This is a genomic window from uncultured Comamonas sp. (assembly GCF_964277875.1).
GTDB classification, from domain to species: domain Bacteria; phylum Pseudomonadota; class Gammaproteobacteria; order Burkholderiales; family Burkholderiaceae_C; genus Comamonas; species Comamonas sediminis.
In genome coordinates this window covers 337,457-393,263 of record NZ_CAXYJV010000050.1, presented here as the reverse complement: position 1 = coordinate 393,263, position 55,807 = coordinate 337,457, and the positions used below count along the sequence as shown (strand labels likewise).

Below are 55,807 nucleotides of genomic sequence, written 5' to 3'. Positions count from 1 at the left end.
TCCTCCATCGCTGGCTGGAAGGGTATTGAAGCCTCCGACATGCTGCTGATGCCCGATCCCAACACGGCCAACATCGATCCGTTCTTTGACGAAACCACGATGTTCCTGCAGTGCGACGTGATCGAGCCCGGTGACGGCAAGGCCTATGACCGCGATCCACGTTCGGTGGCCAAGCGCGCTGAAGCCTACCTGAAGGCATCGGGCCTGGGCGATACCGCCTATTTCGGTCCAGAGCCAGAATTCTTCATCTTCGACGGCGTGCGTTGGAGCACCGAACCCAACAACCCGTTCTTCGACATCGAAGAATACGAAGCACCCTGGAACAGCGGCGCCAAGTTCGACAATGGCAACCGTGGTCATCGTCCACGCGTCAAGGGTGGCTACTTCCCCGTGCCTCCCGTGGACAGCACCCAGGACATGCGCGCTGAAATGTCCCTGCTGCTCGAGTCGCTGGGCATCCCCGTCGAAGTGTTCCACCACGAAGTGGCCGGCGCTGGCCAGAACGAACTGGGCACCCGCTTCTCCACGCTGGTGGAGCGTGCAGACTGGACCCAGGTGCAGAAGTACGTGATCTGGAACGTGGCGGACACCTACGGCAAGACCGCAACCTTCATGCCCAAGCCCTATTCGGGCGACAACGGCTCGGGCATGCACGTGCACCAGTCCGTGTGGAAAGACGGCAAGAACCTGTTTGCCGGTGACGGCTATGCCGGTCTGTCCGATTTCGCGCTGTACTACATCGGCGGCATCATCAAGCACGCCCGTGCACTGAACGCCATCACCAACCCTGGCACCAACAGCTACAAGCGCCTGGTTCCTGGTTTCGAGGCGCCTGTGAAGCTGGCTTACTCGGCCAAGAACCGCTCGGCATCGATCCGTATTCCTTATGTGAGCAACCCCAAGGGCCGCCGCGTGGAAGCACGTTTCCCCGATCCACTGATGAACCCCTACCTGGGCTTCGCAGCGTTGCTGATGGCCGGTCTGGACGGCGTGGAAAACAAGATCCATCCAGGCGAAGCTGCCACCAAGGACCTGTACCATCTGCCTCCGGAAGAAGACAAGCTGGTCCCCACCGTGTGCCACAGCCTGGACCAGGCCCTGGAAGCACTGGATGCCGACCGCGCCTTCCTGACCAAGGGCGGTGTGTTCAGCGACAGCATGCTGGATGCCTACATTGAGCTGAAGATGGGCGAAGTGACCCGCTTCCGCCAAGCGGTGCACCCTGTCGAATACGATATGTACTACTCGCTGTAAACCCGTTCCCGCCAGGCTTTTCGGCCTGGTCAGGCTGGACAAAGCGACCTGTCAACCTTCCAAGGTGGCAGGTCGTTTTTTATCAGGGGTCCGCCGCGCTGGCGTTGGCGGCTTGCGGCGAATCTGTAACAGCAGGAACTGTTCGGCGTGATCGACCTCCTTTGTAGCTACACTGCGGGTTGCAGAGGGGTCATCGTGCAAAGTCGCTAAAGGCTGTCACGGGTTTGAAGGCAAAGTGGAGCGAACGGGCGAAACGGGGTTATGCATACAAAGTTGTTGTTTTTGATGGTGGCAGTGGCATGTGCGCAAGGCGCGGTGGCGCAGGATCGCATTTACCGCTGTGGCAATGAATACACCAACGATGTGGCCAAGGCACGGCAAAAAGGCTGTGCCGTGGTGGAAGGCGCCAACGTCACCGTCGTGCAAGGCACACGCCCGCACACGCCCGCTGCCAGCCCGGCACCCGCACCAAATGCCCCGGCTGCTGCGCCACGCCCGGCGCGTGCACCCGCTGCCGCCACACCCGCGCCACGCTCTACCACGGCCGATGGCCGCGCCCGCGATTCCGACGCGCGCCTCATCCTGGAGACCGAGCTGAAAAAAGCCCAGGACAAGAAGACCGCGTTGGCGCGCGAGTACAACAATGGCGAGCCTGAGAAAAACGCCTTGGAGATGCGCAACCCCGCCTTCTACACCAAGCGCGTGGAAGATCTGAAGCAGGAAATCGCGCGCAACGACAGCGATATCGCTGGCATTCAGCGCGAGCTCCAGCGCTTGCCGGCCCCATAATCAGGGCTTCTACCTTTCTGGGCACACCCCATGTCTGACCTCCGTGCCATCGATCGTGAATGGCAGGCGCTGGAACATATCGCCACCCTGGTCGCCGTAATTCGTCTCGACGGCGCCGCTGAACGGGTCAATGCAGCCCTGGAGAACGCGCTGGGCGTCTCGCGCAAAAGCATCCTGGGGCATTACTTCGGCGGTTTTTTTCAGGATGACGAACTGGTCCACAAGGCCCTGGTCGATGCGCGGGCGCAGCGCTTCTCGTCGCTGCGCTTCGAGGCGCAGTTGCGGCGCAGCCTGCAGGACTCCTTTCCGGTGCATGCCAACCTCTCGTGGTGGGAAGAGGAGGAGAGCATTCTGGTGGAGCTGTGGCCGCTGGAGCAGCAGGTGCGCCAGGACCGCGAGGAGCGCGTGCGCGAGCAGGCGTTGGCCAACAAGGAGTTGATACGCAACCTTGCCCATGAGATCAAGAACCCGCTGGGTGGCATACGCGGTGCTGCCCAGCTACTGGAGCTGGAGCTGCCCGATGCCCAGCTCAAGGAATACACCGACGTCATCATCCATGAGGCCGACCGCCTGCAGGCGCTGGTCGACCGCTTGCTTGCGCCACACCGCCATCCGCACACGGTCGGCGATGTCAATATCCACGAGGTCTGCGAGCGCGTCTGCCAGCTGGTGTTGCTGGAGTACCCGCAAGGCCTGCGCATTGAGCGCGATTACGACACCTCGCTGCCCGAAATCCGGGGTGATCGCGAGCAGTTGATTCAGGCATTGCTGAACATTGTGCAGAATGCAGCACAGGTGCTGGTGCCGCAGATGGCGCAGGACAATGCACGCATCACCTTGCGTACACGCATTGCCCGGCAGTTGACCCTGGGTCGGAAGCGGCACAAGTTGGCACTGGAATTGCATGTCATTGACAACGGTCCTGGCATCGAGCCGGACATCAAGGAGCGGATCTTCTACCCCTTGGTGACCGGACGTGATGGCGGCACAGGCCTGGGTTTGCCTTTGGCGCAGACCTTTGTGCAGCGGCACGAAGGCCTTATCGAATGCGAGAGCGAGCCTGGGCGCACGGATTTCCGCATCATGCTGCCGTTGACAGACTAGGGTGCAGATCGCATCCCTTGCTGCAGGACCACGGTATGTAGAACTGTAAGGGTAGGGTGATAGCGACAATGAAACCAATCTGGATAGTGGATGATGACCCGTCGATCCGATTCGTACTGGAAAAGGCGCTCGCCCGCGAGCAGCTGCCCACGCGCAGCTTTGTGCATCCCAAGGAAGTACTGGAAGCCTTTGAAAGCGTGAGCGACCAGGCACTGGCCCCGTCGGTGTTGGTCAGCGACATCCGCATGCCAGGCGGCAATGGCCTGCAACTGCTAGAACAAGTGCATGAGGACCACCCGCAGCTGCCGGTCATCATCATGACCGCCTACTCGGATCTGGACAGCGCCGTCTCGGCCTTCCAGCGCGGCGCATTTGAATACCTGCCCAAGCCCTTTGACCTGCCCAAGGCGGTGGAGCTGATCAAGCGTGCCGTGCAGCAAAGCGAGAGCCAGGCGCCTGAGCTGTCGCAGTCCGCCGGCAATGGTGAGATGCTGGGCCAGGCCCCGGCGATGCAGGATGTGTTTCGTGCCATCGGCCGGCTGTCGCAAAGCAATGTCACGGTCATGGTGACCGGCGAATCGGGCTCGGGCAAGGAGCTGGTCGCACGCGCGCTGCACAAGCATTCGCCGGTGGCGGGTGGCCCGTTTGTGGCCATCAACACGGCCGCCATCCCCAAGGATTTGCTCGAGAGCGAGCTGTTTGGCCATGAGCGTGGCGCCTTCACTGGCGCCCAGACCCAGCGCCGAGGCCGCTTTGAGCAGGCCGAGGGCGGCACCCTGTTCCTCGATGAAATCGGTGACATGCCGTTTGACCTGCAGACCCGCCTGCTGCGCGTGCTGTCTGATGGGCATTTCTACCGCGTGGGGGGCCATGTGCCTGTCAAGTCCCACGTGCGCGTGATTGCCGCGACCCACCAGAATCTGGAAGACCGGGTGCACAAGGGCGTGTTCCGCGAAGACTTGTTCCACCGCCTCAATGTCATCCGCTTGCGACTGCCGCCTCTGCGTGAGCGCAAGGAGGACATTCCAATGCTGGCGCGCCACTTTCTGGCGGCCAGCGCCAAACAACTGGGGGTAGAGCCCAAGCAGCTGTCCGAAGCTGCACTGACCCAGCTGGCCCAGTTCGCCTTTCCGGGCAATGTGCGGCAGCTGGAGAACATCTGCCACTGGATCACCGTGATGGCGCCCGCGCAGTGGGTCTCCGCACAGGATCTGCCGCCGGAAGTGCTGCAGGCCACACCGGCGGCGCCACTGGCCCCTGCGGGCATGCCTGGCCTGGCACCTGCGGTCCAGGCCCCCGCGCAGGAATACAGCTACCGGCCCGCCGCCGTTGAGCCGCCTGCCCAGCCCGCAGCCCTGTCCATGCCCGTCCACGGCAGCGCGAGCGGTGCCATCCACGGCGCAGCTGCGGCCGGTGATTGGGAGGGCGATCTGGCGCGCGAGGCCGATGCGCTGCTGCAGTCCGGCAGCACCGAGGTCTGGGATGTGCTCAGCCGCCGCTTCGAATCGCAGCTGATCAAAAGCGCGCTGGCTGCAACCCATGGCCGGCGCATGGAGGCAGCCCAGCGCCTGGGCATTGGCCGCAACACCATCACCCGCAAGATCCAGGAGCTGGGGCTGTCGGCCAGTGACGATTGAGGCAGGGCAACCTGGGATCCCCCGATAAACCGCCGCCTCCCCAGGCGGCGGTTTGGCTTACAGACACCTGCCACGGCTGCGGTTTGAACCGTGCCACAATGGGTGATTCCCTGTCTGCCCGGTGGTGCTCTCCATGCAAAAGATGACTTCGGTGTTTTCGGCCCAGGCGTACCGCAATTCGCCTGAGCGCATTGGCCGCCAGCGCTCGGCGCTGTTCAATACCTTGCGGCTGGCAGCGTCCACCGCCAGTGGCATGGCCCATCTGGCGGGCGATGCACTGCACGGCGCAATGGCCGGTGGCCTGCCACCCAAGGCCAAGGCCTTGTGGGGCAATCCGGCGCGGGAAGACAGCTACTGGCGCAGCCACTACCAGAGCATGGATTTTTATGTGGCGGGTCAGCCCTTCGAGGCCTACCGCCCGGCGCTGGCACTGGGCTGGTATGCAGCACAGCGCAACCCTTCAGGCTTTGACGCGTTGGTCAACCAGCTCGAAGTGCAGTGGCAGCACGTGCGCGGCAGCAACCCCATGGATTGGCCCGAGGCGAGCGCCATCGCCCGCGCCGCGTATGAGCATGCGATCAGCGGTCTGGAGGGCGAGCAGTTGTCTGGCGCGGAGGTGCAGCATGCGGTACGCGTGCTGCAGCAAGGCCTGGCTGATTGTGAGGAGTGTCTGGTAGCAGGCAGCGAGCAAGCGCGAGCCATTGCGTTGCGCAGCCACTTGTATGCGCTGGCCGAGCACTTCCGTGCGATGGACTGGCAGCTGCAGGATGTGCAGTTGCAGCTGGCCGAGCCCAGCCCGCTGGTGGAGCGGCCCGGGCTCAGCGCGGCAGGCCGCATGCACCGCCGCTGGACCGAATTCAAGCAGCGGGCCAACCTCCACAGCGACCGTGACCTGATCGCCGAATGCAATCTGTGCCTGGTGCTGGTGGCCGAGCGCTACCAGCGCGTGCTGGAATCGGCCTTGCCACTGGAAGTGCGCCCCCTGCTGCAAGCGCAGGCGCAGCAGCTGCGCCGCTATACCGATGAGCTGCAGCACATGCAGGACGCACGCGCCCGCTAGCAAGGTTGTCTCTCGATAGGCTCGTACAAAGCGTCAATCCTGAGTGGACAAGGCCGGCAACGCCCCCGCCTGCGGCCCGCTGAAAACTTACTGGGTAGCCGCGCAAAATTCCCGTGAATTGGGAAAAAAACTCCATGTAGGCGCCCACTTTCTCGGGTTGGGCGCGCTCAGCCGCAAAAACTTGCGGCTACAATCGGGCCCGCAGAACCTGCAATCCTGCCGTCCAAGGCAGCCTCATCGCTCTTTCCTTGTGCAGCGGATTTACCACCTTCACCCGGCAGCCAGCCTGCCCGGGCTGGTCATGGCGCACTCCCTCCAGCATGGCCCCCATGCTGGTGTGCCGCACAAGAGGCCCGCAGCGCCCTGGACAGCACCATAAATCACACACATCAAAGGTATTGGTTATGGCTCTCACGGGCAAAAAGGGCTCTTCGTCCGCGCTGTGGATTTTGGCGGCGATGCTGGCTGGCATTGCGCTGGGCTATGCAGTCAACGCAAGCGCCGGTGATGCAGCCGCCGCCAAGGATATTGCTGGCTACATCTCCATCGTCTCCGATGTGTTCCTGCGGCTGATCAAGATGCTGATCGGGCCCCTGGTGTTCTCGACCCTGGTCGTGGGCATTGCGCACATGGGCGATGCCGCATCGGTGGGCCGGGTGTTTTTCAAGGCGATGATGTGGTTCCTCACTGCATCCCTGGTGTCGCTGCTGTTGGGCATGGTGCTGGCCAATGTGCTGCAGCCCGGCGCCAACCTCGGCCTGCCGCTGCCGGACGTGAGCGCGGCCACCAACCTCGCCACCGGCAAGTTCACGTTGCGCGAGTTCATCAACCACACGGTGCCCAAATCGTTTGCCGAAGCCATGGCAAACAACGAGATTCTGCAGATTGTCGTCTTCTCGATGTTCTTCGGCGTGGCCATGGCTGCGCTGGGCGACAAGGCCAAGACCTTGCTGGCCGCCATCGATGAGCTCTCGCATGTGATGCTCAAGATCACCGGCTATGTGATGAAGCTCGCGCCACTGGCAGTGCTGTCGGCCATGGCTTCGACCGTCGCTATCAATGGCCTGGGCATTCTGCTGAAGTTCGCCGTGTTCATGGGTGAGTTCTACCTGGGCCTGTTCATCCTGTGGTCGCTGCTGGTGCTGGCAGGTATGGCCTTCCTGGGCAAGCGCGTGTTCAAGCTGCTGACCTTGATCAAGGAAGCCTTCATGGTCTCCTTTGCCACCGCCAGCTCCGAGGCCGCCTATCCCAAGATCCTCGACGCGCTCGACCGCTTTGGCGTCAAGCGCAAGATCTCGAGCTTTGTCATGCCCATGGGCTACTCCTTCAACCTTGATGGCTCGATGATGTACTGCACCTTTGCGACCTTGTTCATCGCACAGGCCTATGGCATCGAGCTGTCCTTGGGCACGCAGATCACCATGCTGCTGGTGCTGATGCTCACCTCCAAAGGCATTGCCGGCGTGCCGCGCGCCTCGCTGGTGGTGATTGCTGCCACCTTGAGCCACTTCAACATTCCTGAAGCCGGCCTGCTGCTGATCCTGGGTATCGACACCTTCCTGGACATGGGCCGCTCTGCGACCAATGCCGTCGGCAACTCGCTGGCCTCTGCCGTGGTTGCGAAGTGGGAGGGCGAACTGCTGTCTGAAGAAGACGCCGAAGCGCTGAGCCGCAAGCTCGATGCCGAGGCTGCGCTGGCGATGCATGCGCTGCCGGAGACCGACAGCAAGGCTTGATCTGGATGCTGCGCTCAGCGTAGTATTGACACAAAAAAACGGGCTGCGGCCCGTTTTTTGCATGGGTTGAAGGCCGGATCAGCCCAAGGTCACCACCACCGGTGCATGGTCGCTGGGCTGCTTGTTCTTGCGCGGTGCGCGGTCGATCGTACAGGCGCTCACGGAGCCCTTGAGTGCTTCGCTGACCAGGATATGGTCAATGCGCAGGCCCCGGTTCTTCTGAAAGCCCAGCATGCGGTAGTCCCACCAGCTGTAGCTTTTCTCGGGCTGCTCGAACAGGCGGTAGGCGTCGGTCAGGCCCAGCGCCAACAGTCCCTGGAAGGCATCGCGCTCTTCCTTGGTGTGGTGGATGGTGTCGCGCAGACCATCGGGGTCGTAGCTGTCGCGGTCTTCCGGCGCGACGTTGAAGTCGCCCACCAGCACCAGGCGCGGGTGCAAGGCCATCTCGGCCTTCACATAGGCTTCCAGTCCTGTGAGCCAGCGCAGCTTGTAGGCAAACTTGTCCGAGCCCGGCTCCTGGCCGTTGACGAAATAGCAGTTGATCACCCGAATATCGCCGGCCGGGCTGGCCACCGTGCCGGCAATGATGCGCGACTGCTCATCAGCAAACTGCGGGTTGGCGCGCACCACATCCTTGAGCTCGCCCCGGCTGAGCAGCGCCACCCCGTTGTAAGTCTTCTGGCCAAACGCCACCGCCTGGTAGCCAGCCTCCGCCAGAGCCTCATGCGGAAACTTGTCGTCGGTGAGCTTGAGCTCTTGCAGGCCCAGCACATCGACCGGGTTGGCGGCCAGCCATTCCAGCACCTGCGGCAGACGGACGGAGAGGGAATTGACGTTCCAGGTGGCTATGCGCATAACAATATCTTTCTATTAATCAATGATGTGTGGAAGCGTTTGGTCGCCAGAGAATTTCTGGCTACCATCCCCGCGACTGGTCCTTCGCACCATCGGAATTCTTGCTAGGCTCCATTTTGCTGCATGCGGGCGGTCGGATGCTTCTCGATGGGGGCTGCGGTGGTTTTGCTAGCTCTTTATCGACCTATAGCAAGGCAATTACTATTCCCCATGACCAACCTGAAGATGATGGCTGGTCGCCGTCCTTCCGGGTGAACGTGCAGGACCTTGATCGCAATGGATTCCACGTGGCGTTCACAGCATAGACTCTGAAAAGGAGCGGGAGGGCGCCGATTCATGACGCACATCGTAGGAATGCTGATGATCGAGCACCCTGCGGAGAAAGTTGAATTCTCTTTCGAAGATCTGGTGAAGAACGGCATGCGCCAAGCGGCCGACCTCGTGACTGGCTGGAATCTGAAAGGATGAACTCAATGTGGACAGCCTGGTCGAGCTGGAAGGGCTCGCTGACAAAAGTGCTAGGCAAGTACCAGGCAGCCCTACTCACTCCCCAACTGGGAAACTCAAGCGGATAGCCCGATCACTGCTTGAGCTAGAAGACTGCCCACACTCCGAGATCGTCGAAGTCTGGCCAACAATGAGGCGGCGCTGGATATCGCGCTGGTGATGGGCACACGATCGATCTTCACAGCGACGAGTGGGGCGCCGCTCGGAGTGCGGAGAGGTGACTGTCTACTAATCGGCTGCCTACTAATCGGTCGGAAGGCCCACTGGTGAGGTTTGGAACGAACTTATCAGTATCTCATGTTCATCGACGCTGCGCACCCACGAACCCCCGCGAATTTGCTCCATAAAGTAAACAATCACCCAACCTGTTTTTGTATTCGTCCCAAGTCAGAGTAATTTAAGCTATGAGAAGCATAGTAAATATTTGCAGACTTACACATAACTACAAAGTACGTCGCTAGCGTAAATTTCACGTAAGTATTCGGCGGTAAAAAGGATGGGCTGTTTATTATTCTCAGCAATCATTACTATCTTCTTGGAGAGATAAATTGAAAAAAACGGCTATTGCATTCGCTGCATTAACTTTGACATCTTTGACCTACGCCGGGCTTTATAAGCCAGAGGGGTTTACTCCAATTTCAATCGAAAAAGCTGATAATCCGATATACTACACTAATATTGTATCAAGAGGTGAAAATAAAAATCTCAAGTTGCATCAAGTAGAGTTAAATCCCTTTTTTGTACGCCATATTTCGGATGCCAACCCTCTGTCGAAGGATCGCACAATTGATTTTGACGGATTGTTGGTGCCTGAGATCTACGACATCGCAGTATCTGAGTTAATTTCTGACTATAAGATCGTCGGTGTTGAACATAAAAGTGAATATCGCGCTGTTGTTAATGCTTTTCTAAATGAGGCTCAGGCTAATAGCTTGTCGTCGGATGAAAGAGTTACTTACATCAAAGAGTTGCATAAAAAAGAATTTACTCCCAAGCAAATTTACTCAAAAGTTTCTGGTGATGTTGTTGTTGGATCTCAGGTCAAACCCTGGCTGGTAGATTTTGTTAATGCTCAGTCAGGAACTGCTACAAATCCAATGTATTTGGTGGAGGGGTATGAAACATATTATACCAACCCCCAAATGCATCCTAATATTAATCTTGACCTAAATTTAATTATTCATGGTCACCCCTGTGCCGGCTGCACCGGTGAGGGAATACAATATAATTATCATTTCGGCCATATTGCCGGCATTGTGGGGGCGAAGGATAATAATCTTAACATCCGAGGGGTGAATCCGGGTCAGCCTATTAAATATTATCGCTCTGTTATGGGTGATGGCCCAAATATAAGGGAGGCCTTAGAAAGGGCTGCGAGAGACGCCGAGGCTGAAAATATCTTTTCCACGCTGAATTTGTCTTCTAACTACGACGGAGACGCGGAGGTAAATTCCTTCGGGGCGAACGATGATGTGGGTCTTGGTATTAGGTATGCAAGCAATCGCCTGTTTGTGACAGAGTCTGCAGGGAATTACGAAGCAAATGCCTGTCAATATTCCTATAATAATCCGCAGGCCTACGATGGAGTTATGGTTGTGGGGGCAGTTAAACAAAATGGATCTCGGATGTTAACGGCAGATGGCGGTACAAATCCAACGCCTGTAGATCCCCAATATAACCCAGCACTCTCGGGGGTTAAGGGTTCTAATTATGGGTCGTGCGTTGAGGCTTGGGCCCCTGGATATCAAATAACTTCACTTGACTATTATACCGGCGGTACGCGTGTTTCTTCTGGCACCTCTTATGCTTCTCCCATTGTGGGCGCCATTGCCTCGAGAGCCGGAGGGTCTCAAATTCGACCCATAACCCGAGAAGATTACATCTATCAGAACTTTGTTTCCGGTTTGGCTGGGCCTCTCGCCAAAATAGGAACAAACCCGATCCTCATGCATCATTTGCCGCTTTCAAAGGTGGAGAATATTGCATCTCCAGGAGATATTCCATATTTGCGGAATGGGAAGTATTTTGATGGTCAGGCCTATAATTTTATGGCTAAAGTGGGTAGTATGCGGGTTAATATGGCGAGTGGTTCGCCAATAGTAAGGGGGGTAAGGATTTCACTCGGGACCTCAGCTGGTCCTAAGGAGGTGGCTCCGATAACTATTGTAGCTTATGATGCTAACAATAACTTAATTGGCAATCAAACGATTGTTAATCAGTATGATAACACTCCGATTTTTATGGCTTTTACTAATCATGTGCGGACGAGCTCGATAAGATTTGAGGTTAATAACCAAGTGTCATGGTTCGCCTTGTATGAAGTCGAAATCTACGGTTCGCCATAACATGTCGATGGAAACGTGGAATCAGACGAGCAATTCTGTGATTCTTTAATTCTTATTCATTGTCTCGAGGCTCGCTTCGGCGGGCCTTTTGCATGTGCTCACGCATATTTGTGGGCCTTTTTTATTCGGTACGCCATATCACCGATGTAGCAGCAGTCGGAATCTCGATAGAGACCTCAGCTCTCGATAAGGGCATCAAGAAGCTAGACGAGTTAACTCAGCAAGGGCCCAGAAAGCCGTATGTTCGGGCCGGTCGTTTGGTCAACAAAGCAGCTCGTTATTCCGATAGAACGGAGCAAGAGATTTACGCACTTTACTGTCCTAAAGGCTTGCGAAGTTGAGACAGGTCTTCGCGTCACCAAACCCGCAGGCGGCCGCATGAGCTCCGCAAAGGCGAAAGCCCAGCAATCGCGAATTGCGACGCTTTCTGGTGAACCAATTAAAGGTATTGAATGACTCGGTATAAAGGTTAAACGCTTTATCACCCCAAACGCAGCAACGCCGCCGAAGCTGCGCACACCAGCAAAAACGGAATGCTGATGCGATGAAACTCCCACAAACCATTGGGCAGCCGGGCCAGGCGCAGCGCGATCAGGTTGGCCAGCGAGCCCAGCACGCAGCCAAAGCCGCCGACGCTGACCCCAGCGGCCAGGGCGGGCAGGTCGCGTACGGTGCCGTCCAGCAAGATGGTGGCGGGCACATTGCTGATGACTTGTGAGGCCACAATGGCGGCCAGGTAGGCGCGCCAGCCCTCGGCAATCGGCCACTGCAGCAGCAGCGTTTGCATGGCGGGCAACTCTGCTACCTGGCGCAGCACCACAAACATCAGCGCAATGGTGGCCAGCAAGGCCCTGTCCACGCCGCGCAGCACCCGCGGTGCTGCCAGTGCAAACACGCCAAAGACGAGGCCCAGGCCGGCTAAGGTCCAGTGGCGCTCCAGCGCGATGACAAAGGCCACAAACAGCAACACGGCCATGGTCAGCAAACGGGGCTGCACAGCGGTGGGTGCTGCCGCTGGCTTGAGCGTGATGGCCGTGCGTGGCACCAGCCACCACACTGCCGCAAAGACCCAGGCCAGCATGATGGCCACGGTCGGGCCCATCATCGCCATAAAGCCCAGAAAGCTCTCGCCAGAGCGGTGCCAGAGGTAGAGGTTTTGCGGGTTGCCGATGGGGGTGAGGGCGGAGCCGGCATTCACCGCCAAGGCCTGCAGCACCACCAGCCGCGCCAATGGCAAATGGGCCTGGGCTGCCAGCACCGCCGTCAGCGGCACCAGCAGGAAGAGGCTGACATCGTTGGTCACCAAGGCCGAGAGCAGGGCAGCCGTTGCGGTGAGCAGCAGCGCCAGGCCGCGCAAGGTCGATACCCGTGTCAGCAGCCGCTGCGCGGTGGCTTGCAGCATGCCGCTGCGCTCGACGGCCTGGGTGATCGCCAACAGGCCCGCCAACGCGCCAATGGTCTGCCAATCGACCAGCGCCATGGTCGCCTGCGGGCTGCGCGGCTGCCAGGCGGCGAAACCTATCGCCAGGGCCAACAAAATCCAGAGCAGCATATTGCCGCTGGGGGCGTCTTGCGGCGAGTCAGAAGAGGGAGAGGAGGTCGTCATAGCGGTCGCCGAGGAAGAACACTCCGGCACGGCGGAGAAGTGGATGGATTGTGCTGCAAGTCGGTGCTGCCTGCGCGCCTCAACGCGGCTGGATGGCAAATTCAGGAGCCCATTCACTACAATGGCGGCCACTGCCATGAACAAGCCCCTGTCTCCATCTCTCATCCGAACCGCATCAGCATCAGCATCACCCAACAGCGCACAGCTGCGCCGTTCGGTGCGCGGTTTTACCTCGCAGCCGGTGGCAGATGCGCTGCTGCGCGATTGCCTGCAGGAAGCGCGGCGCGCGCCCAGTGGTGCCAATTTGCAGCCTGGCTACTTCTGGCAGGTGTGCGGCGCGCGGCGCGAGCAGCTCACCAGCCGTCTGCAGCAGGCCTATGAGGCGGGCGCCCAAGAGGCGGAGGATTACGGCTATTTCCCCAACCCACTGCCGCTGTCGCTGCGCAAGCGCCAGGTCGCAGCCGCCCAGGCTTTGTATGGTGCGCTGGGGGTGGAGCGGGGCGATGCAGCGGGGCGGGGCGCGCAGTTCGGGCGCAACTTTCGTTTTTTTGATGCACCGGTGGCCCTCATCATCACCATCGACAGCGGCTTTGGGCCGGGCGGCTATATGGACCTGGGCATGGCCATCTACGGTTTGATGCTTGCAGCCCAGTCACGCGGCTTGGCGACCTGTGCCATTGGGGCCATGGCCTCCTACCCGGGCCTGATTCGCGACGTGCTGGCGCTGCCCGCCACGCAAACCGTGGTCTGCGGCATGGCGCTGGGCTACGAGGATACCGCTGCCGCAGTGAACCGGACATTGACGGCCCGTGCCGAGCTCGACGCGTACTTCCAACGGCTGGACTGAGGCCGAGCGTCTGGCTAGCGCTCATGCCATTGCCAGCGCGGCAGCTCGCTCGCCGGGATATTGGCGATATGGGTCTCGCCCAGGTTCTTTTCCAAATGGATGGCCTGGTAGTCCAGCTTAGCGGCAGCGTCTTCCAGCGCGGCCAGCAGGCGGTGGGCGTGGGTGACGACGATCACCTGGGTCTGGCGCGCAGCCACGGCGACCAGGCGGCCCAGCGCGGGCAGCAGATCGGGGTGCAGGCTGGTTTCCGGCTCGTTGAGCACGAGCATCTGCGGCGGGCGCGGCGTCAGCAGCGCGGCAATCCATAGCAGATAGCGCAAGGTGCCGTCCGACAGCTCATTGGTGTGCAGCGGGCGCAGCAGGCCGGGCTGGTGCATCAGCAGCGCCAGGCGGCTGCCGTCCTGGTGCACGGAGATCTTGGCGCCGGCAAAGGCATCGTCCACGGCCGCCATCAACGCCTCATGGTCGCCAATGGCGGTGATGGTCTCCCATGCGGCGGCCAAGTCCGCGCCATCGTTGCTGAGCACTGGCGTGTAGGTGCCCAGCTGCGGCTGGCGGGCAGGGGCATCCACATCGCTGCGGAAATGGTCGTAAAAACGCCAGGAGCGCAGTTGCTCGCGCACCGTCAGCATCTCCGGCGCGGCAACCGGATCGACAAACTCGGTCAGCATGCTGGCCCAGCGCGGGACAGGGCGCTCCACTGGCAACCAGCTCGCTGCACTGCGGTCACCTCCGCGCAACCGCAGTTGTGCGGCCTGGCGTTCCACCAAGGTGGCGCTCGGGCGCCACAGCGGCCCAGCCCAGAGCGCTTCGTGCTTGATCTCCGGGTCATGTGCAAAGGCTTTGAGAATCGTTGAGGGCGTGGGCATGCCAATATCGATCGCGTAGCCGAAGCCGTCTTCATCCGACGCGAAACCCAACTGCAGCTGCACCGGTTTGCGCCGCACTGTGCCTTGCACCGGTACGTCGCCACGGCGCATGCGTGCGGTGATTTCTTCCGGCCCGGCCCACAGTGTCGACGCCAGCCCGCCCTCGCGCACCAGCGAGCGCACCACGCCGCCATGGGCGATATCGGCCAGCAGGCGCAGGGCCTTGTAGACGCTGCTTTTGCCGCTGCCATTGGGCCCGGTGATGACGGTAATCTGCCCCAGGGGCACCAGCAGTTGGCGCAAGGAGCGGTAGTTGGCGATGGCTAAGGTGCTGAGCATCCGGTCAATATAGCAGCGGCGCCTGGCGCACCAGGGCCGCGCTGCCCAGGCCACCGGCACCGGCGGCGGCAGCAAGCCCGAGGGCGGCAGATGTGCCCGCCGTTGCCTGCAAATCAGCCAATACGCGGACCAACGCGACAGCGGCCGATGCCCCAATCGGGTGGCCGCGTGCGATGCCGCCGCCATGGCGGTTCAGGAGGCTGGCATCCGCATCCTGGTCTTGCAGCAGCGCCTGCCATTGCAGGCCTTGTACCGCAAAGGCGTCATGCAACTCGATGGCAGTCAGCTTCGGCCAGTGCACTCCCTGGCGCTGCAGCAAGGCCTGCGCAGCGTCAAAAGCCAGCACCAAGGGCATCGCAGGGGAGCCGCCCTGCGACCGGTGGCCCAGCCATTGCGCGCTGGGCTCCAGGCGCCAGCGGCGGCAGGCCGCTTCGCTGACCAGCAGCACCAGCGCCGCTGCGTCGGCCTTGGGGGAGATGGCGACCGTGCTGACGGCATGCGCGCGGCGCGCCTCATCGGCCATGCCGGCATCGGTTTGCGCCACTACCGGCATGCGGTCCAGCTGGCGCTGGCTCAAGGCGCGCGGAAAGGGGTCTTGCACCACACCCGCCACGGGAATGATCTCTTGCAGCATCACCGCAGCGCTTGCCAGCGCACGTGCATGGCTGGCGGCCGCATAGCCGTCTTGTACGGCGCGGCTGTAACCCGCACTGGCGGCATAGCGGGCGGCGGCCAGCAGCAGATCCGGGTCCTCATGCGGTGGAGGGGCAAACGGCGGGCGCTCATAAGGCACGGCGCTGTCACCGGCTTGCAAGGGGCGGGCCGCGCGGATGGGGGCGCGGCTCCAGGCCTCAGCACCGCCGGCCACCACCACCTCGGCCTGCCCGCTGGCGACCAGGCTGGCGCCCAGCGCGATAGCGTCGAGCCCGGCGCAGCACTGTGTATCGACCGAGTAGGCGGCGCAGTGCAGCGGCAGCTGGCCCGCCAGCGCCAGCATGCGTGCCGGGTTGCCACCAGCACCCAAGGCGTTGCCCAGCACGACGGCATCCACAGCATCTGCCGTCAGCCCGGCGCGTTGCAGCAGGCCTTGCAGCACAGGCGCGGCAATCTCATGCGTGTGCAGATGCTTGAACGCGCCGCCCACCGGTACGACGGCGCTGCGCGCATGGCTGGCGATAAAGACGGGTGGGTTGGGCATGGTGGCGCGCGCGATCAAGCGGTTTTGTCGGCACTCGGCAGTGCTGCTGCCAGCCATTGTGCAAGCATGGGGTGGTCCGTCTTGCCGCTGGCCGTCTGGGGCCAGGGCGCGGCGCTGAACCAGCGGCGTGGGCACTTGTGTGCTTCCAGCCGGCTGCGGCACCACTCGGCCAGCTCGCGGGCCAGCGCGGCATCGGCCAGCGGCTGCAAGCCTGCGGCCGGCAGCGCGGCAGGGGCAGCGTCTGCTCCATCACGCAATTGCAGCGCCACCCAGACCTGCTTGCCGCGCAGCGCATCGTCGACGCCATGCACCGATGCCGCAGCCACGCGCGGGTGCTCGCAGAGCACCGCCTCCACCTCTTCGGGGAACAGGTTCTTTCCCTGGGTAACGATCATGCGCTTCTCGCGCCCCACCAGGGTCAGCATGCCTTGCGCATCGAGGCTGCCCATATCGCGTACGCTGAGCCATTCGCCGTCGCGCAGTGCAGCCGTCGCATCCGCCTGCGCGCCCACATAGTCGGTAAACAGCATGGGGCTGCGCAGCCAGATGGTGCCCACCTCACCGTGGGGCAGCGGCTGCAGCCTGGCATCGCGGATCTGCAACTGCACATTGCTGAAGGGCCGGCCCACCACTTGCGGTGCGGTGTCCGCGTGGGCGTCCATCCAGGCGATAAAGCTCGCCTCGGAGGCGCCATAAAACTCCACAATCCGGGCGTTCGGGAACAGCGCCTGCAGCGCCGGCGTGTGCTGGCGCATCCAGCGCGCACCGCTGATCATCAGCAGCGCCAGCGAGGTGATCGGCGCCAGCGCGCGGCGCTCGGCCAGCTGCAGCATCACAAGCAACTGGCTGGGCACGGCGACGAGGCAGGGCGTCGCCCGCTGGCGCAACGTGGCCAGGCACTGGCTGGCAGAAAAGCGCGGTTGCAGCTGCGTGCCGCCACCCGTCCAGATGCCTTGCAGCGCACCAAACAAAAACAGCGAATGCGACAGGCTGCCTGGCGCCATCACGCAGCCGTTCGCGGCCTGGCCAAAGCTGTCCACGCAGACGCGAAAGCTCTCGCTCCAGGACTGGTGGTGGCGCCTGAAGCCCTTGGGCAGGCCCGTGCTGCCCGAGGTAAAGCCAATGTAGAACGGCTGCAGCGCGGCATCGCGATGGTCGTCACTGCGGGGCGTGGCGGCCAGCGCATCGATCCATTGCTGCGCCTGCGCTTGCTGTGCGTGTGACCAGGCCCTGTCGCCCAGCGCCGCGCAGCGGCCGCTGGCATTGGTGGCCAAAAAATCGGTAATCAGCGCTGCCGGCGGCTGGCTGGCATCCAGCAAGCGGGAGTGGGGGGCATTCTGGGCCTCCAGGGCCTGGGCGTGTTGCTGCACGGCGGCATGCAGATCGGCAAAGCCAATGCGTTGCTGGCCGTCATCGATGGCAATGGCTCCGGGCCGCTGCTGCGCCCAGTGGGCCAGCGGGCCATGCACCAGGCGTTGCCAGCCGGCCAGCGGGGCCGATGGCGCTTGCGAGCCGCTCACAGGCGGCGTCCGCCAAAGCGCCAGTCGGGCAGGCCGCGCGCCACCGTGTGCACCATCAGTGCCACCAGCACGCACTTGACCAGATCCCCCGGCACAAATACCAGGGTGCCTATTGCCGCCTGCACAAAGCTCAGCTTGGCCAGCAGCATCAGGCCCAGCACCCCGAACACATGGACGACCACGATTCCGCCCAGCACCGAGGCCACAAAGGCACAAGTGGCCAGCCGCATGGGCGATGACGGGCCGGTGCCGGCCAAGCTGCGCATCACCAACCCGGCAACCGCAGCGGCCAGCGGGTAGGAGAGGAGATAGCCTGCAGAAGGCAGGAAAAACACGCCCATGCCGCCCCGGCCGCCCGACAGCAACGGCAGGCCCAGCGCGACCGCCGCGAGAAACAGCAAAAGGGCCTGGAAGCCCATCGCGGCTCCCAGCATGCAGCCGGCCAGCATCACGCCCATCGTCTGCGCGGTAATCGGCACGCCCAACGGCAGATCGATTTTGGGAATCAGGCCGAAAGCGGCCATCAGCGCGGCAAACAGGGCCACCAGGGCTATGCGCTGAGCGCGGGTTTCGGTGCGGTGCTCGGAGGTCATAGGCATGTCCGTGTCTTTCAAAAAAGGGGATGAGGGCGCAGCGCTGCTAGAGCTTGAGACGAATGGCCAGCGCATCGGCCACCTTGCGGGCGGTGATGAGCATATGAATGGTGAGAGGTGCCAGCAAACGCCAGCCGCCCGCGCGGCCGGTGCGCACCCGGTAGGCATCGGCCAGGCGCTGCCACTGCACAAAAAACTGCTCGGCAAAGCGCAGCATCAGCCCCAGTTGCAAGGCCAGGCGCTCCACCGGTACGCCCAGGCGGGCGAGCGGCGACAGCAGCCATTCGGCCACACCCAGCAGATCGCCAAAACGGGTGGTCGCCGTCAGCATCGCGCCCAGCATCGTCGTGCTGACCAGGCGCAGGCCGCTGGCCAGGCCCAGCCAGGGCTGGCCGGTCGCCGCATGCAGGCCGCCCACCAGCGCGGACGCCAAAACGGCCACCACTACCAGCCGGCGCGTGGGGCGGGAGGCTGCGCCCAGGCTGGCGTACAACAAGACAATCGCCGCAAAGGCCAGCGCTTGCAGGCGCAGATCGCTGAGCGCCAACAGGGCGATGCTGCTCAAGGCCAGCAGCAGGAGCTTGAGCCCGGCAGGCAGCCGGTGCATCCAGCTGGGGATGTCGCTGTAGAGTGTGCCCATCACTGCGCCCCTGGTCGGGTGTGGGCAGCGGCTGCTGTTGCTGCTGCTGCATCCAGGGGCTGGCCCATGCGCGCCTGCACGTCGGCCTCATAAGCCGCGCAAACATCGGCCCCCGGGCCATCGCCGCGCACTTGGCCATGGTCCAGCCACAGCACGCGCTCAAAGTGGCGCACATGGTCCAGCACATGGGTGGAGATGATGACCTGGGCGGGTGCAGCATCCAGCTCACGCGCCAGGCGTACCTGGCCAGGCAGATCCAGGCTGGCAAAAGGCTCGTCGAGCAGCATCACCTGCGGAGCCGCCATCAGCATGGCCAAAAAACAAACCTGCTGGCGCTGGCCCTGGCTCAGGCCACTGACGGCGCGCGGCGCCCAGTCTGCCAGGCCCCGCGCCGCCAAAAAATCCCGTGCCTGCACGATGGCTGCCTTGCGGGATACGCCCCGGTATTGCAGGCTCAGGCCCAGCTCCTCCTCCACGGTCGGGAAGATGATCTGGTCATCGGGGTTCTGGAACATCAGGCCGACAACGCCGGGCAGTTGCTCGCGCTGGCGTTGCACATCGCATCCTGCGACCTGCACGCTGCCCTGGTAGGCATGCTCCAGCCCGCACAGCAGCCGGAACAGGCTGGTCTTGCCAGCACCGTTGTCACCGATCAGCCCGATGCGCCGCTCGGTCACCTGCAGGTTGAGGCCCTGAAACACCGTCTGTGCACCGCGCTTGAGGTGCACATCGCTCAGGCGGATGTCTGCCACGGAAACGGTGTGGGCCAAGGAGGGTGTCATGTCAGCATTGCAAGGCAGGGCGCAAGCCGCTGCCGCTGGTTTCAAAAAATACACGTGCTCGCCTTCGCAAGGGGCGGTAGGGGTGGCAGGTTTGGTACCCCATCGCCTGTGCCGGTGGTGGCCGCGCGGCGGGTGGGCGGGTCTGCCTGTCACGGGTAGCAAAGCCCATACGGACGCGGCTTGCGGGCGTCCTGCAGAGCGGTGCCGTATTGTCGCACCAAGCGCAGGCCCGGTGCAGGGGGGCGGAGGGGCGCAGCCGGTGACCGCTGCCCTGGTTTGGGCCCGTGTTTTGCACGTGGTTGCCAGATGTTGAGGCACAGATGTCGGCAAGTTCGCCTAACCATGCGGCAACATGCTGGCTCTGGCGACCACCACGCATGCCGACAGGCAGACGCCCGATATCAAAAAAGATAGCACCGGATGAGATGGACAAAGGGCTTGTGTAGATCTGCCTTCTGGAGCGCAGATCGACTCCCAAAAAGTGCCAAGCTGCTTGTGGGGTTATCAGCCCGTTTCCGAGGCGCCGTGTTCAAGAAATCGCTGTACAAGCACAGAACTTTTCTGACAGACACCGGGGAATCCCCATGGTGCAATAGAGACATTCCACAGTTCCCATCCCATGTCGGGGTGGTAGAGGCCTCTGTTCAGCAGTACCCGTCTCGGTGGAAAGGAGGTTCACCATGTTTCACCACCACAGCCATTGGTTAGATGCAGCCTCTTTTATTGCCTTGGTGCTGGCCGTATTGCTGGCATTCATGTTGACGATCTGGCCCGTCACCACGGCGGCGGCCGCAGACTCTCTGGCACATATGCTGCAAGGCATGATCCAGGTCTGGGACCGCCCCTGAATTCTTAAGCGCTCCGGTCGATGCCTGATGGCACCGGCCGTTTCATGACGAGCCGCCTGTTTTCGCGACAGGCGGCTTTTTGCTGGATGCGTCTGAGACACTAGCTCTATATATGCGTTTGGAATGAGCTGATTTCGATAATTTCTGAGTGAAAGGTAGTAGGCAGGTTCATACTCGCTGCTTTGCTGCGGTTCCGATAAAGCGTTGAAACGTTTTGTCGGGTCAGCAGCTGTTTTCTGATTGCTCGGAGTTTCTGATGTCCGCTCGTTTTTCCTTCGCCGCTGGGCGCCGTGCCGTGATGGCTGGCGCTGCCCTTGCTCTGATCGCTGCTGTGTCTCTGCCTGCCATGGCACAGGATGCGGCCAAGAAGAGCCTGAAGATTGGCGCTACCGCCGGCTCCAACTACGACCTGCTGCAAAAAGGCATCCTGCCGCAGCTGGAGAAAAAGGGCTACCAGATCAAGCTCATCGAGTTCAACGACTATGTGCAGCCCAACCTGGCGCTGTCCGATGGCTCGCTGGACGCAAACTTCTTCCAGCACCGCGCCTATTTTGACCAGTTCACCACCGACCGCAAACTGGCGCTGACGGCCATCGTGCAAGGCCCGGTGGCACCGATGGGCGTGTACAGCAAAAAGCACAAGACCCTGGCAGATATCCAGACCGGCGCCAAGGTGGCCTTGCCCAATGACCCGAGCAACCTGGCGCGTGCACTGCTGGTGGTGCAGCAGGCAGGCCTGGTCAAGGTGAAGGAGGGTGTGAACCCGGCCCGCATCTCCGAGCTGGACCTGGCCGCGAACCCGCACAAGCTCAAGTTTTTGGTGCTGGATGCAGCCCAATTGCCGCGCGTGCTGGAAGATGCCGATTACGTGGTCGTCAACGGCAACTTTGCCGTCTCTTCGGGCCTGAAGCTGAGCGAAGCCGTGGTGCTGGAAAACACGCCCGACCAGTACCTGAACGTGGTCGCCGTCAAGACCGGCAACGAAAAGAGCGCTTGGGCCCAGGACCTGGCTGCCGCCTACCGCTCGCCTGAGTTCAAGGCCGTGGTGGACAGCCAGTTCCCCGGCTACGCCAAGCCTGCTTTCCTGAAGTAAAGCATTGCGCCCGTTGCGCCCGGCGCGCCGGGCGCAGTCAGTGCGTCCGCGCCTGCACCTCGGCTTCCAGATGCTGCAGCGCGCGCAGCTCCATCTGCTGCAACTGCTGGCGCTGTGCCGCCGGCAGCTCGCCCAGCATCGATGCCGCCCCCAAATCGCTCAGCACCGCATCGCCGGTGGCTGGGTTCCACAAGATGTTGTGGGCATATACATCCCCATGCAACATGCCGTGGCCATGCAGATGCGCGACCGCGCTGCGCACTTGCGCCAGCATGCGCTGCGCGGCAGCCGTGGAAAACCGGGCACCATCGGCATAGACATCACGTGTGCAGCTGGCCAGGCTGGGGGGGCCCGCCAGCGGTTGCAGGCCGGGCGGCAGCAATGGCAATACCATCGCCAGTTCTTGTGAGCTGGCATGCACATCCGCCTGCAAAACCGCCAGCGGTGTCAGCAAATGTGGGTGCTGTCCCGCTGCCAGACCCGCCGCCATTTCTGATTGGGGCGTGCCGTCGCTGGTCTGCCCCGCCTTGAACACTTTAAGCGCTACATCGGGCCCACCATCCACAGCGCTGGCGCGGTAGATGTGGCCGCTGGCGCCCTGGCCCAGCAGCTCCTGCCGCTGTAGATCGTCACCGCGCCAAGCCGCTGCCGCGTTGGCCTGCAGCACCTGCTGCTCACTGTGCAAGGTCATCGGGTTGCCGGCCATCGCCAGCCAGGCCAGCGCTGGCATGGCCAGCACTTCGGGCGGCAGTGCCGCAAAGCGGTTGCCGGCCAGGCGCAGCAGCTCCAGCCGGGGGCTGTGGGCCAGGCCGCTTGGCAGGCTCTGCAGCTGGTTACAGGCCAACATCAGCTTTTGCAGGCGGGGGCGCTCGCCCAGGGTATCGGGCAACTCCGTGATCTGGTTGTCGGTCAGGATCAGCCAGCGCAACTGCGGCGGCAGACTGTCGGCCGTCACCGTGCGGATCTGGCAGGCTTTGAAGCCCACCATCTCCAGCCGGGGCATGCGGCCTAGCACGCGCGGCAGTTCGGTGAACGGGTTGTTCGACGCAAACAGCACCCGCAACTGGCTAAAACGGGTCAGGTCATCGGGCAGGCTGGAGAGCTGGTTGCCGCTGAGGTCGAGCATTTCGAGGGTGTCTGTGAGCGCAAAAAGCTCGCGTGGAAACTCGCGCAGATCCGCAGCTAGCTTGATCTGGCGGGCGCCGCGCAGCGCACCGCTGTGCAGCTGCTCTTGAAGGGCTTGAAGGCTTTGCATGGCTGCACAGTGTAGGTGCTGGCAGCGCATGCCCGCCCCAGATCTGGTGTGATCTGGGGACCGCAATGATCAGTCGGCCCGCTCAATGCGGGTGATCATCAGGCTGCCGCCTTCATCCTGCACATGAAAGCGCACCTTGTCGCCCGCGTTGAACTGCGCTATTTGCGTGGCGTCCTTTAACCCGAACACCATGGTCATCGGCGGCATGTCCAGGTTCTTGATCTCTGCATGGCGAATGGTCAGCTTGCTGGCGCGCTTGTCCACGCGGGTGATCTCGCCTGCGGTCATCACCGCATCGGCGGCTGTGGCTGCCATGGGTGAGGATGCCGGTGCTGCGGCCGCAGCCGGTGCGGCCCCGCCATGGCTGGCGTGGTCGGCGTGGTTCTGGGCCAGAGCCGGGCTCAGCAGGCTGCAAGCCAGGGTCAACGCGGCCAGGGTGGTGGTGGTGTGGTTCATGTCATGCTCCAAATGTCAATGCCAAAAGATCCGCGCGCTCAGTCGCGGTAGGCGCTGAAAACGCGGGTGGTGACGTCGCTGCCCGCGCCAGTCCTGGTGACCAGCAGCACATCGAACGGGTCTTTGCGGCCGCCGTAGGCGGGGCCGTCCATGCCGGGGCTGCCGATGGGCATGCCCGGCACCGCAATGCCCAGCGCCTTGGGCTTTTGCTGCAGCAGCTTGCGCACATCGGCAGGTGGTACATGGCCCTCCACCAGGTAACCGCCTACCAGCGCGGTATGGCATGAGCCCAGCCGTGCAGGCAGGCCCAGCTGGGCGCGCACGGCGTTGTTGCCGCTGTCGTGGACTTTGGCGCTAAAGCCGGCTTGTTCCATCAGCGCGATCCAGTCCTTGCAACAGCCGCAGTTCGGGTCTTTCCAGACTTCGATGGGGGTGGGTGCTGGCTGGGCCGCCAGCGCGGCCTGGCCGGTGGCTGCGGCAGTGGCCAGACCGGCTGCCAGCATCTGCAGGGTGCGGCGGCGGTTATAGGCATGGGGGTTGCGCATGGTGGGCTCCTGGCTGTGGTTCATCGTCATTCCGTTACCGTGAAGGAGCCCGTCATCCCCGCCTGGTAGTGGCCGGGGATCAGGCAGGCAAAGTCAAAACTGCCGGCGCGGTTGAAGTGCCAGACCAGGTCCTCGCTTTTTTGCGGCGCCACATGGGCCATGTAGGGCTCGGCATGCTCCATGCCGGGGTACTTCAGCATCATTTGCGCGTGCTGCGCGAGCGAGGCCTTGGTGCCCAGCACCACTTCGTGCATCACCTGGCCCTTGTTGATGACGCGTAGGCGCAGGGTTTCGCCCTTTTTGACGCTGAAGTGCGCGGGCGAGAAGCGCATGTCATCACCCATGTTCAGGTCGATGCTGCGGCTGGCCTGCCTGGCATCGCCGGCAATGCCCCAGTCCTTTTGCACTGGGGGTGCGGGGCGAGATGCTGCCTCTGTGGGTGCAGTGGCGTGGCTTTCATTGCCGTGTGCAAAGGCGGTGCTGGCGCTGGCCAGCAGGGTGCATGCCAGCAGGTGGGAAATAGTTTTCATAGGGTCACTCCGGGGTTCAGTGGTTGGCATGGCCGCTGCCAGCGGCGGGCTTGTGGACGCTGGGCGCACCGGGCGCCGTGCCGGGCAGGGTCTGGCGTGGCGCCTGCGCGTCCAGCGGCGCGCCTTGCCATTCATAGGCCACGGTGCCTGGAGGCTGCGCATACCAGCCCGGGTCGCGGTAGTCCTGCGCGGCCAGCCCTTTGCGCACCTTGAAGGTGGTGAACATGCCGCCCATCTCGATGTTCCCGAAGGGGCCCTTGCCGGTCATCATCGGGAAGGTGTTGTCGGGCAGCGGCATCTGCATGGCCCCCATATCGCCCATGCCGCGCTCGCCCATCAGCATGTAGTCGGGGACGATCTTCTGGATCTTGCCGACCAGGCCTTTGTGGTCCACGCCGATCATGGTTGGCACATCGTGGCCCATCGCACCCATGGTGTGGTGGCTCTTGTGGCAGTGAAAGGCCCAGTCGCCGGGCTCGTCGGCGATCAGCTCGATCTGGCGCATCTGGCCCACGGCCACATCGGTGGTCACCTCGGGCCAGCGCGCGCTGCGCGGCACCGGGCCGCCATCGGTGCCGGTCACCTCAAACTCATGGCCATGGATATGGATGGGGTGGTTGGTCATGGTGAGGTTGCCCACGCGGATGCGCACCCGCTCGCCCAGGCCGGCCACCAGTGGCGTGATGGCGGGAAAGGCGCGGCTGTTGAAGGTCCAGATGTTGAAGTCCGTCATCTCGGCCACGCGGGGTGTCATCGCGCCGGGCTCCACCGCATAGGCGCTGAGCAGGAAGGCGTAGTCGCGCGCCACATCGGCGATCTGCGGGTGGCGGCCCTTGGGGTGGGTGATCCACAGGCCCATCATGCCCATGGCCATCTGCACCATCTCGTCCGAATGCGGGTGGTACATGAAGGTGCCGGGGCGGCGCGCATCGAACTCATAGACAAAGGTCTTGCCTGGCGGGATATGGGGCTGGTTGAGCCCTCCCACGCCGTCCATGCCATTGGGCAGGCGCTGGCCATGCCAGTGCACGGTCGTGGCTTCGGGCAGGCGGTTGGTGACGAAGATGCGCACCCGGTCGCCTTCCACCACCTCGATCGTGGGGCCGGGTGACTGGCCGTTGTAGCCCCACATGTTGACAAAAAAGCCCGGTGCCACCTCGCGCACCACGGCCTCGGCCACCAGGTGGAACTCTTTGACACCAGCGTTCATGCGCCAGGGCAGGGTCCAGCCGTTGAGGGTGACCACCGGCTGGTAAGGCCGGCCATTGGGCGGCGCCAAGGGCGCGACGGTATCGGCGCTGGTCTGGATGACGGGCTCGGGCAGGGCAGCCATGGCCACCGGGCTGACGGCGGCAGCCGCCACGGCCGAGGCGGCGCCGGAGAAGAATTGACGGCGTTGCATATCAGTGGCCTTGGGGTTCGGTTGCGGGAGCGGCAGGTGCTGCAGTGTTGCGGGCAGCGCGCACATTGGCGCCTGCCGCTTGCGGCGATGTACCGCTGAGCGCCAGTTGCAGATCGGTCTCGGCGAGCCAGAAGTCGCGCTGCGCCTCGGTCGCCGTCAGCACCGCCTGCGTGGTGCTGCGGGCCTGGGCCAGCAGCTGCCAGACGCTGACAAACATGCCGTTGTAGCGGTAGATGGTCTCTTCCTGCACCAGCTGGGCCAGGGGCAGCACTTCGGTCTGCTGCTGGTGGGCCAGATCCCAGGCAGTACGGTAGGCGCGCCAGCTGCTGCGGGCCTCGCTGCGGGCCCGGATGGCGCTTTCACGCAGCTGCGCCGCATTGGCCTGCACCTGGTGGCGCGCCATGCTGCTGGCCGCTGACCCCCAGTCGAACAGCGGCAACGGCACATCCAGCTCCCAGCCCCGCGTGCGGTCCTGGTGGCCGCTGTCCCGCTCGGTGCTGGTAGTGCGGCTGTAGGTGGCGCCAATATCGCCAAACACCGCGCCGAGGGTGGCCCAACCCTGGCGGTCGGCGCTGACCTCCAAGTTGCGGCGCAGCGCGCCCAGGTCCAGGCGCTCGCGCAGCGCCGTGGCCTCGGCATCGTCACCGCTGCGCAGCTCGCTGGCCGCTTTGGGCAAGGGGGGCAGCGCCTGGGGCAGCACAAAATCCAGCTGCGAGCCCCACAGGCCCATGCGCTGGGCCAGTTGCTCACGCGCCTGTTGCGCGGCCAGCGCGGCCCGCGCCAGTTGCGCAGCGGCTTGCTGCTGCTGGGCCAGCTCGCGTGCCTGGTCCAGTTTGCTGAAATTGCCCACCGCCGCCATGCGCCGGGCCAGCTCGCCGCCCAGTGCGGCTGCCTCGTGCATGCGGGTATGGGCAGCCAGAGCTTGCTCGGCGGCCACGGCGTTGAGCCAGGCGCGGCGCGTGTCGGCCGCAAGCAGCAAGGTTTGCTGCGCCGCTTCCAACGTGGCCTGCTCCATCTGCCAGCCTTGCCAGCGGCTGCGCCAGGGCAGGGTCAGCAGATCGACCAGGCCAAAGCCCAGCTTGCGTTCAAGCTCCCGCTCATGGCCATTGCGAAACCAGCCCAAGGTCAGACTGGGGTTGGGCAGGGTGATGGCCTGCACGCGCTGGGCATCGGCAATGCCCAGTTGCGCCAGCTGTGCCTGCAGACCGGGATTGTTCAGCAGCGCGATGCGCACGGCGGTGTCTGCATCGACCGGTTGCTGCAGCCAGGCGTCGATCTGCATCTGCGCCGATTGCTGGCCCTGTGCATCGGAGGCGGGCAGTTGGGCCTGGTCGGGCAGGCGCCCTTGCAGCCGCTGGGCAACATCGCTGCGCAGCCCATCGGGCGAGACGCTGGCGCAGCCGGCGAGCAGCAGCGCGGCGGCGAGAGTGGAAAGGCGAAGGCTCAGACGCTTCATCGCGGGCCTCCTTCGCCGTGCTGGCCATGGGCGCTGTGTTCGCCATGCGCGCCATGGCCGGGCAGCGCCGTTGAGCCGGCCGGTATGGCCTGGGCGGCGCCCGGGGTGGCCTGGGATTTTTCCCAGGCGACAACATCGGCATGGCCGCGTGCAAACGCGCCTACGGCCGCATTGGCCTGGCGCCAATCACTGGGCGCATTGACGATGCTGCCGCCGCTGGCGAGCGGCCGGTGCTGGAGCGCCGATGTGGGCGCGTTGGGGTCGGCGGGGGCCGGAGCCACCGTTTGGGCAGATAGCCAGCTGGTGACAGCCAGCCCGCCCGCACCGGCAAGCCAGCGCAAGACATGCGCAGTGCGCATAGGGTTCTCCTGAAAGCGTGGTCAAAGCAGACGCCTGCACGGCAGCTGCCATGCGGACGCACCTCGGGTGTCAGCGATCAGGAAATGGGTGGTTTGGAGACTTGGGCGAGCAGCGCGCTGGCAAAGGGCGCGCTGCCGCTGGCACGGGCCAGCAAAGAGGCGGGAAGGGCAGCAAAGCCCGCTTCGTTGAACAGGTCCACCGCCGAGTGGCAGATGCCACAGGCCGAGCAGCTGGCGCCATGCTGGGCCGGGTCATGCTCGCTGTGTTGGCCATGGCTGTTGTGGTCACCATGGCCCGTGGCATCGATCCCGGTAGCGCAGTGGCTGGGGGTTTGGATGGCATCTGCTGTGCCATGCTCGGCATGGTCCAGCATGCAGCTGGCGTGGTGTTCGGCCAGCGCCACAGGCATGACCGGTGCGACGATGCCCATGGCCATGGCGTCGCCCATGAGGCCGCGCAAGGCCAGCATCAGCATCAGCAACAGGGACAAACAGGCACGCATGGTGGGGTCAGACAGCGCAGGGTTCGGAAAGTTCCACAGCGGCTGAGTGTAGCGCAAGCTGCACGCCAGCGGTGCCAGCGGTGCCAGCGGTGCGGGCAAAGCGTGGCCGGACGGCGGTGCCACTGCTCGGCCGCTCCAGCAGGCAGTCCTCAGGCCCGTGCGCGCAAGGCCTCGTCGAGCGCCGAGGTCAGCAGATCGGCATGCTCGGTCTCAAAGGGTAGTGGCGGGCGGATCTTGAGGGTATCGCCCAGCGGGCCGCTGGTGCTGATCAGCACGCCCGCCTGGCGCAGGTGGTTGACGACAGCGCTGGCCAGGCTGCCGCTTTGCAGCTGCACGCCCCAGTACAGGCCTTCTCCGCGTATCTGCGTAATGCTGGCGTGCTGCGCCGCCAGCGACTGCAGTGCCTGCTGCAGATGGCCGCCCACGCGGCGCACATGGGCGGGGGCCTCCATGCGCTCCAGCTCGTCGAGCACGGCCATCGCTACTGCGGCCGATACCGTGTTGCCGCCAAAGGTGTTGAAGTAGCGGCAGCGCTTGCCAAATACCTCCATCAGCGGTGTCTTCAATACCAGTGCGGCGATCGGGTGGCCATTGCCCATCGGTTTGCCCATGGTCACCATATCGGGCACCACCGATTCGCGGCCAAAGGCCCACCAGCGGCCTGTGCGGGCAAAGCCGCCTTGCACCTCATCGGCAATGAAAAGACCCCCGCGCTTGCGCACCGCCTGGGCAGCGGCTTGCAGGATGGGCGCGGCATCGATATGCACGCCATCGCTGGCAAACACGGTGTCGAGCAGCAAGGCGCTGACCGGCGTGCCCCGCGCCTGCAGCGCGTCGGCCGCAGCATCCACGCGCTGGGCAAAGGCAGCGGCGGCGGCCTGCGCATCCATGCCGTGGAAGGCGGGCGGGTCGATGACTTGCACATGCGCTGCCGGCGGGCACAGCGACGGCGAGCACTGCGCCAGCGCCATGGTTACGCCGTGGTAGGCATGGCGGGTGATGACCAGGCCCTGGCGGCCGGTATATTCCTGCGCCACGCGCAAGGCCAGGTCATTGGCTTCGCTGCCGGTGCAGGTGAAGACGCTGGTGTCCAGCGCGGCCGGAAACAGCGCCCGCAGGCGCTCGGCCAACTGCACCACGTTGTCATGCAGGTAGCGGGTATGCGTGTTGAGCAGCCGGCTTTGGGCAATGAGCGCCGCGTTGACCGCTGCGTTGGCATGGCCGACCACCGGCACATTGTTGTAGGCATCCAGGTAGCGGCGGCCCCCGGCATCGAACAGCCAGACGCCTTCGCCGCGCACCGGGTGCAAGGGCTCGTCGTAGAACAGGCGGTAAGAGGGGCCGAGCGCGCTTTGGCGGCGCGCCAGCAGGCGCTGGTCGTCTGCGGAAAGGGTTGGCATGGCGTGGTGCTCCAAAAGTCGGGTCAGGCAGTGGCCGGGGTGGTTGCGCTGCTGGCTGCGCGCTCAGCGGCAGGGGCGGCATGGCGCTGCAGCCAGTCGCCAATCATGTGGCTGAACAAGGCCGTGGCGGTGGCCTGGCTGCGCAGGATATAGACGCGGTTGTCCGGGTAAAGGCGGGCGCGCCAGGCGGTGATCACCATGCGCTGTGTGAGCCGGGCCAGGATCAGATCGGGCAGCAGCGCTTGCTCGGCAGCCGTCAGCGGCAGCAGGCTTTCATAACCGGTCCGCATCGACGCCAGCGCAGCGTCGGGCCTGTCCGTCAGCGGCATTTGGTACGAGGCGGCAATGGCCAGATCGGCCACGCGCGGGGCCAGCAGCATGTCGCCAAAATCCAGCACGCCGGCAATGCCCAGGCCATCGTCGCTGCTCAGCAGGTTGCTGGGGGAGAGATCGTTGTGGATGGTCTGCACCGGCAGCGCAGGTCCCTGCTGCGCCATCCGCTGCTCAAAGGCCGTCCAGAATGCGGCAATCTGCGTGCGCAGTTGGGCGTCTTCTACCACCTCCAGCCAGGGGCGCAGCAGCGGAGCGCGGCGTGCATCCCATAAAAAAGGGCGCTCGGTAGCAGGGTGGGCAAAGTCTGCCATGGCTCCATGCAACTGGGCAATCGCCCTGCCGCAGGCCTGCCAAGCGCTGGTATGGCGCTGCAGATCGCTGCCCGCCTTGCCATCGAGAAAGCTATAGCAGCGCACCCGCAACAGTTCACCGGTGGGGCTGCACCAGTCCAGCCAATCGGTGCTGGCGATGCTGCTGGCAGCGGCAGTGCGTCGCAGCGGGTAGTGCAATGGCACCGGCACGGCGCAGCGGCCTGCCAGGTGCTTGAGCACTGCGATCTGCATCTCTGTCTCCGCCAGTGATTCGGCCGTGCTGATGAATTTGAGGGTTACGGCGCTGCCATCGTCCGAGCGGATCACAAAGTTGCGGTCCCGCTCACCGGACAGGGCTTTCGCTTTGCCTTGAATGCCATAGGCCTCACGGGCCAGGGCCGTCGCCTGTTCTGCGCTGACTTGGGGCACCGCCGTCAGAAAGGCTTGGCTGGCTTGTGCCAGGGCATCGGGTTCATCAGGCGGGGCAGAGGTAGTAGCTGGCAGAGGGCGTTTCATGGCGGCGGCAGGTGGTGCGAGGCGGGAGGCGGGAGGCTTTGGCAAAGAGGGTGCGGATGGCTTGCGGCCAGGTCAAAGTGGCAAGGTATTAATTTGATGTTTGATGCATCATAAATGGAATGGGTTGATTGGAACAGCAACCATGAAGGTAGGCATCCGGGTAAACCTGAGTGCGCGCACTTTTGCTTATGATGCATCTTGCAGTGTGGGTCGGCGCAAGGTGTGCATCGTTTTTGCCGACTGCAGTGCCTACAAGAACACCAGCGGGAGCAATGGCAGATGGCAGAGCGATTTGAGAGTGTCAACACCGAGAGCAAGGGCGAGCAGATCTACGCCCAGCTGGCGCAGGCGCTGGTCAAAGGGCAGCTGCTGCCGGGCGAACGCCTGAAGATACGCGAGCTGGCCGCGCAGATGGGCACCAGCGTGACGCCGGTGCGCGATGCCATCCTGCGGCTGGTGCAGCATGGGGTATTGGTGATGCTCAGCCCCCGCGACATACGGGTGCGGCGCCTGACCTTGGACGAGTACCTGGAGATCCGCAATATCCGCGTCGAGCTCGAAGGCATGGCCGCCAGCCAGGCGGCCCTGCGTGCCACCGCCGACGAAGTGCAGCGCCTGGCCGAGCAGGTGCAGCACAACGAAGAGGCCGTGCGGCGCGGCGACATCGCCCAGGCCATTGCGCTGAACCAGGATTTTCACTTTACGCTCTGCCAGCTGGCGCGCATGCCGTTGCTGTCCGAAATCCTTTACGGCCTGTGGCTCAAGATGGGGCCGCTGATTGCCCAGAGTTACAGCGAAGGCGGCCGCAGCATGATCGACCACCACTACCCCGTCGTCGAGGCCCTGCGCCGCAACGACCCACATGCTGCGCGGGTGGCGATTCAGACGGATTTGCTGTCTGGTGGGCAGTCGATTTACGAGCGGTTTGGGCAGGCGGAGGCGGGCCGGTAAGCCCTGCAAGCCATAACACCCAACCGTTGAGCCGGCTTACTGCGCGGGCAGCAGCGGCGCTGCAAACGCCCGCGCCACCTCGCGGTTGCGCGCCGCCAGCTCGCGCATCGCCTCCGAGATTGGCGCCGCCAGCTGGGCATGGCTGGCAGCCTGCCAAAACGCATCGGCGGCGCGGGCCGCCAGGCTCCAGACCTGGGGCACGGCGCCGATGGTGCTGACCTGGGGCTCGATCGGCACCAGCGCCGGATCCAGTCCTCCGCCAATGGGCGCGTAACGCATCGGCAGAATGTCATAGGCCGGTGCGATGCCCAGGTATTCGCCATCGTCGCCGATCAGCAGCGAGATGTTTTCAAAATGGCGGTCGGTGTTGCCGATCAACTCGCTGAACGCAGCCATCACGGCCACACGCTGGGCGTGCGGTGCGCTGAAGTAGTCCGCGTGCACGCAGCGTGCAGCGAACTCCGGCCACGTATCGCGCGCACCAAAGAACTCGTCATCCACGGCGCCTGCCGAGAGCATGCCCAAGCGTCCTTGTTGGCCCACGCGGTCAAAGCGCTGCACTTCCAGAAAGACATATTCGTCTGCCACGAGGATCTGGGTCTGGGCGGCGGGCACCCCGACATCGGCCAGTGCCGACAGTGCCAAATGCTCCAGCGGCAGCAACTCGGCCATGCGGCTGCCCAGCCTTGCGAATTTGACGATGACCGAGCCCGAATCCTCGGCCACCCAGAGGAACTTGGGCTGCTCGCCGCCGGCGCTCGACCCATAGGATTCATGCTTGAGTTGCTGTGCGAGCCCCACATAGATGCCGAGCTTGTCCTGCGGCTGCTGGCGTGGCTGGCGCAGCAGATCCAGCTCGCGTTGCAGAGGCTGGTCGCCAAAGATCAGGTTGCCCGGCAGGTTCAGCCCCTGGGTAAACAAAAAGGCGATGCGGTGGTCGTCGCTCCAGTCGTTGAGGCTGGCCGGAAAAGGCTGGTTGCGCGCAGCGGTCTGGGCCAGTTGGCGGCCCAGAAAACCTGAGGGAGCCGCGAACAGCATATAGGGCGGCAGGCCCTCGTAGAGGCGAATGGCGCCTGCCTCCTGGCGCTCCAGGGTCCCTCCGCCGGCAAGAAATTCCAGATCTGCATACGGAACGATGTGGCCGGTCGACAGAAAGCGATAGACACGCTGGCGCGGGTTGAGCCCCAGCGGCAGCTTGCGCAACCACCCGTATTGGGGTGTGCGCTGTCCCGGTTCGCGAAACATGCTGACCGCAGCGGATAGTTCGCGAATAGTTCGAGACAGAGTCGGCTGGCTGACGCCCAGCGACTCCAGCAACTGCTGGCCCGAGCGCGGTCCACCGGCCAGTGCGCGTTGAATGGCCTGGTGAAGATCGGTCATCGGAGATCGAAGGGGGGCAGACATGAGGGGAGTGCTGAATAGATCAAGAATTTTATATGAATATGAAATTTGGTGTCTTATGGCGGTAGCGATGGCCTTTAGCCAGCTGCTGTCCCAAGTCCCTGGCGCAAGGTATTCACCAGCAGCTTGTACAAACCATCGACCGCTTTGGAGCGCCGCGATTCCTTGCTGCGGTATACGGCCACCTCCATCGGCGCCAAAGGACCCAGGCCGTGCTTGCTGCCCAGCACCTGCAAATGCGGCGGGGCACTGCACTGGGTCAAAGCCGCCACCGCCAGACCGCTCTCAACGGCGGCAATCTGGCCTGCCAGGCTGGAGCTGTTGTAGACCACGCGGTGCTGGCGCCCTTGTTGGGCCAGCGCATGCAGCGCGCCGCGCCGGGCCAGGCTGGCCTCTTCGTACACGGCAATCGGCAGCGGATCGCGCCGCCAGAGTTCAAAATGCTCCGAGCCCACCCAGACCATCGGCTCGTGGAACAGCAGGCTGCCGCGCCGGGCGTGGTCGCGCGAGATAAGGGCCAGATCCAGCTCACCTGCCGCTACGCGCGGAATCAGTGCGGTCGATTGCTCGCAGCTGAGGATGATCTCCACACCGCTATGGCGAGGCGCAAAGCGCCTGAGAACGGGGGTGAGGTACTTGGCGGCATAGTCATCGGGGACGCCCAGGCGCACATTGCCCTTGAGTTCTTCCCCGTGCAGCGCCCACTGCGCTTCACTGTGCAGATCCAGAATGCGCCGGGCGTAGCCCAGCAGGCGCTGGCCATCTGGCGTGATTTGCTGGCTGCGGCTGTCGCGCTCCAGCAGGCGATGGCCGACTGCCGCCTCAAGCTTTTTGAGCTGCATGCTGACGGCGGACTGGGAGCGGTGCACCTCGCCCGCCGCGCCCGCCGCGCCCGACAGCGATCCGGTGTCGACCACTGCGACAAAGCACTTGAGCCAATCCATCTGAAGGTCTTGCGAAGTGGCAGGCATGGGTTTTCGAAAATCGAATAGCTGATGCGAGAATTATGCGCTTTTCGATGAATGGCCTGCGCCGCACACTGGCAGCCATGAGCCGATACCCAGAACCAGCGCAAATGGCCGCTGCAAGCATTGACCACCCCTCACAAGCGGCATCCCGTAGCCCGGGCGATGCCTTTGGCGGCGTGCTGCCCTTTGTGCTGGGCAGTGCACTACTGGGCAGCATTGGCATTTTTGTGCACATGGCGCAGGCCGGTGCGCTGACGGCAACCTGGTTCCGCTGCGCCTTTGGGCTGCTGGGGCTGACGGCCTGGCTGCTATGGCGCCGGCAGCTGCGCTTTCTTCGGTTGGATCGCAGCACAGCGGTTTGGGTGTTGCTGGCCAGTGTCTTGATGGTCCTGGGCTGGGTGCTGTTCTTTGCCGCGATGGAGCGCATCTCTGCCGGGGTGGCCGTGGTGCTGTTCCATATGCAGCCCATGTGGGTGCTGGTGCTCGGTGCCCTCTGCCTGGGGGAGCGGCCGGGCCGCCAACGCGTAGTTGCCGTGGCGGTGGCCATGCTCGGGCTGGTGCTGGCCACCGGTGTCTTGCAGCAAGCCGCATCGCCGCATACCGCACAGCCGCAGTACTGGTGGGGCGTGGGCATGTGCTTGCTGGGCGCGTTCTTGACCGCGGCTGTCACTGTCATGGCGCGCCGCCTGCGCGCACTGCCGGCCGGCGTGCTGGCCTGGTGGCAATGCGCCATCGGCACCGCCGTGCTGTGGATGGCACCCGCCACGCAGGGCTGGCCGGCCTGGGGTGCCAGCTGGGCCTGGCTGGCTGCGTTGGGCCTCGTGCATACCGCCACCGCCTATGCGTTGATCTACACCGGCATGGCCAGGCTGCCCACAGGGCGCATTGCGGTATTGCAGTTTGTCTACCCAGCCGTCGCCATTCTTGTGGATTGGCAGTACTTTGGGCACCGGCTGGGGGCGTGGCAGATGGTCGGGGTGGTGGTGATGGGGGATGGCGATTGGGTATGCGGAACGCAGTGGCCTTGGTATGAAGCCCCCGCCGTGGACAAGGCGTTGGCCGATCTTCAATCCACCACAAACATCCGCGCACAAAGATAGTCCACCAGCGCCCTGACTTTGGGCGCCGCATGCCGACCTGCAGGCCACAGAATGTGGAACACCCCGGTGCGCTCCGCCAGCCCCGGCATGACCTGCACCAGCCTGCCATCGGCCAGCGCATCGCGGATCGCAAAGTCGGGCAGGCAGGCGATGCCGCGTCCCCGCAGCGCAAAGCAGGCGCGGGTTTCGATGTTGTTGCAGACCATCGAGACGGGCAGGTTGACGGGCTCGCCGCTGTCGGGCGGCGGTAGCGGCCAGGCCTCCAGCTTGCCGCTGTGGGGCCAGCGGAAATGCATGCATTGGTGGGCTTGCAGGTCTTGCACCTGCCGGGGCATGCCATGGGCGGCGATGTAGTCCGGCGACGCCACCAGCAGCATCTTGAAATGGCCGAGCTTGCGGGCCACCAGGCGCGAATCGGCCGGCTCGCCGGTGCGCACCACAGCGTCAAAGCCTTCTTCCACCACATCCACCAGGCGGTCGGAAAAATCCAGGTCCAGCTGGATGTCCGGGTAGTCGCGCATGAAATCGGCCAACACCGGCAGCACCAAGGTACTGACCAAGGGCAGGCTCACCCGCAGCCGCCCCCGGGGTGCCGACGAGGCTTGTGACAGCTCCGTCTGTGCCGCCTCGATCTCTGCCAGGATGCGCCTGCTGCGCTCCAGCAGCAGCAGGCCTTCGGCCGTCGGGGTGATGCTGCGGGTGCTGCGGTGGAACAGGCGCACACCGAGCTTTTCCTCCAGCCGCGCCACGCTCTTGCCCACGGCGGATGCAGATATACCCAGCAGCCGGCCAGCCGCTGTAAAGCTGCGGGTTTCGGCCACCTGCACAAACACCGTAAATGCGTTGAGGCTATCCATGCGTTTTCACCTGCGTTTCTGGACCGGTGTCACGGCCCATGATTGCGGACATTGCAGTCCTGAAAGTGCGGAACTCTATCCTAGTTTTTCTGAGATCGCTGGCTGCCTAAGCTGATGCCTGTGTTCCAACCAAGGTAGCGATGCGATGGATTTATCAGTTTCAGACATGCATGACAGCCGTGTACAGCCGGGTGTTTCTGGCGGGGCGGCGCAGTGGGCACCGGTCGCCCAGGTGTTGAATACCGCCCTGGCCGAGCAGCGCCTGGTGGGGGCCGTGGTGCTTGTCTACCAGCATGGGCTGGCGCTATGCCGCATCGCAGCTGGCTGGGCGGACCGGGAGGCCCGCATCGCGATGGCCGAGGATACGGTGTTTCGCTGGGCCTCCGTCAGCAAGCCTGTTGTCAGTGCGGCGGTCATGCGGCTGGTAGCCGATGGGCGAGTGGACCTGGACGAGCCTATCACCTCCTGGCTGCCGACCTTTCGCCTCCGCTTGCCGGACGGGCGCGAAGCGCGCATCTCCGTGCGCCAGTTGCTGAGCCATACCGCCGGGCTGGGCTACCGCTTTTTTGAGGCAGACGACCAAGGGCCTTATGCCAAAGCGGGGGTATCCGACGGTATGGATGCCAGCGGCATCGACCTGCAGGAGAACCTGCGCCGCATCGCCAAGGTGCCGCTGCTGTACGCGCCGGGCACCAGTTGGGGTTACTCGTTGGCGGTGGATGTGCTCGGTGCGCTGATCGAGGCGGTATGCAACATCCGCTTGCCGCAGGCGGTAGAGGCGTTGGTGACGCGCCCCTTGGGCATGGCCGATGCCGGCTTTGTCTGCCGGGATGCGGCGCGCCTGGCAACGCCCTATGTCAATGGTGGCCCGGTGCCCCATCGCCTGCAGGAGGGCGAGGTGGTGGCCCCGTTCGATGGCACGGTGGGCATTATCTACAGCCCATCCCGCATCTTGGATGCGGGCGCCTTTCCCTCTGGCGGCGCCGGCATGGCGGGTACGGCCGATGATGTGCTGCGGCTGCTGGAGGCACTACGCACTGGCCATGATGGCTGGATGCCCGGGCATCTGGTCGCCGAGATGGCAAGTGACCAGACCAACGGGCAGGCACTGGCTGCCGGCCCGGGTCTGGGGTTTGGCCTGGGCTTCTCGGTGCTGCGCGATCCCGCGCTGGCACAGTCTCCTGAGTCGCCAGGCACCTGGCGCTGGGGCGGCGCTTACGGCCATGCGTGGTGGGTGGACCAGCCCCGAGGCCTCACGGTGGTGGCGCTGACGAATACCTTGTACGAGGGGATGTCGGGTCGGTTTGTGGTGGAGCTGCGGGATGCCGTGTATCAGGGTCTCGGGGGGTGACCGGCACACAGGCTCCCCATTGCCAGGCTGCCAAAAATCCATGACATCAGGGTTGGCCGTCGTGTGTCTCGCTCACCCCTGCAAGGGCCACCCAGGGCCGACGCCGTTTCGTCCAGATCTCCCGCTGCGGGGTTCCCAGCGCATCGCGTTGCTGGAGGACGCCGGTGCGCAGAGAGTAGGCCTGAGGATTCTCCACGGCGCAGGCATACAGCGGGCTGCCACAGGTCTCGCAGAACGCCAGATTGCGCTGGGTGCCGCTGGCAGTCGTCTTGGCGAAGGTGCGCGGCACGCCCTTGGTCAGTTTGAAACCGGCCGCCGGGGCAGAGATATTGGCTCTGAAGGCTGAGCCCGAGTGCGTTTGGCAATCGAGGCAATGGCAGACCGTCATGCTGCCTGGTTGCACCTCTGCCTCAAATTCAATGGCGCCACATAGGCATCGGCCTTCTACTTTCATGCGCATCCTTTTTAGTAACGCCGTCGCAGTGGCGTTGATACGTCGGTCAGGGCTAGGGATGGCCCAGGCTTTGCAGTCGAGCCCATCACCCCAGGTTCGGCAGGTCAGAGGTCCACAATCACCAGAATGCCCTGGCTGCCGGATAGAACAGCATGAGGAACGCCCGCCTCGGCAATGTACATCTGACCCGCTTCCACACACAGGGCCTGGCCGGCCACTTCCAGCATCATCTGGCCACTGACGACCAGCAACGCCTCGTCATAGTCGTGCACCTCTTCGCCATAGGGCATCTGGTCCATGCGCAGCAACTTGATGTTGGACGCGCCCACTTTGCCCAACACGGTGGAATGCCACGCAGCGGGCAGACCATCGGCGATGGTATGGAGGTCAAATAAGGACATGCTTGTCTGCTTTCCAGTCTCGATCATTCAGCAGCCACCATCCGTGCGCGTCGCAAGCACCGCAGATGCGCTGAAAGAACCAACTTTACCCGAAGGGCGCATCGGTTTCGTGCGTGCATTTATTTTGATGATGTGCCTATCACCTGGGTCACTTTTAGGCGGGTCAGCAGTTGCCCGGTGCCGGCGTGATAAAGCGCCTCACTGGCGTGATCCAGGGTAAACACGAGGGTGGAAACAAAGGGGTAGAGCTACATTTCGATAACTAATCCACATTTGCGAACGAGGCAGCCATGCGCATCCATCTGAGCCGGATCCATTCTCGCGGGGTTCCGCTGCTGGCGGCATCGCTGGTGGCCCTTGCAGGCGCCATGGCGGCGCCTTCCGCCTTTGCCCAGGCCACGCGAACCTGGGTGTCCGGGGTCGGGGACGACGCCAATCCCTGTAGCAGAACGGCGCCCTGCAAGACTTTTGCCGGAGCCATCTCCAAAACTGCCACCGGGGGTCTGATCAACAGCCTCGATCCCGGTGGGTTTGGTGCAGTCACCATTACCAAACCTATCTCCCTGGATGGAGCAGCGTCTGGCACCGCAGGCGTGCTGGCCGCTGGAACGAACGCCATCATCATCAATATCGACCCGGCAGTGCACGCCAATGGCACTGTGGTTCTGAGAAATCTGAATGTCGAAGGAGCGGGCTCGGGCCAGTCCGGGGTTCAGGTCCGCCGCGCGTCCAAGGTGGTCATTGAGCACACCCAGATTCAAGGCTTTCAGACGGGCGTTGAAGTGCAGAGCGGCGCCAATGCGCAGTTGCTGGTGCAACGCGCTGACATCGTGAACAACAGCACCGCAGGCATTTCATTGAGCGATGCCAACAGCAAACTCTATCTCTCCGACTCCTCGTTGTTTGGCAACGCCACCGCGTTCAGCATCAGCGCAGGCAATGTGACGACCTATAACAATAATCGTCTGGAGGGCAATACCAGCCCCAGCACGCCCACCGCAACGCTGTACGAGCGCTGAGCAGCAGGGGATCGTCATGGCATGTCCTCGACACTACCGGCTTGGCAGCGGCACGGCGCTGGTCTTGCTGGCCGGCATCCTCACCCCTGCTGCGCACGCTGCAGAGCTGGTGGTCAATGGCGGCTTTGAGCAAAACGCCGGCGCAGGTTCCATGGGCTTTAGCGGCTGGCAGGCGATGTCACAGCCAGGATCGCAGGGCGGCTTCTATGCCCAGCAGGGCAGCCAAAGTGCGCTGACGCCTGTCGCCGTCGCCGCGCCGCCCCAAGGGGTGTTTGCGGCGATGTCCGATCAGCCCGGCCCTGGCGCGCATGCGCTGTACCAGGACATCGCCATTCCGTCAGGCAAGAGCGCAACGCTGAGCGTGCAGGTCTATCTGCAAAATGCCGCTGCTCCTTCGGTAGCACCCGCGACCCTCGACTTTCTGACGGTGCCCAACCAGCAGGCACGTATCGACATCATGGATCCGGCAGCGCCCTGGAACGATGTGGGAGCAGGTGTCCTGGCCAATGTCTTTCAATGGTCTGGCGGCGCAACCTCTGGCGGTTACCAGAGCATTCAGCGGGATGTGAGCGCCTATGCAGGGCGCACGATTCGTCTGCGGCTCGCCGAGGTGGACAATCGCCAGAGCCTGTTTTTTGGGGTGGACGCGGTCAGTGTCATCTCCTCCGATGTCACGCCTCCGGCGAGTGTTGGCGCAGACAGGCAAGGCAATACCGTCACCCTGACTTTCCCTCCCGTCGCATCCACCCCCACCGAGACCGTCACGGGCTACCAGGCGCAGTGCGTGCCCGCGGGAGGAGGTGACACCATCACGGCCACCGGCACGCAGTCCCCCATCGCAGTCTCCGGCTTGGTGCCAGGCGTGGCTTACACCTGCACGGTGGCAGCGCAGACCAGCGTGGGCAGCGGGCCAAGCAGCCCACCGGTCACGGTGCCCGGTTCCCCTGCGGCAGCAGCGGCCCCCATACCCGCCTGGAGCCTGCTCAGCACGCTGCTGGCGTCGTTGCTGGTGCTCGGCGGCGTGGGCTTGGGTGCCCGGCGCAGGGCCATGCGTGTTCTGCGGCGCTGACAAGCCTTTGCATACCGCTTGCCCAACCGGGTGACGATGAACTGTCCATGGGCGCGTTCCGCATCAGGGCGTAATTCTGCAAAGGGCGCCAACGGAGCTGCCTCACAGCGTTAAAAGCCTTTGCAGCATCCACAGGTTCAGCGACACGACAAGGGCTGCACCGCTCCACAACAGTATCGACATGGGCCGGCCAAAGGTCAGCGCTCCCAGTGCATTGCGGCGGGTCGTGAACATCAGCAGCGGCACGATCGCAAACGGCAGCTGCATGCTGAGGACCACCTGGCTGAACACCAGCAGCGCGCTGGCGCCCTCGTTGCCGTACCAGGCGGTGGCGATGACGGCGGGCACGATGGCGATGAGCCGGGTCAGCAGCGCCCGCATCGCCGGCGATAGCCGAATTTGCAGAAAGCCTTCCATCACGATCTGGCCCGCCAAGGTGCCCGTTACCGAAGCGCTGAGGCCGGAGGCGAGCAGGGCGGTGCCAAACACTGCGCTGGCGATGCCGACTCCCAGGATAGGCGACAGCAAATGGTAGGCGTCTGACAGCTCGGTGACGGAGGGTGTTCCCGGGCGGTTAAAGGCCCCCGCTGCCACGACCAGGATCGCGGCATTGACGAACAGCGCCAAACCCAGCGCCATGGTGGAGTCGATCGTAGCGAAGCGGATCGCCTGGCGTGTGCCCTCCAGGGTCCGGCTGTGTTCACGCGTCTGCACGATGGCCGAATGCAGATACAGGTTGTGCGGCATGACCGTCGCGCCAACGATGCCGACGGCGAGGTAGAGCATCTCCGGGTTGGCCACGATCTCCGAGCGCGGAATGAAGCCGGACAGCATGGTGGCGAGCGGCGGGTGCAGCCACAGCAGCTGGGCGCCGAAGCAAATGCCGATCAAGGCCACCAGCGCGATGACGACTGCCTCCAGCGCGCGAAACCCGCTACTTTGCAGCGCAAGAATCAGCATCACATCGACCACGGTGATGCATACGCCCACGATCAGTGGCAGGCCAAACAGCAGGTTCAGGCCGATGGCCATGCCCAGCACCTCGGCCAGGTTGCAGGCCACGATGGCAATCTCGCAAAAGAACCAGAGCACCAGGTTGATGCGCGGCGGAAACTGTTCGCGGCAGGCCTGGGCCAGGTCGCGCCCGCTGGCCAGACCCAGCCGCACTGCAGCTGCCTGGAACAGCATCGCCATCAGGTTGGACGCAAAGATCACCGCCAGCAACGAATAGCCAAACTGAGATCCGCCCGCAATCGAGGTGGCCCAGTTGCCGGGGTCCATGTACCCGACCGCCACCAGATAACCGGGCCCGGCAAATGCCAGCATGCGCTTTGCGTTGGCCGAGCGGCTGGTGCCGCCCGGCACCGCAATGCTGCGGTGAACCTGGGGCAGGCTGGGGATGCCTGACTTCACGCTGTCTGGATCCGCTTTGCCCGAGGCCTCTGGCTTTGGCATGCCCCCTTCGTTGTGGAGGGGGCTGCAGGTGGTGAAGGCAGGTGGCGGCATGGTCGCTCCCTATCTGGAGGCCGGTGCCAGGTGCAGCGCAGCGGAAGCGGGTGTTGCAGCTGGCCCCGCAGCGATGGCGCCGTTTAAAAGTGCCAGCACATCCGAGGTGACAATGGCAAGCCCTGCCAGGACGATCAAGCTCCCTACACAACGGCGCAGCAACGTGGCGGGCTTCAAGCGCCGCGTCTTGCTGCGGGACGTTGCTTGCGAGGATGGAGACAATATGGACTTCATCGCAACTCCTAGGCAGAGAAACACCGGTCTCAGATCCGTCTTGCGGCATTCCTGCCCCGGAAAGGGGCAGGTTGAACTAACGCGTCAAGCGTAGGCGGTGCTCATCACCAGCGCACCATTGACGCCTGCCGGGAAGAAGCCGCCCTTGGTGGAAGAGTCCTTGGTCAGGTAGACGATGTTCAGCACGTCGCCGGGTGAGCGGCTGTAGGCAATGCCGTCGGCATCCAGGGGCACGATGTTGGAGGTGCTGTCGTCCCCGGTGATGCCCTGGTCCACATCGGAGGAGCCATCGAGGCTGTCACGCGCATTCGAGATGGCGCCGGCTGCCGAGCGCAGCGCAGGCGTGGCGAGGCCCTTGGCATAGAGCACCGTGCGCACCAGACCCGCGTGGTAGGCCTCGGCAGACAGAATGCCTGCAGCAGCTTCCAGGTAGGTCTTGTTGGTGATCAGCGGCGAGGCGCCCTTGTAGGCGGTCACCCCCACGTCCTCGAAGATAAACGCGCCGAGCAGGAAGTTCTCGTCACTGGCATAGGGATCGAAGGCCACGCCCGCACCTACCAGACCGGCTGCGCGTGCGGCCACCGAGAAGGCCCCGTTCGGGTCGGTGCCGCCGATATCGATCTGTGGCTGCGCGACCGCTGCAGAGCCCAGCGCCTTGCGCAAAAAGGCCACATGGGCCACCTCATCCTGGGCAATCTCCTTGGCGTACTGCGCGACCAGCGGGTCCTTGAACGCCACCGCCCGCCCGCCGGTGATACCGCCCTGCGTGCCAGTGCCGGACTGCATATTGGCGGGCAGCCCGGTGCCAAACACCGCGTAATGGTAGAACTGCGACTCCAGGTATTCCAGGTTCAACGCAAAGTTCAGGATCTCCACATCGGTCGGGCCGTTGTTCTGCGCATTGGCATCACTGCCACCACCCCCGCAAGCCGTCAGGATGGCACCGCCTGCCATACCCGCTGCCACGCCTCCGGTCTTGCGGAAGAATTGACGCCGGTCTTCCAGTTTTCTGGCCCGCTGTTGCAATACACCTATCAACACTGATTCGTCAGACATGTGATTTCCTTTCGAGTTGCGCTAAACGCGCCTACCTACACAGGAATGCGCCGTCACGCGGAGGGCACACGGTGCAGCAAGAAGCAGCTCAGCACCAAATCCTTGTCAGTGGAGACGGAGGATGTCGACTCTTGCTACTTGCGGTGTACGCAGCAGGTGGCAAGGTGGATTCACCAATGTTGGCGTCTTTACAATTCGCCGCTTCTTTCCAACTCGTCGGAAGGAATGGGGGATTACCAATTTTTGGATTGCTGGGTCTAGAAGGCTGACACCAACAATGGCCTGGGCGGCTTCAAGGGGCCATCGGCTGCGCTTGCCGTTGCAGGAGCTGCCCCCTGCCTGAACGGTACGGGAGCACACCGTTGCAGCTCTGGACGGGATGCACCGCGAGCCGATGGTTGACCGCTGTTAGGAATTTGCGCACCCGTTTTTTGGCCCCTTGTCTGCCTCAATGCTTGCCGAGATCGACCGTCTGGACCAGAAAATCAAGAAAAGCGCGCACGCGCAGCGGCAGATAGCCGCCTTGGCCGACATAGACGGCGTGTACCTCTTCGATATCGCCCGGATTGCAGTCTTCAAGAACTGGTAGCAGGCGGCCTGCAGCCACGTCCTCGCGTACCTGGAAAGCGGCCAGACGCGCCAGGCCCAGCCCCGCCAGCGCCAACTGGCGCAAGGCTTCGCCGTCACTGGCCTGCGCATTGCCAATGATGGGAAGGACGGTATCTTCACCAGCGTGCCGCAGCGGCCAGCCCGGTTGCGCCCGGGCGTAGTTTGCGCCCAGGCGGTTGTGGTGCTGCAGTTCCTGCGGCGTGGCGGGCATGCCATGGCGGGCCAGATAGCTGGGCGCCCCCACTATCAGCATGCGTGTGCCGCCCAACTTTCGCGCCACCAGGCTGGAATCTTTCATCGGCCCGGCACGCACGGCCACATCGGTACGCTGCTCCAGGATGTCGATCACCGCATCGGTCAATACGATATCCAGGGTCACGTCGGGATGGGACGCCAGAAAGGCAGGCGCGAGCGGCAGCAAAAGATGGCGGCCGAAGGGGACATTGGCATTGACGCGCAGCCGGCCGCGCGGCGCAGTGTGTGTACTGGCGCAATGCTCTGCCTCTTCCAGATCGGCCAGGATACGCACCCCGCGCTCGTAGAAAACGCTGCCTTCGGGCGTGAGCTGGAGCTGCCGGGTCGACCGGTTCACCAGCCTGGTGCCCAGCCGCTGTTCCAGGCGGGCTACCAACTTGCTGACCGCAGAAGGCGTCATGCCAAACGCGCGCGCAGCGGCGGAGAAGCCCCCCGATTCGATCACGCGCACAAATACCTCCAGTTCGCCGGACCGATTGACTTCCAGACGCGCCATGCGGGCCTCCTTGTTGAGATCAATTCACAAATGATGTTCTTGCGGCCAGTCTATGCCAATCTGGTCTTTGAATTCATCATCCGTTCTTCCAAGGACTTCGAATTCACTGATATGACAAGACTGACTGTGCCGCTCGCAAGCGCCGAAGCCGCCGCGATGCTGGCGTTGACCCTCACGCTGGGCGCCGTGCCCGTCGTGCCTGCACGGGCAGCGGATGCTGCTCCCTGCAACCGCTGGGTGGCCACCTGGCAGGCCAGCCCGCAGCCCGTGTGGGGCACGGATTTCCTGTTTCCGACCCACCTCCCGGCCGCGTTGCATGCGCAAACCGTGCGCCAGGTGGCGCGCATCAGCCTGGGGGGCGAGCGCTTGCGCATCGTGCTGTCCAACGCCTACGGCAAGCAACCGCTCTTCGTGGGCAAGGCGACGGTGGCCCGTTTTCGGGAGGCCAGCGCCACTGGCGTGGTCACCGAGGGCAGCCTGCGGGCCGTCAGTTTTGGTGGTCAGGAGGGCGTGACGATTCCGCCGGGGGCCTCCTGGGTCAGCGATCCGGTGGCACTCCCGGTGCCGGCGCTGTCTCGGGTGGCGGTGAGCCTGTACCTGCCCCAGGCCACACCGATCAGCACGTTCCACTGGGATGGCCGCCAGACGGGCTGGATCGTGCCCGGCGATCAAACCCAGGCGCCGAGCCTGCAGATCACCGATCCCGACAGGCAAAGCACCACAGCCCGCCCATTGCTGACCGGGATTGCGGTGGAGACCGGGCCGGCCGCGCGCGCTGTGGCGGTGATGGGTGATTCCATCACCGATGGCGCCACAGCCAGCCTGGACAAGGACAGCCGCTGGCCGGACTTTCTGGCTGTCCGGCTGGCGCCGCATGGCGTGGCGGTGGTGAATGCGGGGATCTCAGGGGCAAGGTTGTTGTCCGATGGCATGGGTGCCAATGCGCTGGCGCGGCTGGAGCGTGATGTGCTGGCACAACCCGGGGTGCGAAGCGTCATCGTGCTGCTGGGTATCAACGACATAGCCTGGCCCGGGACCGCGTTTGCAAAGCATGCAGAGCCGCCCACCCTGGCATCCCTGACCGCGGGCTACCGCCAATTGATTGCGCAAGCGCACAGCCGGGGCATTCGCGTTCTCGGTGCCACCCTGACCCCATTCGAGGGCGCATTGCCCGGCACGCCGCTGGCCGATTACTACCAACCCGGCAAGGACGCGCTGCGCGCACAGGTGAACGACTGGATCCGCCACAGCGGAGCGTTCGACGCCGTCATCGATTTTGACGCGGCGTTGCGCGATCCAGCCAATCCGGCACGCATCGCCGCGCGATTCGATTCGGGAGACCATTTGCACCCCGGCGATGCAGGCCATAGAGCCATGGCCGAGGCCGTTGCGCTCGATGCCCTGCTGCCGGGCCTGGAGTCAAAGGCCGCTGGTGCGTTGCCGCAGGCGCGTTAGCCATCGCTATGCGGTGTTGTCCGTTGCGGCTCTCACTCCTGCTGCTGCGCCTGGCCCTGCATGCGCTGCGGGCAGTCAGAGCAACAGCCGCACCAACAGGCCGGCAAAGCCCGCAGCCACAATCACATACACCACATTGACCCGGTAGCGGAGCAAGGCAATGGCCGCTGCCAGCCCGATGGCCATCGATGCCCCATCCAGGCTCCCCGCGAAGCCCTGGGGCCACAGCACATGGTAGGCAAAGAAGACAGCCAGATTCACGATGACACCGACAACGGCTGCGGTGATGCCCACCAATGGCGCGGTGAACTTCAGGTTGCCGTGGGTGGACTCGATGAACGGGCCGCCCAGCAATATGAAAAGGAACGAAGGCAGAAAGGTGAAGAACGTGACCAGCACGGCCGACACCACGCCCGCCAGCAGCAGCGAATCCGCGCCGAAGACGGCCTTGGTCCAACCCCCGACAAAAGCCACGAAGGACACCACCATGATGAGCGGGCCAGGGGTGGTCTCACCCAAAGCCAACCCGTCCATCATTTGGGGGGCGGTCAACCACTGGAAGTGCTCCACCGCCCCTTGGTAGACGTAAGGCAGTACCGCATAGGCGCCTCCAAAGGTCATCAGCGCTGCCTTGGTGAAGAACCAGCCCATTTGCACCAACACGGAATCCAGCCCAAACAGCGCCGCAAGCAGGGCCATGGCGCCGGCCCACAGTGCCAGGCATACCAGCGCCACAGACCAGAATCTCCGCCAGGAAAACCGGGCATGCGGCGGCGTGGGGGTGTCGTCGTCTATCAGTGCATGTTCCCCCTGCCGCACTGCGGTGCCTGGGCCATGGATGGCGCCACCAAAGGCGTCTGGCTGCAGCTTGCCGCCGAGGTAACCGACCGCAGCAGCCACCACCACAATGAGCGGAAACGGAACATTCAGCGCAAAGATGGCCATGAACGCAGCGGCCGCAATGCCCCAATGCCAGCGGTTCTTGAGGGAGCGGGACCCCACGCGGTAGGCGGCCTGTGCCACCAGCGCGGTGACAGCCGGCTTTATGCCATAGAAGAAACCTGCAATGACAGGCATGTCACCATGGGCCATATACAGCCACGCCAGCGCAATGATGAGAAAGAGGGACGGCAGAACAAAAAGAACGCCGGCCAGCACACCGCCCCAGGTCCGGTGCAGCAGCCAGCCCAGATAGGTGGCCAGCTGCTGCGCTTCCGGCCCGGGCAGCAGCATGCAATAGTTGAGGGCGTGCAGAAAGCGCTTTTCGGAGATCCACCGGCGGCGGTCAACCAGCTCCTCATGCATGAGGGCGATTTGACCGGCAGGGCCGCCAAAGCTGATGAACCCCAGCTTCAGCCAGAAGCGTAAAGCGTCAGACAGTAACAGAGACGTAGGTGCAACGGGGTCCGTTGATCTGGGCAAACCGGTGTCCATAAAAAACTCCATAGAGAATACCCAGCACTTGGACGGGACACCGTCTACCCTTGCGGGCCGGGAGGCTGCTATCCCGGTCGCAGAATTCTAGCCTAGCCTGCTCCCGTTTCGAACCCCCGCAACGCACTCTCCAGGTTCAGGCCCGAGTCTTCACTCAGGTACCCGCCTTCCTGCACGATCACCGTGGGCAGCCCCAGCTGCGCGATTTTTTCGGTGATGCGGGCGAAGCCAGGGGTGTCGATGGCCAGGGCCTGGTAGGGGTCGTGTTCGTGGGCGTCCAGGCCCAGCGCCAGCACCAGGGCGCCGGGGGCGTACTGGCGGATGGTGGTGAGGGCGGTTTCCAGCGCGCGCAGGTACTGGCCGGTGGTGGTGCCCTTGGGCTGGGGCAGGTTCAGGTTGTAGCCCAGGCCTTCGCCTTCGCCGCGCTCATGCGCATGGCCGGTGAAGAAGGGGGTGCAGAAATGCGGATCGGCATGGATTGATACGGTCAGCACATCGTTGCGGCGCCAGAAGATGCCCTGGGTGCCGTTGCCGTGGTGCACGTCGATGTCGAGCACGGCCACGCGGGCATGCTTGCTGCGCAGGTGCTGGGCGGCGATGGCGGCGTTGTTCAGGTAGCAAAAGCCGTTGGCGCGCTCCACATAGGCATGGTGGCCCGGTGGGCGGCACAGCGCGTAGGCGGCTTGTTCGCCCTGCAGCACCAGCTCGGCGGCATGGGTGGCGCAGTGGGCGGAGTGGATCGCCGCGTGCCAGGTGTGCTCGCCAATGCTGCAGGCGCAGTCACCCATGTGGTAGCCGGCCTGGCCGACCAGGTGATCCGGGTAGGTAAAGGGCTGGCCGGGGAAGGGGAAGACATTGGGCAGCACTTCGAGCGAGGCATCGGGCAGCGCCTGCCAGCGTTGCCAGGCGGTTTGCAGAAAGTGCAGGTACTCGGGGGTGTGGACGGCTGCGCGCGGGCCGGGGCCAAAATCTTCGGCCAGCATCGGCTGGTGGCCCGCCTTTTGCGCGGAGCGCAGCAGGATTTCGGCGCGTTCGGGTTGCTCGTTGCTGCGCTTGAGTTGGCCGCGCACCATGAATTGCTGCGGGTCGTGGCTGCGGTGCGCGTGGCTGTAGATGAATTTCATGGTCTGGGCGGTTTTCGTCGGGAGGAAGAAACGGGAGAGGCGGTGGCGCCGGCCTTGGGCTTGGCCTGGGTGGCGGGTACCGGTGCGGATGTGGGCATGGCGCTGGGGCGGGCATCCGGCGCCTGGCCGCCGTGCAGCACCTGGGCATGGGCCTTGTCCTGCGCGTCCACCAAGTGCAAGCGCAGCGCTTTTTCTGCGGCATCGGCATCGCGGCGCAGGATGGCATCGACCACCGGGAAGTGCGACTGCGCGATGAACACCGGGTCGCGGTACTGGCGCTCGATAAAGCCCTGGCAGATGCGGATCTCGGCCTGCATATTGGCAAAGATGCGCTGTAGATACTCGTTGCCCGACAGGCGCGAGATGGCGGTGTGCATGCCCAGGTCCATCGTCACCCGCTCTATATTGCTCAGGGTCGGTGCGCGCTCCAGCATGTCATCGGCATAGGCCTTGAGCGATGCCAGCTGCGCATCGGTGGCCACCTCGCAGGCCAGGCGTGCGGCCATCACTTCCAGCCCCAGGCGCACCTGGAACAGGTCCTGGATCTCCTTGGGGCTGAAGGTGCGCACGGTAAAGCCTTTGCGTGGCGTCGAGACGATGACGCCCTGGCTCTCGAGCCGCCGGGCCGCTTCGCGCAGCGGCGCGCGGCTCACGCCCATCTGGCGCGACAGCTCCGCCTCGACAATGCGCGAGCCCGGTGGCAGCCGGCCTTCAAAAATGGCCTGCAGCAGCTGGCGCTCCACCAGCTCCACCAGATCGGGCACGCGGATCGACGAAAAGCCGGGGTTGTCTGTCTCCTCGCCGTGCAAGGCGATGTTTTTGCGAAGGGTCTCAGATGTCATGTCAGGATGCCTGGTGAGCGGTGTGCTTTTGCCGCCGGGGCCATGCAAGGTAGACGCCGGCAGCGCTGATCATCAGCATGCCATAAAGGGCCAGGCTGTCTGGCGGTCGTTGAAACCAGAACGTGCTGATCAGCACCGCCAGCAACAGTTGTACATAGTTCATCGGCGCCAGGGTCGAGGCCGAGGCGCGCTGGAAGGCCTGCAGCAGCAGCAACTGCGCGCCACCGCTGACAAAACCACCGGCCAGCAGCAAGGCCAGCTGCGGCGCATCGGGCCATTCGGTGATCGGGTGGAAGAGGGCCGGCAGGTTGGTGATGACCAGGCAAAACAGCGCCATATAGGCAAACTGCACCGCCGTCGGCACCACCCCCGAGAGCTTGCGCGTGAGCACCTGGAACAGCGCATAGCAGACCGCCGAGACGGCCATCAGCACGGTGCCGGCCAGTGGCAGGGCATTGCCCGGGCGGACGATGAGCAGCATGCCGGCAAAGCCCAGCAGCACCGCCACCCATTGCACGCGGCCGACCCGCTCGCCCAGCAGCCAGGGCGATAGCGCCACCATGATGAGCGGGGCGGTGAAGTAGATGGCGGTGGCCTCGGCCAGCGGCATGGTTGCCAGCGCCGTCATGAAGCAGGTGGCCACAACCGCCAGCATCAGGCTGCGCAGCAGCAGCAATTTGCCGCTGCGCAGGCGCCCCCAGCGCAGCGCCGACCAGTCGCCATGCCGGTGCATCACCCACAAGGCCAGCATGCCGACGGCGGTATAGCGCGAGAGGTTCATCACCGTGGCCGGGTAGCGGGCCAGCATGTGCTTGGCAAATGCGTCGTAGCACGCAAAGCACAGCAGCGCTGCCAGAAACAGGCCCAGCCTCTGGCGCAGCCGGCGCGCGGCATCGGCCTCGCGCTGCGCTGGCAAGGGCGCTGGGCTGCCGATCTGGCCGTGGTGCTGCGCAGCCTGCTCAGCCATGGAGGCCCTCCAAAAAGGCCTGCAGGCCCGGGCCGATGGCTTCGACCAGGTAGCCGCCTTCCTGCACCACCACCAGAGGCAGGCCTAGTGCGCGCAGCTTTTGGCCAACGGCGCGGTAGGCCTCAAAGTCCACCTTCAGCACGCTGATCGGGTCGTCCTTGAAGGTGTCAAAGCCCAGGGCCAGCACGACGGCCTGCGGGGCAAAGGCACGCACTGCTTCCAAGCCGGTGTCCACCGCAGCCAAAAACTCCGCATTCCCGCTGCCATGGGCCAGCGGAAGGTTCAGGTTGCAGCCCTCGCCCGCGCCGGCGCCGCGCTCATCGGCGTAGCCGGTATAGAACGGAAAGTAGCTGCTCGTCTCCGCATGGGTGGAGACCGTCAGCACATCGTCCCGGGCGTAGAAGATGCTCTGCGTGCCATCGCCATGGTGGGCATCGACATCGAGCACGGCCACCCGCCCAAAATGCCCGGCCAGGCGCGCGGTGGCGCAGGCGTTGTTGTTGACATAGCAAAAGCCGCTGGCCCGGTCCCAGTGCGCATGGTGGCCCGAGGGACGGCACAGCGCATAGGCCATGCGAGCGCCGGCAATCACCGCATCGGCAGCGGCCACGGCACTGTGGGCCGAACGCAGGATGGACTGCCAGCTGTCCGGCCCCAACGGGCAGGACAGGTCACCCAGGTAGTAGCCGGTTTGCGGTACCAGCGCCGGCGATGGGCAGGGCGGGCGGCGCTGGCCGGCAGGCACGCCGGCGTAGGGTGAGAGGTTGGCCATCACCTCGGGGCCGGCATTGGCGCCGCTGGCCAGCATCGCTTGCCAGCGCGGCCAGGCGGTTTGCAGGTAGTCCAGGTAGTGCGGGGCGTGCACGGCCTCGAGCGGCGCGCGGCCCATGTCGGGCGGGGTGCGGACGGCCAGGCCCGCCTGCTGCAAGGCATCGGCCAGGGTTTCGGCGCGGCTGGGCAGATCGGGCGCGGGCACCAGCTTGCCCAGCCGCATGAACTGGCTGGGGTGGTGCAGCGCTTGATCAGGGCTGTAGAAGGCTTGCATGGCGGCGCTCATGGCAGGGTGGCCTGCAGCTTGTCCAGCGCGCGGTCCAGACGCGCAAACATCTCGGCCATCTCGGCTTCGGTGATGATCAGCGGCGGGCACAGTGCCACCGCGTCGCCCATGGCGCGCACGATCAGGCCTTCTTCCTGTGCGTACTGGGCCAGGCGGTAGCCCAGCTTCAGCGCCGGGTCAAAAGGCTGGCGCGTGGCCTTGTCTGCTACCAGCTCAATGGCGCCGATCAGGCCCACGCCCCGCGCCTCGCCCACATGGGCGCGCTCCAGGTAGCCGCGCAGGCGGCCTTGGAAGATGGGGCTGAGCCGGTGGACATGGGCCAGGATCTGCTCGTCCTCGTAGACCTTGAGCGTCTCCAGCGCCACCGCCGCCGCCACCGGGTGGCCAGAATACGTATAGCCATGGCCAAAGGTGCCGATCTTGCCGCTGTTGGCGGCCATGGCCTCGTAGATCCTGGGCGAGACCATGACGGCCGATATCGGCACATAGCCCGAGGACAGCGCCTTGGCGCAAGTCAGGATGTCGGGCTGGATGCCGAAGGTCTGCGAGCCAAACATCTGGCCGGTGCGGCCAAAGCCGCAGATGACCTCGTCGGCCACCATCAGCACCTCGTACTTGCGCAGCACGGCCTGGATTTTTTCAAAATAGGTCTCGGGCGGCACAATGACGCCGCCAGCGCCCATCACCGGCTCGGCAATGAAGGCGGCCACAGTGTCCGGGCCCTCTTGCAGAATGCGCTGCTCCAGCGCATCGGCCAGGCGGGTGGCAAAGTCGGCCTCGCTCTCGCCGGGCTGGGCAAAGCGGTAGTGGTGCGGGCATTCCACATGGCCGATGCGCGCGATCGGCAGGTCAAAGTCCTGGTGGTTGGCGGGCAGGCCGGTCAGGCTGGCGGCCGCCACCGTCACGCCGTGGTAGCCGCGCTGGCGCGCCAGGATCTTTTTCTTGGCGGGCTTGCCGATGGCATTGTGGTAGTACCAGATGATCTTGATGGCCGTGTCATTGGCTTCCGAGCCCGAGTTGGCAAAGAAGACCTTGGCCATCGGTGCCGGGGCCAGCTGGATCAGCCGGTCCGCCAGCTGGGCAATCGCCGGGTTGGAGCGGTGGTTGAAGGTGTGGTAATAGGGCAGCGTTTGCAGCGCATCAATGCCGGCCTGCACCAGGCGCGGGTGGCTAAAGCCCAGCGAGCTGCACCACAGCGCCGACATGCCCTCGATGTACTTGCGGCCTTGTTCGTCGATCACATGGATGCCATCGCCACGCGTGATCATCAGCGGGCCCACGTCCTCATGCGCTGCCAGGTTGGTGTAGGGGTGCAGGTGGGCGCCAATGTCCTGTGCGTCCAGCGCGCTGCGTTTTGGGGTGTTGTCTGCTGCGTTCATGTCCAAATCTCCTGGGGGCTGGGTGGTGCTTACTCGCTAACGGGCTTGCGGGGCGTCAGTAACCGCGTCCCAGGTCCACGGCCACCTCGGCGGCCTGGCCTACACGGATGCGGCTGAAGTTGTGGGCGGTCTGCCGGGCGATGACGCGCGGATCGGTGCGGGTGGCGATATGCGGGGTCACCAGAATGCGCGGGTCCTGCCAGAAGGGGTGGTTCGCCGGCAGCGGCTCGGCGTTGAAGGTGTCCAGGGTGGCGGCGCCTATCTGGCCTTCGGCCAGTGCGGTCAGCAGATCGGCCTCGACCAGGTGGGCGCCCCGGCCCACATTGACCAGGTGCGCGCCGCGCGGCAGCTGGCGCATCAAGGCCAGATCGAGAAAGCCCTGGGTCTCATCGGTCAGCGGCAGCAGGCACACGAGGGTGTCGCATCCGCTCAAAAACTCTGCCTTCTGCGCCTGGCCGTGGAAGGTCTGCAAACCCTCCAGACCAGCGGACAAACCCTGCTTGGCCGACCGGCTCCAACCGCGCACCTGGTAGCCCATGGCCAGCAGCGCTTTCGCGCAGCCCTGGCCCAGGGTGCCCAGGCCGGCAATGCCCACCCGGTGCTGGCTGGGCGCAACGATGGGCTCCTCGCGCCACTGGCGCTGCGCTGCATGGGCCACATAGCGGTCCATATGGCGCTGGCGGTGGATGACGGCCCAGCTGACAAACGCTGTCATGCCATAGCCCATGGTGCTGTCCACAATGCGGCACACGGGCGTACTCGCAGGCAGCGCCTGGGTGTCGATATGGTCAATGCCGGCGGCAATCGATTGCACCAACTGCAGGCCAGCGTCCCGGGTCAGCTGCCCGAGTTGGGCGGCGGGCGGGTGCCAGCAGACTGCCACCTCGATATCGCTGTGCTGGCCAGCATCGAGCAGCGCCTGCAGCTCGGCACCCAGCAGCAGCCGGCTGCCGGGGAACTGGGCCTGGTAGGCGGGCAGCAAAAAGTCCATCGCAATGCTCTTGCTCAAAAAGGCAATGCTGCGGGGCGCGGCCGTGGGGGCAGGGGCGCTGGGCATGGCGGTCATGCGCGGCTCCGGTGTTCTGCGCCGGCCTCGTCGCTGCGGTGCTCCAGCAAGGGGATGGCGTCGATCAAGGTTTGCGTATAGGGGTGCTGGGGGGTGCCCAACACCTGGGCGGTGGGGCCGTATTCCACAATGCGGCCCCGTTGCATGACGGCCAGGTGGTCGCACATCTGGCCGGCCACGCGCAGGTCATGGGTGATGAAGACCATGCTGAGCTGAAAGCGCTCGCGCACCTCGGCAAACAGCTTGAGCACCTGGGCCTGCACGGACACATCGAGTGCGGAGACCGGCTCGTCGGCCACCAGCAACGAAGGCTCCATCGCCAGTGCGCGGGCAATGCCGATGCGCTGGCGCTGGCCGCCAGAGAACTCATGCGGGTAGCGCTCGGCCGCCTCTGGGCCCAGGCCCACCAGCTCCAGCAGCTCCATCGTGCGGCGCAGGGCCTCGGCCTTGGGGACACCCTGGGCAATGGGGCCGCTGGCAATGGCCGAGCCAATCTTGTGGCGCGGGTTGAGCGATGCGTACGGGTCCTGGAAGACCATCTGGATCTTGCCCTTGGCCTGGCGGCGCAGTGCTGCGCCGGAGCTGAGGCGCTGGCCGTTGAAGAGGATATCGCCGCTGTCAAACGGTGCCAGGCCCACGATGCAGCGTCCAAGCGACGACTTGCCCGAGCCCGATTCGCCCACCACGCCCAGGGTCTGGGCGCGGCCCAGGTCAAAGCTGATGCGCTCGGCGGCCACCACCTCACGGGCGGGCCGCAAAAAGCCGCCGCCTGTGCGGTAGACCTTGCACAGGTCCTTGACCTGCAGCACCGGCTGCGCCGTGCTGGCCTGGGTCTCGCGCACATTGCCATGCGGAATGGCGGCCAGCAGCTTCTTGGTATAGGCGTGCTGCGGGTTGCGCAGCACCTGGCCGGCCGGGCCGGCTTCGACCACCACACCGGTCTGCATCACCACAACATGGTCGGCAATCTCGGCCACCACGCCAAAGTCGTGGGTGATAAACAGCATGGCCATGCCGCGCTTCTTTTGCAGCGCCCGCATCAGCTGCAGGATCTGGGCCTGCGTCGTCACATCCAGCGCGGTGGTGGGCTCGTCGGCAATCAGCAGGCTGGGTTCGAGCAGCATCGCGATGGCGATCATCACGCGCTGGCGCTGGCCGCCCGAGAGACGAAACGGGTAGGCATCGATCAGGCGCTCGGGCTCGGGCAGGCCCACATCGGTCAGCGCGGCGATGATGCGGCGGCGCTTGTCGGCAGCGGGCAGCTGCAGGTGGGCATCCAGCGCCTCGGCCATTTGGTCGCCAATGCGCATCACCGGGTTCAGCGCCGTCATCGGCTCCTGGAAGACCATGGCCATGCGGCTGCCGCGCAGTTCGCGCAGCTGGTCTTCACTCAGGCTCAGCAGGTCTTTGCCATCAAACAGGATCTCGCCGGCCACCGGCTCGACCTTGGGGCGGGGCAGCAGGCCCATGATGGCGTTGGCGATCATCGACTTGCCCGAGCCCGATTCGCCGACCACGCAGAGGGTCTGGCCGGGCAGGATCTGCAGGTTGGCCTGAGTGACAGCCAACGCGCGGTCGGCGCCCAGCGGCAGGCGGATATCCAGGCCGCGCACGGTCAGCACCGGCTCCGGGGTGTTGGGCTGGTCAGGCATGTGTGCAAGCATATGCAGGGCTTCGTGTGAGTAGGCGTTCATTTCGTCTTCCCGTCCTGGCGCGCATTGAGTCCGTCGTTCAGCCCTTCGCCCACCAGGTTGAAGGCCAGCACGGTGAGCAGGATGGCGACGCCGGGGAACACGGCCATCCACCAGGCCTGGCGCAGCACGGTGCGGGCCGAGCCAATCATGTAGCCCCAGCTCATCAGGTTGGGGTCACCCAGGCCCATGAAGCTCAGGCTCGATTCCAGCAGGATCGCGGTGGCCACCATCAGCGAGGCCATCACCACGATGGACGAGGCCGCATTGGGCAGGATCTGCGCCAGGATGATGCGCGGCGTGCTTTGGCCGGCCAGCTGGGCGGCGGCCACAAAATCTCGCTGGCGCAGGGTCAAAAATTCGCCGCGCACCAGGCG

52 protein-coding genes (2 of these 52 cut by a window edge) are annotated in these 55,807 nt (G+C 64.1%); 17 read left to right on the top strand and 35 right to left on the bottom strand.

The window, feature by feature from the left end:
* From glnA to ACHWUQ_RS22690, 6 genes are all read left to right on the top strand, one after another.
* A protein-coding gene (glnA, locus tag ACHWUQ_RS22715; protein WP_116927832.1) for a type I glutamate--ammonia ligase crosses the window boundary here: on the top strand, positions 1-1,254 show its 3' portion. Its footprint begins 162 nt before the window's first position; the window shows 1,254 of its 1,416 coding nt (coding positions 163-1,416); its start codon lies beyond the left edge, outside the window; it ends in the stop codon at positions 1,252-1,254.
* 261 nt (positions 1,255-1,515) lie between these two features.
* Complete coding sequence (locus tag ACHWUQ_RS22710) at positions 1,516-2,043, top strand: hypothetical protein (protein WP_312409378.1); 528 nt, start codon at positions 1,516-1,518, stop codon at positions 2,041-2,043.
* 30 nt (positions 2,044-2,073) lie between these two features.
* Positions 2,074-3,147, top strand: coding sequence for a nitrogen regulation protein NR(II) (glnL, locus tag ACHWUQ_RS22705; RefSeq protein ID WP_312409377.1), 1,074 nt, complete (start codon positions 2,074-2,076; stop codon positions 3,145-3,147).
* Between the two features lie 68 nt (positions 3,148-3,215).
* On the top strand, positions 3,216-4,784 hold the full coding sequence (gene ntrC, locus ACHWUQ_RS22700) for a nitrogen regulation protein NR(I) (RefSeq protein WP_312462465.1): 1,569 nt from the start codon (positions 3,216-3,218) through the stop codon (positions 4,782-4,784).
* Between the two features lie 133 nt (positions 4,785-4,917).
* Positions 4,918-5,844: a hypothetical protein gene (locus ACHWUQ_RS22695; RefSeq protein ID WP_239812385.1), complete on the top strand. Its 927-nt coding sequence runs from the start codon at positions 4,918-4,920 to the stop codon at positions 5,842-5,844.
* Between the two features lie 404 nt (positions 5,845-6,248).
* A complete protein-coding gene (locus tag ACHWUQ_RS22690) occupies positions 6,249-7,580 on the top strand; it encodes a dicarboxylate/amino acid:cation symporter (RefSeq protein WP_239812384.1) in 1,332 nt (443 codons plus the stop codon).
* Positions 7,581-7,658: 78 nt separating this feature from the next.
* Here the strand turns inward: ACHWUQ_RS22690 and xth are convergent, their stop codons facing one another.
* The gene (gene xth / locus ACHWUQ_RS22685) at positions 7,659-8,435 is read right to left on the bottom strand and encodes an exodeoxyribonuclease III (protein ID WP_239812383.1); all 777 of its coding nucleotides are present in this window, start codon (positions 8,433-8,435) and stop codon (positions 7,659-7,661) included.
* A 336-nt stretch (positions 8,436-8,771) separates the two neighbouring features.
* Here xth and ACHWUQ_RS22680 point away from each other — a divergent pair, with 336 nt between their 5' ends.
* A complete protein-coding gene (locus tag ACHWUQ_RS22680; protein ID WP_394682541.1) occupies positions 8,772-8,903 on the top strand; it encodes a hypothetical protein in 132 nt (43 codons plus the stop codon).
* 587 nt (positions 8,904-9,490) lie between these two features.
* Positions 9,491-11,287 carry a S8 family serine peptidase gene (locus ACHWUQ_RS22675; protein WP_394682540.1) on the top strand — a complete coding sequence of 599 codons (1,797 nt, stop codon included), beginning with the start codon at positions 9,491-9,493 and terminating at the stop codon, positions 11,285-11,287.
* A 481-nt stretch (positions 11,288-11,768) separates the two neighbouring features.
* On the opposite strand, the gene ACHWUQ_RS22670 is transcribed toward ACHWUQ_RS22675, so the two are convergent.
* Positions 11,769-12,893 (bottom strand): SLC13 family permease, encoded by a 1,125-nt coding sequence (locus ACHWUQ_RS22670; RefSeq protein ID WP_394682539.1) that lies wholly within the window; start codon positions 12,891-12,893, stop codon positions 11,769-11,771.
* 136 nt (positions 12,894-13,029) lie between these two features.
* Here ACHWUQ_RS22670 and ACHWUQ_RS22665 point away from each other — a divergent pair, with 136 nt between their 5' ends.
* A complete protein-coding gene (locus tag ACHWUQ_RS22665) occupies positions 13,030-13,740 on the top strand; it encodes a nitroreductase (protein WP_312530188.1) in 711 nt (236 codons plus the stop codon).
* A 14-nt stretch (positions 13,741-13,754) separates the two neighbouring features.
* Here the strand turns inward: ACHWUQ_RS22665 and ACHWUQ_RS22660 are convergent, their stop codons facing one another.
* Genes ACHWUQ_RS22660 through ACHWUQ_RS22635 form a run of 6 tightly spaced genes read right to left on the bottom strand, consistent with a single transcriptional unit; the run spans position 13,755 to position 19,681 of the window.
* Positions 13,755-14,948 carry an AAA family ATPase gene (locus ACHWUQ_RS22660; RefSeq protein WP_394682538.1) on the bottom strand — a complete coding sequence of 398 codons (1,194 nt, stop codon included), beginning with the start codon at positions 14,946-14,948 and terminating at the stop codon, positions 13,755-13,757.
* Between the two features lie 4 nt (positions 14,949-14,952).
* Positions 14,953-16,146, bottom strand: a complete 1,194-nt coding sequence (locus ACHWUQ_RS22655) for a beta-ketoacyl synthase N-terminal-like domain-containing protein (RefSeq protein ID WP_394682537.1) — start codon at positions 16,144-16,146, stop codon at positions 14,953-14,955.
* 14 nt (positions 16,147-16,160) lie between these two features.
* Complete coding sequence (locus ACHWUQ_RS22650; protein ID WP_394682536.1) at positions 16,161-17,666, bottom strand: AMP-binding protein; 1,506 nt, start codon at positions 17,664-17,666, stop codon at positions 16,161-16,163.
* Complete coding sequence (locus tag ACHWUQ_RS22645) at positions 17,663-18,259, bottom strand: biotin transporter BioY (RefSeq protein ID WP_394682535.1); 597 nt, start codon at positions 18,257-18,259, stop codon at positions 17,663-17,665. The genes ACHWUQ_RS22650 and ACHWUQ_RS22645 overlap by 4 nt, the downstream gene beginning before the upstream one ends.
* Positions 18,260-18,305: 46 nt before the next feature.
* Positions 18,306-18,899, bottom strand: coding sequence for an energy-coupling factor transporter transmembrane component T (locus ACHWUQ_RS22640; RefSeq protein ID WP_394682534.1), 594 nt, complete (start codon positions 18,897-18,899; stop codon positions 18,306-18,308).
* The gene (locus ACHWUQ_RS22635) at positions 18,899-19,681 is read right to left on the bottom strand and encodes an energy-coupling factor ABC transporter ATP-binding protein (RefSeq protein WP_394682533.1); all 783 of its coding nucleotides are present in this window, start codon (positions 19,679-19,681) and stop codon (positions 18,899-18,901) included. Before ACHWUQ_RS22635 ends, ACHWUQ_RS22640 begins: the two co-directional genes overlap by 1 nt.
* Positions 19,682-20,361: 680 nt before the next feature.
* Here ACHWUQ_RS22635 and ACHWUQ_RS22630 point away from each other — a divergent pair.
* On the top strand, positions 20,362-20,529 hold the full coding sequence (locus tag ACHWUQ_RS22630; RefSeq protein ID WP_239812372.1) for a hypothetical protein: 168 nt from the start codon (positions 20,362-20,364) through the stop codon (positions 20,527-20,529).
* Between the two features lie 256 nt (positions 20,530-20,785).
* Complete coding sequence (locus ACHWUQ_RS22625; RefSeq protein ID WP_394682532.1) at positions 20,786-21,622, top strand: MetQ/NlpA family ABC transporter substrate-binding protein; 837 nt, start codon at positions 20,786-20,788, stop codon at positions 21,620-21,622.
* A gap of 37 nt (positions 21,623-21,659) precedes the next feature.
* Here ACHWUQ_RS22625 and ACHWUQ_RS22620 read toward each other — a convergent pair whose 3' ends face one another.
* The 10 genes from ACHWUQ_RS22620 to ACHWUQ_RS22575 form a co-directional block, all read right to left on the bottom strand.
* Positions 21,660-22,877, bottom strand: coding sequence for a leucine-rich repeat-containing protein kinase family protein (locus ACHWUQ_RS22620; RefSeq protein ID WP_394682531.1), 1,218 nt, complete (start codon positions 22,875-22,877; stop codon positions 21,660-21,662).
* A 69-nt stretch (positions 22,878-22,946) separates the two neighbouring features.
* A complete protein-coding gene (locus ACHWUQ_RS22615; RefSeq protein WP_312462447.1) occupies positions 22,947-23,333 on the bottom strand; it encodes a copper-binding protein in 387 nt (128 codons plus the stop codon).
* A gap of 38 nt (positions 23,334-23,371) precedes the next feature.
* Positions 23,372-23,902 (bottom strand): DUF411 domain-containing protein, encoded by a 531-nt coding sequence (locus ACHWUQ_RS22610; RefSeq protein WP_239812368.1) that lies wholly within the window; start codon positions 23,900-23,902, stop codon positions 23,372-23,374.
* Between the two features lie 2 nt (positions 23,903-23,904).
* A complete protein-coding gene (locus tag ACHWUQ_RS22605) occupies positions 23,905-24,408 on the bottom strand; it encodes a plastocyanin/azurin family copper-binding protein (protein ID WP_394682530.1) in 504 nt (167 codons plus the stop codon).
* Positions 24,409-24,424: 16 nt separating this feature from the next.
* A complete protein-coding gene (locus tag ACHWUQ_RS22600; protein WP_394682529.1) occupies positions 24,425-25,810 on the bottom strand; it encodes a multicopper oxidase family protein in 1,386 nt (461 codons plus the stop codon).
* 1 nt (position 25,811) lies between these two features.
* A complete protein-coding gene (locus ACHWUQ_RS22595) occupies positions 25,812-27,266 on the bottom strand; it encodes a TolC family protein (RefSeq protein WP_394682528.1) in 1,455 nt (484 codons plus the stop codon).
* Positions 27,263-27,625: a hypothetical protein gene (locus ACHWUQ_RS22590; RefSeq protein ID WP_394682527.1), complete on the bottom strand. Its 363-nt coding sequence runs from the start codon at positions 27,623-27,625 to the stop codon at positions 27,263-27,265. The genes ACHWUQ_RS22595 and ACHWUQ_RS22590 overlap by 4 nt, the downstream gene beginning before the upstream one ends.
* Before the next feature lie 77 nt (positions 27,626-27,702).
* Complete coding sequence (locus ACHWUQ_RS22585; RefSeq protein WP_394682526.1) at positions 27,703-28,185, bottom strand: hypothetical protein; 483 nt, start codon at positions 28,183-28,185, stop codon at positions 27,703-27,705.
* Positions 28,186-28,277: 92 nt separating this feature from the next.
* Positions 28,278-29,528, bottom strand: a complete 1,251-nt coding sequence (locus tag ACHWUQ_RS22580; protein WP_394682525.1) for an aspartate aminotransferase family protein — start codon at positions 29,526-29,528, stop codon at positions 28,278-28,280.
* A 23-nt stretch (positions 29,529-29,551) separates the two neighbouring features.
* Positions 29,552-30,688: a phosphotransferase gene (locus tag ACHWUQ_RS22575; RefSeq protein ID WP_394682524.1), complete on the bottom strand. Its 1,137-nt coding sequence runs from the start codon at positions 30,686-30,688 to the stop codon at positions 29,552-29,554.
* A gap of 279 nt (positions 30,689-30,967) precedes the next feature.
* On the opposite strand from ACHWUQ_RS22575, the gene ACHWUQ_RS22570 reads away from it, so the two are divergent.
* Positions 30,968-31,639: a GntR family transcriptional regulator gene (locus ACHWUQ_RS22570; RefSeq protein ID WP_239812360.1), complete on the top strand. Its 672-nt coding sequence runs from the start codon at positions 30,968-30,970 to the stop codon at positions 31,637-31,639.
* A gap of 36 nt (positions 31,640-31,675) precedes the next feature.
* On the opposite strand, the gene ACHWUQ_RS22565 is transcribed toward ACHWUQ_RS22570, so the two are convergent.
* Both ACHWUQ_RS22565 and ACHWUQ_RS22560 read right to left on the bottom strand, forming a co-directional pair.
* Positions 31,676-33,019, bottom strand: coding sequence for a HipA domain-containing protein (locus ACHWUQ_RS22565; RefSeq protein ID WP_394682523.1), 1,344 nt, complete (start codon positions 33,017-33,019; stop codon positions 31,676-31,678).
* Between the two features lie 98 nt (positions 33,020-33,117).
* A complete protein-coding gene (locus ACHWUQ_RS22560; RefSeq protein ID WP_394682522.1) occupies positions 33,118-33,984 on the bottom strand; it encodes a LysR family transcriptional regulator in 867 nt (288 codons plus the stop codon).
* 131 nt (positions 33,985-34,115) lie between these two features.
* Here ACHWUQ_RS22560 and ACHWUQ_RS22555 point away from each other — a divergent pair, with 131 nt between their 5' ends.
* Entirely contained in the window at positions 34,116-35,108 is a 993-nt protein-coding gene (locus ACHWUQ_RS22555) for a DMT family transporter (RefSeq protein WP_394682521.1), read from the top strand.
* On the opposite strand, the gene ACHWUQ_RS22550 is transcribed toward ACHWUQ_RS22555, so the two are convergent.
* Positions 35,075-35,965 (bottom strand): LysR family transcriptional regulator, encoded by an 891-nt coding sequence (locus ACHWUQ_RS22550; RefSeq protein WP_394682520.1) that lies wholly within the window; start codon positions 35,963-35,965, stop codon positions 35,075-35,077. The genes ACHWUQ_RS22555 and ACHWUQ_RS22550 overlap by 34 nt on opposite strands.
* A 166-nt stretch (positions 35,966-36,131) precedes the next feature.
* On the opposite strand from ACHWUQ_RS22550, the gene ACHWUQ_RS22545 reads away from it, so the two are divergent.
* Complete coding sequence (locus ACHWUQ_RS22545) at positions 36,132-37,316, top strand: serine hydrolase domain-containing protein (RefSeq protein WP_394682519.1); 1,185 nt, start codon at positions 36,132-36,134, stop codon at positions 37,314-37,316.
* Between the two features lie 46 nt (positions 37,317-37,362).
* Here the strand turns inward: ACHWUQ_RS22545 and ACHWUQ_RS22540 are convergent, their stop codons facing one another.
* Together ACHWUQ_RS22540 and ACHWUQ_RS22535 are read right to left on the bottom strand one after the other, a co-directional pair.
* Positions 37,363-37,770 carry a GFA family protein gene (locus ACHWUQ_RS22540; protein ID WP_394682518.1) on the bottom strand — a complete coding sequence of 136 codons (408 nt, stop codon included), beginning with the start codon at positions 37,768-37,770 and terminating at the stop codon, positions 37,363-37,365.
* A 104-nt stretch (positions 37,771-37,874) separates the two neighbouring features.
* Complete coding sequence (locus ACHWUQ_RS22535; RefSeq protein WP_394682517.1) at positions 37,875-38,171, bottom strand: cupin domain-containing protein; 297 nt, start codon at positions 38,169-38,171, stop codon at positions 37,875-37,877.
* Positions 38,172-38,461: 290 nt separating this feature from the next.
* Here ACHWUQ_RS22535 and ACHWUQ_RS22530 point away from each other — a divergent pair, with 290 nt between their 5' ends.
* Both ACHWUQ_RS22530 and ACHWUQ_RS22525 read left to right on the top strand, forming a co-directional pair.
* Positions 38,462-39,190 carry a right-handed parallel beta-helix repeat-containing protein gene (locus ACHWUQ_RS22530; RefSeq protein WP_230777501.1) on the top strand — a complete coding sequence of 243 codons (729 nt, stop codon included), beginning with the start codon at positions 38,462-38,464 and terminating at the stop codon, positions 39,188-39,190.
* Positions 39,191-39,206: 16 nt separating this feature from the next.
* Positions 39,207-40,259, top strand: coding sequence for a fibronectin type III domain-containing protein (locus ACHWUQ_RS22525; RefSeq protein ID WP_394682516.1), 1,053 nt, complete (start codon positions 39,207-39,209; stop codon positions 40,257-40,259).
* A gap of 102 nt (positions 40,260-40,361) precedes the next feature.
* On the opposite strand, the gene ACHWUQ_RS22520 is transcribed toward ACHWUQ_RS22525, so the two are convergent.
* From ACHWUQ_RS22520 to ACHWUQ_RS22510, 3 genes are all read right to left on the bottom strand, one after another.
* Entirely contained in the window at positions 40,362-41,714 is a 1,353-nt protein-coding gene (locus tag ACHWUQ_RS22520) for an Nramp family divalent metal transporter (protein ID WP_394682515.1), read from the bottom strand.
* Positions 41,715-42,083: 369 nt separating this feature from the next.
* On the bottom strand, positions 42,084-43,055 hold the full coding sequence (locus ACHWUQ_RS22515; protein ID WP_394682514.1) for a ferritin-like domain-containing protein: 972 nt from the start codon (positions 43,053-43,055) through the stop codon (positions 42,084-42,086).
* A gap of 448 nt (positions 43,056-43,503) precedes the next feature.
* On the bottom strand, positions 43,504-44,415 hold the full coding sequence (locus ACHWUQ_RS22510) for a LysR family transcriptional regulator (protein ID WP_394682513.1): 912 nt from the start codon (positions 44,413-44,415) through the stop codon (positions 43,504-43,506).
* 111 nt (positions 44,416-44,526) lie between these two features.
* Between ACHWUQ_RS22510 and ACHWUQ_RS22505 the strand changes: the two genes are divergently transcribed.
* A complete protein-coding gene (locus ACHWUQ_RS22505; RefSeq protein WP_394682512.1) occupies positions 44,527-45,870 on the top strand; it encodes an SGNH/GDSL hydrolase family protein in 1,344 nt (447 codons plus the stop codon).
* A gap of 75 nt (positions 45,871-45,945) precedes the next feature.
* Here ACHWUQ_RS22505 and chrA read toward each other — a convergent pair whose 3' ends face one another.
* From chrA to ACHWUQ_RS22460, 9 genes are all read right to left on the bottom strand, one after another.
* A complete protein-coding gene (chrA, locus tag ACHWUQ_RS22500; protein WP_394682511.1) occupies positions 45,946-47,304 on the bottom strand; it encodes a chromate efflux transporter in 1,359 nt (452 codons plus the stop codon).
* Between the two features lie 92 nt (positions 47,305-47,396).
* Positions 47,397-48,428, bottom strand: coding sequence for a histone deacetylase family protein (locus ACHWUQ_RS22495; RefSeq protein ID WP_394682510.1), 1,032 nt, complete (start codon positions 48,426-48,428; stop codon positions 47,397-47,399).
* A complete protein-coding gene (locus ACHWUQ_RS22490) occupies positions 48,425-49,270 on the bottom strand; it encodes a GntR family transcriptional regulator (RefSeq protein ID WP_394682509.1) in 846 nt (281 codons plus the stop codon). Before ACHWUQ_RS22490 ends, ACHWUQ_RS22495 begins: the two co-directional genes overlap by 4 nt.
* A gap of 1 nt (position 49,271) precedes the next feature.
* The gene (locus ACHWUQ_RS22485) at positions 49,272-50,237 is read right to left on the bottom strand and encodes a DMT family transporter (RefSeq protein ID WP_394682508.1); all 966 of its coding nucleotides are present in this window, start codon (positions 50,235-50,237) and stop codon (positions 49,272-49,274) included.
* On the bottom strand, positions 50,230-51,282 hold the full coding sequence (locus tag ACHWUQ_RS22480; RefSeq protein ID WP_394682507.1) for a histone deacetylase family protein: 1,053 nt from the start codon (positions 51,280-51,282) through the stop codon (positions 50,230-50,232). The genes ACHWUQ_RS22485 and ACHWUQ_RS22480 overlap by 8 nt, the downstream gene beginning before the upstream one ends.
* Positions 51,283-51,290: 8 nt before the next feature.
* Positions 51,291-52,673 carry an aspartate aminotransferase family protein gene (locus ACHWUQ_RS22475; RefSeq protein WP_394682506.1) on the bottom strand — a complete coding sequence of 461 codons (1,383 nt, stop codon included), beginning with the start codon at positions 52,671-52,673 and terminating at the stop codon, positions 51,291-51,293.
* A 55-nt stretch (positions 52,674-52,728) separates the two neighbouring features.
* Positions 52,729-53,739 (bottom strand): 2-hydroxyacid dehydrogenase, encoded by a 1,011-nt coding sequence (locus ACHWUQ_RS22470; protein WP_394682505.1) that lies wholly within the window; start codon positions 53,737-53,739, stop codon positions 52,729-52,731.
* Positions 53,736-55,391: a dipeptide ABC transporter ATP-binding protein gene (locus ACHWUQ_RS22465; RefSeq protein WP_394682551.1), complete on the bottom strand. Its 1,656-nt coding sequence runs from the start codon at positions 55,389-55,391 to the stop codon at positions 53,736-53,738. The genes ACHWUQ_RS22470 and ACHWUQ_RS22465 overlap by 4 nt, the downstream gene beginning before the upstream one ends.
* A gap of 38 nt (positions 55,392-55,429) precedes the next feature.
* Positions 55,430-55,807, bottom strand: the 3' portion of a protein-coding gene (locus tag ACHWUQ_RS22460; protein WP_394682504.1) for an ABC transporter permease. Its footprint extends 522 nt past the window's final position; only the last 378 of its 900 coding nucleotides appear in the window; its start codon lies off the right edge, out of view; it ends in the stop codon at positions 55,430-55,432.

Excerpts from the sequence above, each read along its gene's own strand:
- ACHWUQ_RS22710 (WP_312409378.1), top strand. The coding sequence starts at position 1,516 with ATGCATACAAAGTTGTTGTTTTTGATGGTGGCAGTGGCATGTGCGCAA.
- glnL (WP_312409377.1), top strand. The coding sequence starts at position 2,074 with ATGTCTGACCTCCGTGCCATCGATCGTGAATGGCAGGCGCTGGAACAT.
- ntrC (WP_312462465.1), top strand. The coding sequence starts at position 3,216 with ATGAAACCAATCTGGATAGTGGATGATGACCCGTCGATCCGATTCGTA.
- ACHWUQ_RS22695 (WP_239812385.1), top strand. The coding sequence starts at position 4,918 with ATGCAAAAGATGACTTCGGTGTTTTCGGCCCAGGCGTACCGCAATTCG.
- ACHWUQ_RS22690 (WP_239812384.1), top strand. The coding sequence starts at position 6,249 with ATGGCTCTCACGGGCAAAAAGGGCTCTTCGTCCGCGCTGTGGATTTTG.
- xth (WP_239812383.1), bottom strand. The coding sequence starts at position 8,435 with ATGCGCATAGCCACCTGGAACGTCAATTCCCTCTCCGTCCGTCTGCCG.
- ACHWUQ_RS22680 (WP_394682541.1), top strand. The coding sequence starts at position 8,772 with ATGACGCACATCGTAGGAATGCTGATGATCGAGCACCCTGCGGAGAAA.
- ACHWUQ_RS22670 (WP_394682539.1), bottom strand. The coding sequence starts at position 12,893 with ATGACGACCTCCTCTCCCTCTTCTGACTCGCCGCAAGACGCCCCCAGC.
- ACHWUQ_RS22665 (WP_312530188.1), top strand. The coding sequence starts at position 13,030 with ATGAACAAGCCCCTGTCTCCATCTCTCATCCGAACCGCATCAGCATCA.
- ACHWUQ_RS22660 (WP_394682538.1), bottom strand. The coding sequence starts at position 14,948 with ATGCTCAGCACCTTAGCCATCGCCAACTACCGCTCCTTGCGCCAACTG.
- ACHWUQ_RS22655 (WP_394682537.1), bottom strand. The coding sequence starts at position 16,146 with ATGCCCAACCCACCCGTCTTTATCGCCAGCCATGCGCGCAGCGCCGTC.
- ACHWUQ_RS22645 (WP_394682535.1), bottom strand. The coding sequence starts at position 18,259 with ATGACCTCCGAGCACCGCACCGAAACCCGCGCTCAGCGCATAGCCCTG.
- ACHWUQ_RS22640 (WP_394682534.1), bottom strand. The coding sequence starts at position 18,899 with ATGGGCACACTCTACAGCGACATCCCCAGCTGGATGCACCGGCTGCCT.
- ACHWUQ_RS22635 (WP_394682533.1), bottom strand. The coding sequence starts at position 19,681 with ATGACACCCTCCTTGGCCCACACCGTTTCCGTGGCAGACATCCGCCTG.
- ACHWUQ_RS22630 (WP_239812372.1), top strand. The coding sequence starts at position 20,362 with ATGTTTCACCACCACAGCCATTGGTTAGATGCAGCCTCTTTTATTGCC.
- ACHWUQ_RS22625 (WP_394682532.1), top strand. The coding sequence starts at position 20,786 with ATGTCCGCTCGTTTTTCCTTCGCCGCTGGGCGCCGTGCCGTGATGGCT.
- ACHWUQ_RS22620 (WP_394682531.1), bottom strand. The coding sequence starts at position 22,877 with ATGCAAAGCCTTCAAGCCCTTCAAGAGCAGCTGCACAGCGGTGCGCTG.
- ACHWUQ_RS22615 (WP_312462447.1), bottom strand. The coding sequence starts at position 23,333 with ATGAACCACACCACCACCACCCTGGCCGCGTTGACCCTGGCTTGCAGC.
- ACHWUQ_RS22610 (WP_239812368.1), bottom strand. The coding sequence starts at position 23,902 with ATGAACCACAGCCAGGAGCCCACCATGCGCAACCCCCATGCCTATAAC.
- ACHWUQ_RS22605 (WP_394682530.1), bottom strand. The coding sequence starts at position 24,408 with ATGAAAACTATTTCCCACCTGCTGGCATGCACCCTGCTGGCCAGCGCC.
- ACHWUQ_RS22600 (WP_394682529.1), bottom strand. The coding sequence starts at position 25,810 with ATGCAACGCCGTCAATTCTTCTCCGGCGCCGCCTCGGCCGTGGCGGCT.
- ACHWUQ_RS22595 (WP_394682528.1), bottom strand. The coding sequence starts at position 27,266 with ATGAAGCGTCTGAGCCTTCGCCTTTCCACTCTCGCCGCCGCGCTGCTG.
- ACHWUQ_RS22590 (WP_394682527.1), bottom strand. The coding sequence starts at position 27,625 with ATGCGCACTGCGCATGTCTTGCGCTGGCTTGCCGGTGCGGGCGGGCTG.
- ACHWUQ_RS22580 (WP_394682525.1), bottom strand. The coding sequence starts at position 29,528 with ATGCCAACCCTTTCCGCAGACGACCAGCGCCTGCTGGCGCGCCGCCAA.
- ACHWUQ_RS22575 (WP_394682524.1), bottom strand. The coding sequence starts at position 30,688 with ATGAAACGCCCTCTGCCAGCTACTACCTCTGCCCCGCCTGATGAACCC.
- ACHWUQ_RS22570 (WP_239812360.1), top strand. The coding sequence starts at position 30,968 with ATGGCAGAGCGATTTGAGAGTGTCAACACCGAGAGCAAGGGCGAGCAG.
- ACHWUQ_RS22565 (WP_394682523.1), bottom strand. The coding sequence starts at position 33,019 with ATGACCGATCTTCACCAGGCCATTCAACGCGCACTGGCCGGTGGACCG.
- ACHWUQ_RS22560 (WP_394682522.1), bottom strand. The coding sequence starts at position 33,984 with ATGGATTGGCTCAAGTGCTTTGTCGCAGTGGTCGACACCGGATCGCTG.
- ACHWUQ_RS22555 (WP_394682521.1), top strand. The coding sequence starts at position 34,116 with ATGGCCGCTGCAAGCATTGACCACCCCTCACAAGCGGCATCCCGTAGC.
- ACHWUQ_RS22550 (WP_394682520.1), bottom strand. The coding sequence starts at position 35,965 with ATGGATAGCCTCAACGCATTTACGGTGTTTGTGCAGGTGGCCGAAACC.
- ACHWUQ_RS22545 (WP_394682519.1), top strand. The coding sequence starts at position 36,132 with ATGCATGACAGCCGTGTACAGCCGGGTGTTTCTGGCGGGGCGGCGCAG.
- ACHWUQ_RS22540 (WP_394682518.1), bottom strand. The coding sequence starts at position 37,770 with ATGAAAGTAGAAGGCCGATGCCTATGTGGCGCCATTGAATTTGAGGCA.
- ACHWUQ_RS22535 (WP_394682517.1), bottom strand. The coding sequence starts at position 38,171 with ATGTCCTTATTTGACCTCCATACCATCGCCGATGGTCTGCCCGCTGCG.
- ACHWUQ_RS22530 (WP_230777501.1), top strand. The coding sequence starts at position 38,462 with ATGCGCATCCATCTGAGCCGGATCCATTCTCGCGGGGTTCCGCTGCTG.
- ACHWUQ_RS22525 (WP_394682516.1), top strand. The coding sequence starts at position 39,207 with ATGGCATGTCCTCGACACTACCGGCTTGGCAGCGGCACGGCGCTGGTC.
- ACHWUQ_RS22520 (WP_394682515.1), bottom strand. The coding sequence starts at position 41,714 with ATGCCAAAGCCAGAGGCCTCGGGCAAAGCGGATCCAGACAGCGTGAAG.
- ACHWUQ_RS22515 (WP_394682514.1), bottom strand. The coding sequence starts at position 43,055 with ATGTCTGACGAATCAGTGTTGATAGGTGTATTGCAACAGCGGGCCAGA.
- ACHWUQ_RS22510 (WP_394682513.1), bottom strand. The coding sequence starts at position 44,415 with ATGGCGCGTCTGGAAGTCAATCGGTCCGGCGAACTGGAGGTATTTGTG.
- ACHWUQ_RS22505 (WP_394682512.1), top strand. The coding sequence starts at position 44,527 with ATGACAAGACTGACTGTGCCGCTCGCAAGCGCCGAAGCCGCCGCGATG.
- chrA (WP_394682511.1), bottom strand. The coding sequence starts at position 47,304 with ATGGACACCGGTTTGCCCAGATCAACGGACCCCGTTGCACCTACGTCT.
- ACHWUQ_RS22495 (WP_394682510.1), bottom strand. The coding sequence starts at position 48,428 with ATGAAATTCATCTACAGCCACGCGCACCGCAGCCACGACCCGCAGCAA.
- ACHWUQ_RS22490 (WP_394682509.1), bottom strand. The coding sequence starts at position 49,270 with ATGACATCTGAGACCCTTCGCAAAAACATCGCCTTGCACGGCGAGGAG.
- ACHWUQ_RS22485 (WP_394682508.1), bottom strand. The coding sequence starts at position 50,237 with ATGGCTGAGCAGGCTGCGCAGCACCACGGCCAGATCGGCAGCCCAGCG.
- ACHWUQ_RS22480 (WP_394682507.1), bottom strand. The coding sequence starts at position 51,282 with ATGCAAGCCTTCTACAGCCCTGATCAAGCGCTGCACCACCCCAGCCAG.
- ACHWUQ_RS22475 (WP_394682506.1), bottom strand. The coding sequence starts at position 52,673 with ATGAACGCAGCAGACAACACCCCAAAACGCAGCGCGCTGGACGCACAG.
- ACHWUQ_RS22470 (WP_394682505.1), bottom strand. The coding sequence starts at position 53,739 with ATGACCGCCATGCCCAGCGCCCCTGCCCCCACGGCCGCGCCCCGCAGC.
- ACHWUQ_RS22465 (WP_394682551.1), bottom strand. The coding sequence starts at position 55,391 with ATGCCTGACCAGCCCAACACCCCGGAGCCGGTGCTGACCGTGCGCGGC.